The sequence below is a fragment of the Bacillus sp. FSL E2-8887 genome, from assembly GCF_038007205.1.
Taxonomy (GTDB): domain Bacteria; phylum Bacillota; class Bacilli; order Bacillales; family Bacillaceae_G; genus Bacillus_A; species Bacillus_A mycoides.
In genome coordinates this window covers 692,057-749,727 of sequence record NZ_JBBOWS010000001.1, presented here as the reverse complement: position 1 = coordinate 749,727, position 57,671 = coordinate 692,057, and the positions used below count along the sequence as shown (strand labels likewise).

60 protein-coding genes, 10 pseudogenes and 1 riboswitch (2 of these 71 running past the window's edge) are annotated in these 57,671 nt (G+C 35.0%); of the genes and pseudogenes, 28 read left to right on the top strand and 42 right to left on the bottom strand.

Annotated features, from left to right (window positions below; translation table 11 throughout):
• On the bottom strand, positions 1-37 hold the 5' end (the start) of the coding sequence (locus NSQ08_RS03610) for a CsbD family protein (protein ID WP_000004264.1). Its footprint begins 164 nt before the window's first position; the window shows 37 of its 201 coding nt (coding positions 1-37); its start codon is at positions 35-37; its stop codon lies beyond the left edge, outside the window.
• A gap of 50 nt (positions 38-87) precedes the next feature.
• Complete coding sequence (locus tag NSQ08_RS03605; RefSeq protein WP_000448809.1) at positions 88-477, bottom strand: general stress protein; 390 nt, start codon at positions 475-477, stop codon at positions 88-90.
• A 273-nt stretch (positions 478-750) separates the two neighbouring features.
• Here NSQ08_RS03605 and NSQ08_RS03600 point away from each other — a divergent pair, with 273 nt between their 5' ends.
• Together NSQ08_RS03600 and NSQ08_RS03595 are read left to right on the top strand one after the other, a co-directional pair.
• On the top strand, positions 751-1,221 hold the full coding sequence (locus tag NSQ08_RS03600; protein WP_016119747.1) for a hypothetical protein: 471 nt from the start codon (positions 751-753) through the stop codon (positions 1,219-1,221).
• Positions 1,222-1,486: 265 nt separating this feature from the next.
• A complete protein-coding gene (locus tag NSQ08_RS03595; RefSeq protein WP_078176885.1) occupies positions 1,487-1,594 on the top strand; it encodes a YjcZ family sporulation protein in 108 nt (35 codons plus the stop codon).
• Positions 1,595-2,038: 444 nt separating this feature from the next.
• Here the strand turns inward: NSQ08_RS03595 and NSQ08_RS03590 are convergent, their stop codons facing one another.
• From NSQ08_RS03590 to NSQ08_RS03570, 5 genes and pseudogenes are all read right to left on the bottom strand, one after another.
• Positions 2,039-2,983, bottom strand: a complete 945-nt coding sequence (locus NSQ08_RS03590) for an acetyl-CoA carboxylase carboxyltransferase subunit alpha (RefSeq protein WP_340771610.1) — start codon at positions 2,981-2,983, stop codon at positions 2,039-2,041.
• A 32-nt stretch (positions 2,984-3,015) separates the two neighbouring features.
• The gene (locus NSQ08_RS03585) at positions 3,016-3,462 is read right to left on the bottom strand and encodes a MarR family winged helix-turn-helix transcriptional regulator (protein ID WP_000817662.1); all 447 of its coding nucleotides are present in this window, start codon (positions 3,460-3,462) and stop codon (positions 3,016-3,018) included.
• Positions 3,463-4,160: 698 nt separating this feature from the next.
• Positions 4,161-5,378, bottom strand: coding sequence for an erythromycin esterase family protein (locus NSQ08_RS03580; protein ID WP_340771603.1), 1,218 nt, complete (start codon positions 5,376-5,378; stop codon positions 4,161-4,163).
• A gap of 4 nt (positions 5,379-5,382) precedes the next feature.
• Positions 5,383-6,144, bottom strand: a pseudogene (locus NSQ08_RS03575) (IS4 family transposase); the annotation flags it as partial.
• 144 nt (positions 6,145-6,288) lie between these two features.
• Positions 6,289-6,513: a hypothetical protein gene (locus tag NSQ08_RS03570; RefSeq protein ID WP_016119742.1), complete on the bottom strand. Its 225-nt coding sequence runs from the start codon at positions 6,511-6,513 to the stop codon at positions 6,289-6,291.
• Positions 6,514-7,101: 588 nt separating this feature from the next.
• On the opposite strand from NSQ08_RS03570, the gene NSQ08_RS03565 reads away from it, so the two are divergent.
• The gene (locus NSQ08_RS03565; RefSeq protein WP_002140670.1) at positions 7,102-8,034 is read left to right on the top strand and encodes an LVIVD repeat-containing protein; all 933 of its coding nucleotides are present in this window, start codon (positions 7,102-7,104) and stop codon (positions 8,032-8,034) included.
• 194 nt (positions 8,035-8,228) lie between these two features.
• Here the strand turns inward: NSQ08_RS03565 and NSQ08_RS03560 are convergent, their stop codons facing one another.
• Positions 8,229-9,455 (bottom strand): phospholipase D-like domain-containing protein, encoded by a 1,227-nt coding sequence (locus tag NSQ08_RS03560; protein WP_340771596.1) that lies wholly within the window; start codon positions 9,453-9,455, stop codon positions 8,229-8,231.
• Positions 9,456-9,665: 210 nt separating this feature from the next.
• Between NSQ08_RS03560 and NSQ08_RS03555 the strand changes: the two genes are divergently transcribed.
• The 4 genes and pseudogenes from NSQ08_RS03555 to NSQ08_RS03540 all read left to right on the top strand — a co-directional run bounded on the left by NSQ08_RS03555 (position 9,666) and on the right by NSQ08_RS03540 (position 11,160).
• Complete coding sequence (locus NSQ08_RS03555) at positions 9,666-9,866, top strand: DUF1657 domain-containing protein (RefSeq protein ID WP_000218933.1); 201 nt, start codon at positions 9,666-9,668, stop codon at positions 9,864-9,866.
• A gap of 114 nt (positions 9,867-9,980) precedes the next feature.
• Positions 9,981-10,214: pseudogene (locus tag NSQ08_RS03550) on the top strand (DDE-type integrase/transposase/recombinase); the annotation flags it as partial.
• A gap of 92 nt (positions 10,215-10,306) precedes the next feature.
• Positions 10,307-10,516 carry a glycine zipper domain-containing protein gene (locus NSQ08_RS03545; RefSeq protein ID WP_000764047.1) on the top strand — a complete coding sequence of 70 codons (210 nt, stop codon included), beginning with the start codon at positions 10,307-10,309 and terminating at the stop codon, positions 10,514-10,516.
• A 434-nt stretch (positions 10,517-10,950) separates the two neighbouring features.
• Positions 10,951-11,160: pseudogene (locus tag NSQ08_RS03540) on the top strand (hypothetical protein).
• A 506-nt stretch (positions 11,161-11,666) separates the two neighbouring features.
• Here NSQ08_RS03540 and NSQ08_RS03535 read toward each other — a convergent pair.
• A pseudogene (locus tag NSQ08_RS03535) lies at positions 11,667-12,298 on the bottom strand (IS6 family transposase).
• Between the two features lie 173 nt (positions 12,299-12,471).
• Between NSQ08_RS03535 and NSQ08_RS03530 the strand changes: the two are divergent.
• Positions 12,472-13,002, top strand: coding sequence for a hypothetical protein (locus NSQ08_RS03530; protein ID WP_227494006.1), 531 nt, complete (start codon positions 12,472-12,474; stop codon positions 13,000-13,002).
• Positions 13,003-13,796: 794 nt separating this feature from the next.
• On the opposite strand, the gene NSQ08_RS03525 is transcribed toward NSQ08_RS03530, so the two are convergent.
• Entirely contained in the window at positions 13,797-14,282 is a 486-nt protein-coding gene (locus NSQ08_RS03525) for a DUF6241 domain-containing protein (RefSeq protein ID WP_002130387.1), read from the bottom strand.
• 642 nt (positions 14,283-14,924) lie between these two features.
• Here NSQ08_RS03525 and NSQ08_RS03520 point away from each other — a divergent pair.
• A complete protein-coding gene (locus NSQ08_RS03520) occupies positions 14,925-16,355 on the top strand; it encodes an IS4 family transposase (protein WP_340771586.1) in 1,431 nt (476 codons plus the stop codon).
• Between the two features lie 257 nt (positions 16,356-16,612).
• On the opposite strand, the gene NSQ08_RS03515 is transcribed toward NSQ08_RS03520, so the two are convergent.
• From NSQ08_RS03515 to NSQ08_RS03480, 8 genes are all read right to left on the bottom strand, one after another.
• On the bottom strand, positions 16,613-17,050 hold the full coding sequence (locus tag NSQ08_RS03515) for an NUDIX hydrolase (protein ID WP_001202613.1): 438 nt from the start codon (positions 17,048-17,050) through the stop codon (positions 16,613-16,615).
• 75 nt (positions 17,051-17,125) lie between these two features.
• Positions 17,126-17,782 (bottom strand): uridine kinase family protein, encoded by a 657-nt coding sequence (locus tag NSQ08_RS03510; protein ID WP_002125725.1) that lies wholly within the window; start codon positions 17,780-17,782, stop codon positions 17,126-17,128.
• 258 nt (positions 17,783-18,040) lie between these two features.
• Entirely contained in the window at positions 18,041-18,652 is a 612-nt protein-coding gene (locus NSQ08_RS03505; protein WP_002035046.1) for a DUF2812 domain-containing protein, read from the bottom strand.
• 16 nt (positions 18,653-18,668) lie between these two features.
• A complete protein-coding gene (locus NSQ08_RS03500) occupies positions 18,669-18,983 on the bottom strand; it encodes a PadR family transcriptional regulator (RefSeq protein WP_001078071.1) in 315 nt (104 codons plus the stop codon).
• 140 nt (positions 18,984-19,123) lie between these two features.
• Positions 19,124-20,860: an S-layer homology domain-containing protein gene (locus tag NSQ08_RS03495; RefSeq protein WP_340771579.1), complete on the bottom strand. Its 1,737-nt coding sequence runs from the start codon at positions 20,858-20,860 to the stop codon at positions 19,124-19,126.
• Positions 20,861-21,082: 222 nt separating this feature from the next.
• The gene (locus tag NSQ08_RS03490; RefSeq protein ID WP_340771577.1) at positions 21,083-23,467 is read right to left on the bottom strand and encodes an immune inhibitor A domain-containing protein; all 2,385 of its coding nucleotides are present in this window, start codon (positions 23,465-23,467) and stop codon (positions 21,083-21,085) included.
• 385 nt (positions 23,468-23,852) lie between these two features.
• Positions 23,853-24,809, bottom strand: a complete 957-nt coding sequence (locus NSQ08_RS03485; protein WP_340771576.1) for an ATP-grasp domain-containing protein — start codon at positions 24,807-24,809, stop codon at positions 23,853-23,855.
• Positions 24,802-25,860, bottom strand: a complete 1,059-nt coding sequence (locus NSQ08_RS03480; RefSeq protein ID WP_113709112.1) for an LLM class flavin-dependent oxidoreductase — start codon at positions 25,858-25,860, stop codon at positions 24,802-24,804. Before NSQ08_RS03480 ends, NSQ08_RS03485 begins: the two co-directional genes overlap by 8 nt.
• An 82-nt stretch (positions 25,861-25,942) precedes the next feature.
• A riboswitch (SAM riboswitch) is annotated at positions 25,943-26,049 on the bottom strand.
• 257 nt (positions 26,050-26,306) lie between these two features.
• On the opposite strand from NSQ08_RS03480, the gene NSQ08_RS03475 reads away from it, so the two are divergent.
• The gene (locus NSQ08_RS03475; protein ID WP_340771570.1) at positions 26,307-26,513 is read left to right on the top strand and encodes a hypothetical protein; all 207 of its coding nucleotides are present in this window, start codon (positions 26,307-26,309) and stop codon (positions 26,511-26,513) included.
• A 249-nt stretch (positions 26,514-26,762) separates the two neighbouring features.
• Here the strand turns inward: NSQ08_RS03475 and NSQ08_RS03470 are convergent, their stop codons facing one another.
• Complete coding sequence (locus NSQ08_RS03470; RefSeq protein ID WP_060750949.1) at positions 26,763-27,152, bottom strand: hypothetical protein; 390 nt, start codon at positions 27,150-27,152, stop codon at positions 26,763-26,765.
• A gap of 292 nt (positions 27,153-27,444) precedes the next feature.
• Here NSQ08_RS03470 and NSQ08_RS03465 point away from each other — a divergent pair, with 292 nt between their 5' ends.
• A complete protein-coding gene (locus tag NSQ08_RS03465) occupies positions 27,445-27,996 on the top strand; it encodes a DUF4352 domain-containing protein (protein WP_016101673.1) in 552 nt (183 codons plus the stop codon).
• A gap of 98 nt (positions 27,997-28,094) precedes the next feature.
• Here NSQ08_RS03465 and NSQ08_RS03460 read toward each other — a convergent pair whose 3' ends face one another.
• Entirely contained in the window at positions 28,095-28,265 is a 171-nt protein-coding gene (locus tag NSQ08_RS03460; RefSeq protein WP_336619607.1) for a DAK2 domain-containing protein, read from the bottom strand.
• Positions 28,266-28,456: 191 nt separating this feature from the next.
• The gene (locus NSQ08_RS03455; RefSeq protein WP_016101675.1) at positions 28,457-28,963 is read right to left on the bottom strand and encodes an RrF2 family transcriptional regulator; all 507 of its coding nucleotides are present in this window, start codon (positions 28,961-28,963) and stop codon (positions 28,457-28,459) included.
• Positions 28,964-29,173: 210 nt separating this feature from the next.
• Here NSQ08_RS03455 and NSQ08_RS03450 point away from each other — a divergent pair, with 210 nt between their 5' ends.
• Positions 29,174-29,815, top strand: coding sequence for an FMN-dependent NADH-azoreductase (locus NSQ08_RS03450; RefSeq protein WP_016101676.1), 642 nt, complete (start codon positions 29,174-29,176; stop codon positions 29,813-29,815).
• 74 nt (positions 29,816-29,889) lie between these two features.
• Here the strand turns inward: NSQ08_RS03450 and dhaK are convergent, their stop codons facing one another.
• Positions 29,890-31,641, bottom strand: a complete 1,752-nt coding sequence (dhaK, locus tag NSQ08_RS03445; protein WP_340771563.1) for a dihydroxyacetone kinase subunit DhaK — start codon at positions 31,639-31,641, stop codon at positions 29,890-29,892.
• Between the two features lie 178 nt (positions 31,642-31,819).
• Here dhaK and dhaS point away from each other — a divergent pair, with 178 nt between their 5' ends.
• The 3 genes from dhaS (at position 31,820) to NSQ08_RS03430 (ending at position 33,806) form a co-directional block, all read left to right on the top strand.
• On the top strand, positions 31,820-32,386 hold the full coding sequence (gene dhaS / locus NSQ08_RS03440) for a dihydroxyacetone kinase transcriptional activator DhaS (RefSeq protein ID WP_000204216.1): 567 nt from the start codon (positions 31,820-31,822) through the stop codon (positions 32,384-32,386).
• Positions 32,387-32,405: 19 nt separating this feature from the next.
• On the top strand, positions 32,406-33,404 hold the full coding sequence (gene dhaQ / locus NSQ08_RS03435; protein WP_340771560.1) for a DhaKLM operon coactivator DhaQ: 999 nt from the start codon (positions 32,406-32,408) through the stop codon (positions 33,402-33,404).
• Positions 33,405-33,698: 294 nt separating this feature from the next.
• Positions 33,699-33,806: a YjcZ family sporulation protein gene (locus NSQ08_RS03430; protein ID WP_000505673.1), complete on the top strand. Its 108-nt coding sequence runs from the start codon at positions 33,699-33,701 to the stop codon at positions 33,804-33,806.
• Between the two features lie 244 nt (positions 33,807-34,050).
• Here NSQ08_RS03430 and NSQ08_RS03425 read toward each other — a convergent pair.
• Positions 34,051-34,305 (bottom strand): annotated as a pseudogene (locus tag NSQ08_RS03425) (hypothetical protein); the annotation flags it as partial.
• A gap of 41 nt (positions 34,306-34,346) precedes the next feature.
• On the bottom strand, positions 34,347-34,973 hold the full coding sequence (locus NSQ08_RS03420) for a VanZ family protein (protein WP_340771557.1): 627 nt from the start codon (positions 34,971-34,973) through the stop codon (positions 34,347-34,349).
• A 244-nt stretch (positions 34,974-35,217) separates the two neighbouring features.
• Here NSQ08_RS03420 and NSQ08_RS03415 point away from each other — a divergent pair.
• From NSQ08_RS03415 to NSQ08_RS03400, 4 genes and pseudogenes are all read left to right on the top strand, one after another.
• Positions 35,218-35,319: pseudogene (locus tag NSQ08_RS03415) on the top strand (TetR family transcriptional regulator); the annotation flags it as partial.
• Between the two features lie 194 nt (positions 35,320-35,513).
• The gene (locus NSQ08_RS03410; protein WP_002087249.1) at positions 35,514-35,825 is read left to right on the top strand and encodes an ArsR/SmtB family transcription factor; all 312 of its coding nucleotides are present in this window, start codon (positions 35,514-35,516) and stop codon (positions 35,823-35,825) included.
• Between the two features lie 287 nt (positions 35,826-36,112).
• Positions 36,113-37,288 carry an MFS transporter gene (locus tag NSQ08_RS03405; RefSeq protein ID WP_002140622.1) on the top strand — a complete coding sequence of 392 codons (1,176 nt, stop codon included), beginning with the start codon at positions 36,113-36,115 and terminating at the stop codon, positions 37,286-37,288.
• A gap of 641 nt (positions 37,289-37,929) precedes the next feature.
• Positions 37,930-38,031, top strand: coding sequence for a YjcZ family sporulation protein (locus NSQ08_RS03400; protein WP_000505688.1), 102 nt, complete (start codon positions 37,930-37,932; stop codon positions 38,029-38,031).
• A 122-nt stretch (positions 38,032-38,153) separates the two neighbouring features.
• Here NSQ08_RS03400 and NSQ08_RS03395 read toward each other — a convergent pair whose 3' ends face one another.
• From NSQ08_RS03395 to NSQ08_RS03380, 4 genes are all read right to left on the bottom strand, one after another.
• Complete coding sequence (locus NSQ08_RS03395; protein ID WP_340771551.1) at positions 38,154-38,525, bottom strand: ATP synthase subunit I; 372 nt, start codon at positions 38,523-38,525, stop codon at positions 38,154-38,156.
• 206 nt (positions 38,526-38,731) lie between these two features.
• Positions 38,732-39,220, bottom strand: a complete 489-nt coding sequence (locus NSQ08_RS03390) for a DedA family protein (RefSeq protein ID WP_340771549.1) — start codon at positions 39,218-39,220, stop codon at positions 38,732-38,734.
• Positions 39,211-39,744 (bottom strand): CDP-diacylglycerol--serine O-phosphatidyltransferase, encoded by a 534-nt coding sequence (gene pssA, locus NSQ08_RS03385; protein ID WP_328009687.1) that lies wholly within the window; start codon positions 39,742-39,744, stop codon positions 39,211-39,213. Before pssA ends, NSQ08_RS03390 begins: the two co-directional genes overlap by 10 nt.
• A 45-nt stretch (positions 39,745-39,789) precedes the next feature.
• Positions 39,790-40,248, bottom strand: coding sequence for a MarR family winged helix-turn-helix transcriptional regulator (locus tag NSQ08_RS03380; protein ID WP_012260453.1), 459 nt, complete (start codon positions 40,246-40,248; stop codon positions 39,790-39,792).
• 519 nt (positions 40,249-40,767) lie between these two features.
• Between NSQ08_RS03380 and NSQ08_RS03375 the strand changes: the two are divergent.
• Positions 40,768-40,998, top strand: a pseudogene (locus NSQ08_RS03375) (hypothetical protein); the annotation flags it as partial.
• A 156-nt stretch (positions 40,999-41,154) separates the two neighbouring features.
• Here the strand turns inward: NSQ08_RS03375 and NSQ08_RS03370 are convergent.
• Together NSQ08_RS03370 and tnpA are read right to left on the bottom strand one after the other, a co-directional pair.
• Positions 41,155-42,234, bottom strand: coding sequence for an RNA-guided endonuclease InsQ/TnpB family protein (locus NSQ08_RS03370; RefSeq protein WP_085309502.1), 1,080 nt, complete (start codon positions 42,232-42,234; stop codon positions 41,155-41,157).
• Between the two features lie 35 nt (positions 42,235-42,269).
• Positions 42,270-42,539, bottom strand: a pseudogene (tnpA, locus tag NSQ08_RS03365) (IS200/IS605 family transposase); the annotation flags it as partial.
• Positions 42,540-42,728: 189 nt separating this feature from the next.
• Here tnpA and NSQ08_RS03360 point away from each other — a divergent pair.
• A pseudogene (locus NSQ08_RS03360) lies at positions 42,729-43,043 on the top strand (DUF4352 domain-containing protein); the annotation flags it as partial.
• Between the two features lie 154 nt (positions 43,044-43,197).
• Here the strand turns inward: NSQ08_RS03360 and NSQ08_RS03355 are convergent.
• Entirely contained in the window at positions 43,198-43,434 is a 237-nt protein-coding gene (locus tag NSQ08_RS03355; RefSeq protein WP_002140614.1) for a hypothetical protein, read from the bottom strand.
• Positions 43,435-43,634: 200 nt separating this feature from the next.
• On the opposite strand from NSQ08_RS03355, the gene NSQ08_RS03350 reads away from it, so the two are divergent.
• The 4 genes from NSQ08_RS03350 (at position 43,635) to NSQ08_RS03335 (ending at position 45,421) form a co-directional block, all read left to right on the top strand.
• A complete protein-coding gene (locus NSQ08_RS03350; RefSeq protein WP_000540380.1) occupies positions 43,635-43,781 on the top strand; it encodes a YjcZ family sporulation protein in 147 nt (48 codons plus the stop codon).
• Between the two features lie 299 nt (positions 43,782-44,080).
• Positions 44,081-44,422 (top strand): PadR family transcriptional regulator, encoded by a 342-nt coding sequence (locus NSQ08_RS03345; protein ID WP_002169012.1) that lies wholly within the window; start codon positions 44,081-44,083, stop codon positions 44,420-44,422.
• On the top strand, positions 44,415-44,897 hold the full coding sequence (locus NSQ08_RS03340) for a hypothetical protein (RefSeq protein WP_002134710.1): 483 nt from the start codon (positions 44,415-44,417) through the stop codon (positions 44,895-44,897). The genes NSQ08_RS03345 and NSQ08_RS03340 overlap by 8 nt, the downstream gene beginning before the upstream one ends.
• Positions 44,894-45,421 carry a permease gene (locus NSQ08_RS03335; RefSeq protein ID WP_002087271.1) on the top strand — a complete coding sequence of 176 codons (528 nt, stop codon included), beginning with the start codon at positions 44,894-44,896 and terminating at the stop codon, positions 45,419-45,421. Before NSQ08_RS03340 ends, NSQ08_RS03335 begins: the two co-directional genes overlap by 4 nt.
• A gap of 43 nt (positions 45,422-45,464) precedes the next feature.
• Here NSQ08_RS03335 and NSQ08_RS03330 read toward each other — a convergent pair whose 3' ends face one another.
• Complete coding sequence (locus tag NSQ08_RS03330; RefSeq protein ID WP_088004594.1) at positions 45,465-46,940, bottom strand: MDR family MFS transporter; 1,476 nt, start codon at positions 46,938-46,940, stop codon at positions 45,465-45,467.
• A 142-nt stretch (positions 46,941-47,082) separates the two neighbouring features.
• On the opposite strand from NSQ08_RS03330, the gene NSQ08_RS03325 reads away from it, so the two are divergent.
• Complete coding sequence (locus NSQ08_RS03325; RefSeq protein ID WP_002186556.1) at positions 47,083-47,658, top strand: TetR/AcrR family transcriptional regulator; 576 nt, start codon at positions 47,083-47,085, stop codon at positions 47,656-47,658.
• A gap of 50 nt (positions 47,659-47,708) precedes the next feature.
• Here the strand turns inward: NSQ08_RS03325 and NSQ08_RS03320 are convergent, their stop codons facing one another.
• Positions 47,709-48,041 carry a hypothetical protein gene (locus NSQ08_RS03320; RefSeq protein ID WP_233156261.1) on the bottom strand — a complete coding sequence of 111 codons (333 nt, stop codon included), beginning with the start codon at positions 48,039-48,041 and terminating at the stop codon, positions 47,709-47,711.
• 163 nt (positions 48,042-48,204) lie between these two features.
• Here NSQ08_RS03320 and NSQ08_RS03315 point away from each other — a divergent pair.
• Positions 48,205-49,093 (top strand): annotated as a pseudogene (locus NSQ08_RS03315) (DMT family transporter).
• Positions 49,094-49,318: 225 nt separating this feature from the next.
• On the opposite strand, the gene NSQ08_RS03310 reads toward NSQ08_RS03315, so the two are convergent.
• Positions 49,319-50,086, bottom strand: a complete 768-nt coding sequence (locus NSQ08_RS03310) for a TSUP family transporter (protein WP_002087281.1) — start codon at positions 50,084-50,086, stop codon at positions 49,319-49,321.
• A 110-nt stretch (positions 50,087-50,196) separates the two neighbouring features.
• On the opposite strand from NSQ08_RS03310, the gene NSQ08_RS03305 reads away from it, so the two are divergent.
• Entirely contained in the window at positions 50,197-50,982 is a 786-nt protein-coding gene (locus tag NSQ08_RS03305) for a TrmB family transcriptional regulator (RefSeq protein WP_137058621.1), read from the top strand.
• Positions 50,983-51,078: 96 nt separating this feature from the next.
• On the opposite strand, the gene dnaB is transcribed toward NSQ08_RS03305, so the two are convergent.
• The 8 genes from dnaB to NSQ08_RS03265 all read right to left on the bottom strand — a co-directional run.
• A complete protein-coding gene (gene dnaB, locus NSQ08_RS03300) occupies positions 51,079-52,365 on the bottom strand; it encodes a replicative DNA helicase (RefSeq protein ID WP_340771507.1) in 1,287 nt (428 codons plus the stop codon).
• Positions 52,362-53,225 carry a DnaD domain-containing protein gene (locus NSQ08_RS03295; protein WP_340771505.1) on the bottom strand — a complete coding sequence of 288 codons (864 nt, stop codon included), beginning with the start codon at positions 53,223-53,225 and terminating at the stop codon, positions 52,362-52,364. Before NSQ08_RS03295 ends, dnaB begins: the two co-directional genes overlap by 4 nt.
• 196 nt (positions 53,226-53,421) lie before the next feature.
• Positions 53,422-53,748, bottom strand: coding sequence for a nucleoside triphosphate pyrophosphohydrolase (locus NSQ08_RS03290; RefSeq protein WP_340771502.1), 327 nt, complete (start codon positions 53,746-53,748; stop codon positions 53,422-53,424).
• A gap of 52 nt (positions 53,749-53,800) precedes the next feature.
• On the bottom strand, positions 53,801-54,544 hold the full coding sequence (locus NSQ08_RS03285) for a MerR family transcriptional regulator (RefSeq protein ID WP_340771499.1): 744 nt from the start codon (positions 54,542-54,544) through the stop codon (positions 53,801-53,803).
• Positions 54,545-54,552: 8 nt separating this feature from the next.
• Positions 54,553-54,804 (bottom strand): hypothetical protein, encoded by a 252-nt coding sequence (locus NSQ08_RS03280; RefSeq protein WP_340771496.1) that lies wholly within the window; start codon positions 54,802-54,804, stop codon positions 54,553-54,555.
• Positions 54,805-54,807: 3 nt separating this feature from the next.
• The gene (locus NSQ08_RS03275; RefSeq protein WP_340771493.1) at positions 54,808-55,146 is read right to left on the bottom strand and encodes a DUF4870 domain-containing protein; all 339 of its coding nucleotides are present in this window, start codon (positions 55,144-55,146) and stop codon (positions 54,808-54,810) included.
• A gap of 252 nt (positions 55,147-55,398) precedes the next feature.
• Positions 55,399-56,394 carry a PD-(D/E)XK nuclease family protein gene (locus NSQ08_RS03270; RefSeq protein WP_340771490.1) on the bottom strand — a complete coding sequence of 332 codons (996 nt, stop codon included), beginning with the start codon at positions 56,392-56,394 and terminating at the stop codon, positions 55,399-55,401.
• Between the two features lie 26 nt (positions 56,395-56,420).
• Positions 56,421-57,671, bottom strand: partial view of a restriction endonuclease-like protein gene (locus tag NSQ08_RS03265; RefSeq protein ID WP_340780036.1) — the 3' portion only. It continues 1,194 nt past the right edge of the window; the window shows 1,251 of its 2,445 coding nt (coding positions 1,195-2,445); the start codon falls outside the window, past its right edge; it ends in the stop codon at positions 56,421-56,423.

Genomic DNA, 57,671 nt, shown 5'->3' with positions numbered 1-57,671 from the left:
TACCAGTAATTTGTTCTTTTAGCCCGCTCTCACTCATATTTCCAATCTCCTTTTCGTAATAGATTTGTAGATTTAAAGAGTATGAATTTAAATAGAATACGTGCATCTTCTTTCTTGTAACCATTCACCGACTCTTTCTAAATCCTTAACGAATAACAAGATTTTCCCTTCATCCAGTTTTTCTTCATAAAAGTTAGCTTCTTCCTCATTAAGTCCTAATTCTTGCATCTTATTTCTTAACTGATCTCCTGTTTTTTGAAAAACATTAATAATACTTGTCCCAAGTCCCTCTTCTTTTATTCCAATTGTATTCACGTCTGCATTGTCTGCGATTCTATCTGTCCTTTCTTTCTCATGTGTTAATACGTAAATATCTTTTTGGTCGATTCCTTTCTTCACTAGATCATTCGCTGCATTCATGACCTCTTTCTCCGTAATAAATTCATATACAAAAGGTTTACTATACTTCGTTTCCATCTTTAACTTCCTCCTCTAAAATGAATTATTTGTTATATTATATGTAATACACCCATTTTCGAAATGTTAAACATAAAATATGAAAAAAATTATGTGAATTTTGATTTTGATAGTGAATGAACCGCATATTTTTCATATATACGCTTCATATTATTCATACGAACATCATTAAAACTAGTAAACATGTCTCCCTATGATTTACAAAATTATCTCCTTACAATAACTACTTAAAATAACAGAAAATTGTTATAATTAAACGTAAGGAGGGATACTATGAAAAAAATCATATCTATATGCGCTCTAACCGCTCTATCTTTCACTTTAATAGGCTGTACAAGCACTTCTACTACAAATAATACTCCAACAACTAAGCAAGAAAATACGAAAAATGCCATTCAATTAAACTCTGCAGACATTACCAACATTGAGATGCTTAGAACAACAAGTAATACTAGTTCCAAATCTCAAACAGATAACGAGGAAATGATACAATCAATCGCTTCAGCAGTCCAAAAAGGAACACCGAAAACAATCACACTAGATCAAAAAAAGAAACAATCTGCGCATTCTACTATAACCGTTACATATAAAGATGACTCAAAAGAAGAGTTTCTTGTGTGGGTTGATAATAAGGAACAAATTACGATTGCTAAAGATGAGAAGAAAGATAAAGTAGAAGCTGTGACGGTGAATATTAAAGGCGCTAAGATAATGAAGGATTTTTTTAAAAATGATAAAACGTAAAAGGATCCCCATCAACTTAAGAATTCAAAATTAGCACAAAATTTTGTTCAGAAACACTATAAAATTCCAGCCTAATAGGTCAGTGGCGAGACCGTATATTATTAAACTTAAAATGTTTCAAATCGAAGAAAGACACCTTATAAGGTGTCTTTTCTTTATTTTCAAAAGGACCTGCTCCATTCATAAATGCATAAAGTAAATTGAATCCGTTAAAACACATGAGTGAACCTTTGTCTTCCCCCTCCTATCTAAAGGAGGAACTGTTATGGGCTTTGGTGGTAGTTGTGGCGGCTGGGGCTTCGCTGGAGGATTTGCTTTATTAGTTGTATTGTTTATTTTATTAATCATCGTTGGAGCTGCTTGCTTCTGCTAAAAAACTATCGGAAAAGATCCCCGTGCTAAACAAAAAATAAAATAAGCTGCCCATATGGACAGCTTATTTACATAATTATCGTTCTCGGAAGTAAAGTTTTAAAAGTAATTTATCCATAGTGATATTAAAATTACTACTAACAGGGGGAGCACCACATTGCCATCAACCTAAGCTTTTGAGATACCCCCCATAACGAAATTTTCACCTTTTTACAGTTATTTATGAGAATTCAGCTCATTTTTTCGTTTTGGGGAACAATCAATTTCTTAAGTTGATGGGTATGTGATAATGCTTCCATTTGAACAAATTTTCCTTTTCCATACCGATCACACACCTTTTGTAGAGTAATAGTATCAGCATATCCCAGTTTAAGAGGTTACTTACAAAATATTTAGAATTTTTTTGCGAGAATCCTCCGAAATGTAATATGGACTTTAAATATTTTCATTTATAATTCTCTATTTGTCTATACTTTTCATACCGCTGTTGTACAAGCTCTTCCGAGGATAATAGTATCAATTTTTTTAGAGATGATTCGATTACAGATTCAATCACTTTTGCCTGTGATTTTATATCATTTTGTGCTCCACCTTTAATTTCAGGAATGATTTCATCAATAATTCCTAAATGTTTTAAATCTTTTGCTGAAATTTTCATATGTTCAGCAGCTTCTGGAGCATACTTAGCGTCCTTCCATAGGATAGATGCTGCTCCTTCTGGCGAAATTACCGAGTACCATGAATACTCTAACATATGGATATGGTTACCGACACTAATGCCAAGAGCTCCACCACTTGATGCCTCTCCAATTACAATACAAACAATTGGCACTTTAAGTGTAGCCATTTCAAATAGATTTCGAGCTATCGCTTCAGAAATTCCACGTTCTTCAGACCCTTTCCCTGGATAGGCGCCTATTGTATCAATAAATGTAATAATAGGGCGATTAAATTTATCAGCTTGTTTCATAAGTCTTAGCGCTTTTCTATAACCTTCTGGATGTGCCATTCCAAAATTTCTTTCTATATTTTCCTTTGTATTTCTACCTCTTTGATGACCAATAACCGTAACGGGCATCCCTTTAAATTTTGCAATACCACCTATCATTGCTTTATCATCACCATATAATCGATCACCATGAAGTTCGAGAAAGTTTGTAAACAATAAAGGTATATAGTCCAATGTCGTGGGCCGGTTACGTAGCCTTGCAATTTGAACTCGTTGAAAAGGTGTAATATTAGAATAAATTTTATCTTGCATTTTATTTAAACGTTTTTCTAATACATGAATTTCTGGCGATAAATCTACATTATTTTCTTTCATAATTTTCTTTAATTCATCAAATTTCTCTTTTAATTCAATAATAGGACGTTCAAAATCCAAACTCATTTTACCCTCCAAATGTTATGATTTACCTCACTCTAATCAAAAGGCTTAGAAATAGAATCAATAAATAATTCAAAACCATCCACAACTATTTTTTGTTCTGATTCTGATAAATTATTGAGAATACTTTGATAAAATGTAATGGATTGCTCTCTTAAGCAATTAACAGTTATGTGACCTTTTTCTGTGAGGTGCAGAAAAAGTTCTCTTCTATTTTTTTCATTTACTTCACGATAAATAAGCCCCTTTTTTACTAACTTATCTACCAATCTACTTACAGTTGAAGTCTCTAATCTAAGTTTATTGGATAGTTGCCAAACAGTTAATTTTTCCACCTCTAGTTCCTCTAACGCCATCATTTGAGAAGTTGGTAAAGGTTTTTCAAATGGTCCATTGGGCAAATTTTGAGATTCAAAAACCCCAGTTATTATAATCATTTTCTTAATATCTGTTCTTAGTTTTAAGGCATCTTCTCTTTTCAAAAAGGTCACCCTCCTACAACTAATGTATCATACATCAATTGTATTATACATGAATATGTTTTTTTCACAAGCTTAACGTAAGCCAATATTACAACATGGACGAGATATTTCTTCTTGTTAAAATGGTATAAGTGGATTGTTTTCTACAAATGGCAGAACATCAATTATGTATCAGGGGCCTTTATGGGGTACCGCTCATCGCAATCAAGCTAAGAAAATAAAACTACCCAAAAAACGAAAATTTTGTGATAACTTGTAACAAAAAACTCATAATTTTTTGGGGGAGTTCTAAATTCTTAAGTTGATGGGCATGTGGCGTTACCCCATGCCCATCAACCTAAGATTTTGAAGTATCCCCAAAACGAAAATTTCCTCTTTTCTAGTTGTCCATAGAAATTTAGTTCGTGTTTTTCGTTTTGGGGAAGAATGTATTTCTTAACTTGATAGCGGTGTGGCGATACCTCATTTAGAATGACTAGTATATGCTGCTAGTCTTTTTTTATTAATTTACAAATTGAAGTAATAAAGAAAAGACACCCTAAGGTGCCTTCCTCCGACTTGAACCACTTTAATTTTAATAATATGTATTGGACTCCCATCCAAATATTATTTTACTATGTTAAGTCATATTGTACATTTATTGTTTCATCTGATTGTTTGTTTTCCATAACAAAGTAATTGTGACCTACTTCAATTATTTATTTCATTTGCGATGGTGTAATATGGTCTAGCCATAGAATACCATCATATTGTTCAATTGGATTCATAATTTCTTCAGATTCCTTCAGACCCCAGTATCTTCCCGCAGTAGGAGAGAACATCCAAGAGGTTTCTGGACGGTTTTTTTCACCTTTTAAATTGACAAATATATGTGGGGATTGTGCAGCACTTAATATTTTTTCAATACTCTGTTCCGTGTGATCAGTTTCTACAGGAACTATTTCATTAATACCGCTATTCCAGCTGCTTCCACTATAAGCGTACACACCGACCATGTACATTTGATCTTTAATACGTTTAGGCATGTAATCAATCATATTCGGTGCTACAAAGTTATATTTTTGTATATCAGTAAAATCGAGTATCATCTTTGAATTTTTTTTTCGAATATGATAGTTATGTCCCCATACGATGATTTTTTTGTTTTTGTATTGAATATCACTTAACCATGCTAAAGTTTGTCCCATTTTCTGATCTCGAATATAAAGTGAGAACTCAGACGCTTTTGGATTCGGTGAGAATATTAAGTTTTTTTCTTTTACTTTAGCATCTTGATGTGTTTTAATCGTATCAATTCGTATACTAATGGCTTTCTCTAACAGATTTACATCATATGTATTAATTGGTGCGACCTCGAGTAATTCAGTTTTATGCTCTTGAATAAATGCTTTGATTTTTTCGTATTTGTCTATTACTGGCTGAATCTCCTTTTTATATTGTTCATACGGATACTGATTATCTTTTGGGGTAAATGTCCGCTCTATATCGACCAATTCTTTATCAGCTAATTCAACATCATTAGCAATTTCAGGACTAATTTTCTCTAACCATTCTTTTGCAAATTGTGGGAAAGATGATTCCCACCAAATTTGAGTATCAAATCCAGTTAAAATCAGTGGAGTCCCTTTTTCTTTTTGCTCTTTTAGATAATGAAACAGTTCCTCAATTTCTTCTGTATGCCATACGGTTTCTAAAGATTGTTTCATGGCTTGAGTAGCAGTTAATCGGTCCAGTTTTTGGTTAACAGCATTTGCTTCTGCAAATCCAGATTCAAATGCCAGTACATCATATCCCATTTCTTCATGCAAATACTTAATGATCCGTACTTTAGATTGGTTTATTTCTTTGGCACCATGTGTACTTTCACCGAGAAGAACAATACGTTTATCCTGTACGGTTTCTTTTAAAAAGGACAAATATCTCCATATCTAACTGTATATACTCTGTACCTTTCTTAATTCTTCCATCTTGAAAATAATCAGGGTTAGGATTTTTTTGATACATACGTGTATTCGACTTGATACGAGAGATATAGTGGGCCTCTTTATCTTGTATATATTGAAGGTCTTTTAAATGAAAATAACCTAAATCTCGGATACATAAATCATTTGCCGTCACAGTTGGGGCACACAGAGAGCCGTAAGTACGATCATGTTGTTTACCTGGACCTGTATGAATATGTAAGAACTGTCCGCTTAACAAATCATACTCAAGTTGAATTTTTATCCCAGCAGTATGGCTACATCCTCCTGCACCTGGATAAACCGATGAAAATACATCCGGGAGTTGAAATGCAGTTGAATCTAAAATACGAATACGCTTGAAAACAGAAGTGTATGGAGAAGAAATCGGCATAGATGCGGCCAATTTTTTGCTTAGTAGTTCGGCTAGTAGCTGTTGTAAGAGTAGGACGGCCGACTTATTAAACCGTTGATTCAGTCCCTCAGGACTGATGAGTACTTCTGTTGATGCTTCTAAACAGCTAGATAACTGAGTTAAAGAAGTCATAGCTACATTTTGGCTCACCCATACACATAAAGCTACTAAATCTTTTGCTTGGTACTTACTGGTTCGTTGTACAAAACCAACATCTCTAGCAAGATCCCGTAAGGCATTTGGAGATAAAAAACTTTGAATCTCTTGAGCAAATAGTTGTAATTCGTCAGACACAGAAACAGACATAAAAAAACGCCATCCTTTCCTATGATTCTACAGAAAGAATAGCGTTTTTTTTCATTTTAAGGAAATTTAGTTTTGTTATCTTTCCTTAACAACAAACAAGACGCCACCCAGATCACGGCAGCGCCTACAATAATTGCTATTGGTTTAATCATTAACAAATATATCTGGCCCCTTCTTCAACGCGTACGAGAAACCCGAAATAAATACAACACTAAATATAATAATAGAAGACCACATATTAAAATGATATTCTTTACCTGCAACTAAATTATATATGTTATGGACCAAGAAATTAGCACCTATAATAATTCCGCCTAACATTGAACTAATTACAATGCTCATTAAATAAAACTTGAACTTCTGGAACATTTCCCTTCTACCCCTTTTCTAAAATAAATTTTATTTAGGCTATACCAGAAAATTGCACCATTTATTTTCCATATATTATCAAAACTATGTTTTAATTAAGGTTATTTTAAGGAAGGCATTATCTATTCAAATGTCCATTTCGGGGTTCCACCAATATGCCCAACAAGCTAATGAAACTAGTTGCCCCAAAACAAAAAATGTATATTTTCACCTGGAGATGCCAATTTTCTCGTTTTGGGGGTACTATAAAATTTTAGGTTGATAGCCATGGGGTACCGCCAGCATTTCGGAAAAAAAACAGGCTAAGAGTATGCAAGATTTTATACAGTTTTTCTGCTAATCCAGTAACCTAAAAACCATGCCAGGATAGGAATGTATAAAAAAATGCATAGATCCATAGAACAAAAAAGGAGATTTACTTATGAGATTAGGGTTCCTCCTTATTCTTGCTACTGATAATAGGACGTTATGTTAACCTCATATGAATAGAATATACATCGTCAATTTTATTAGATAAGCATACAAGCTTAATTATCCGATTTGAATATAAATAATTATATTCAATTTCAAAAAAAGAGGTGAACTGTTTTGAACTCATATTTTTCAAAACAAAAAAAATGCTGTCATAGACTTTTTCCTGCTTTTCCACCTGCTGCCCCTCCTATTATTGTGAAAGCTAAATTTCTTTATGTATCTAGTTCTGACGGCGGTATCGATGATGACACGATAGAAATTTATAATATTATCAATCCTACGGCTCCTATACGTGTAGGAGAGTTTACATCAGTAACTAATTTAGCTCCTGCGGGATTGGCTATTACAGATACTATTCTTTATATCGCGAATTTAGGAGATGGTGTAGAAATTTACAATATCAATAACCCTATAGCCCCTATACGCATAGGAGAATTTGGTACAGCAGATTTAAATGTTCCTGATCAATTAACTATTACAGGTACCACTCTTTATGTCTCAAATGGTGGTAATAACACGGTGGAAATTTATAATATTACCAATCCTACGACCCCTGTTCGTGTAGGAGAGTTCGGCGCTGGAGATTTAAATTTCCCTTCCGGCATGACTACTACAGATTCCACTCTTTATGTCGCAAATACTGGAGATAACACAGTAGAAATTTATAATATTACTAATCCTATGGTTCCTGTGCGTGTCGGGCAATTTAACGCTGGAAATTTAAATGTCCCTGCCGGATTAGCTACTAAAGGTACCACTCTTTATGTCGCAAATGTTGGAGATAACACGATAGAAATTTATAATATTACCAATCCTACAACCCCTGTTCGTGTAGGAGAGTTCGGCGCTGGAGATTTAAATGCTCCTGCTGTATTGGCTATTACAGATACTACTCTTTATGTCGCAAATACTGGAGATAACACAGTAGAAATTTATAATATTACCAATCCTACAGTTCCTATACATGTTCGAGATTTTGGTGCTGGAGATTTAGATTTTCCTAATGGATTAGCAATTTTTACGGTATTCGGATACAACTACCAATAACGGTAATTATGTAAATGAGCTGTCCATATGGACAGCTCATTGTATTTTTGCTTAGCGTGGTTTTTTTGATGCATGTTGATCGTTTTTATCGTTTTGGGGTAACTCGTCCTTGTTAGCTTGATGGATATGGGGTATTTGCATTTCTTATCTTGATGGCAATGTGAAACTATCCCTAATATAAAAATACTTTGTCTTTACAAATAATACTCAAACATTTTTGCAACCTTTTCTTTCATTTTTTCTTTTATAGATAATTGATTGACGTCAGAGGATGTTACCCTCTTTGAATTTTGTAAGTCTGCATTAATCACTGGTTTTATTCTCGAAATATAGATAGGGTCATGAATATAACAGTTCATTTCTTCATTTAAATGAAACGAGCGTGAATCAAAATTCACGGTCCCAACCATCAATACTTTTTCATCAATCAAAAATACTTTACCGTGTAACACCCCATTTTTATAACCATATACTTCCATCCCCTGTTTTAATGCTTTTCGGATATATGGATATGCTGCTTCTTTAACTAATAGTGCATCCGAATGAGGTGAGAATAGAATTTTGACACTGACTCCCCTCTTTCTTGCATCTACTAATGCGTTCCAAATAGTTCTGTCTTTTGGTATAAAATAAGGTGTTAATATAATGATGGATTCTTTTGCTTGTTGAAACAGCATTGCATAATCTTGCCCAAGTTTTTCTCCACTATAATATGCAGTAAATCGTTGCGAGGTTGCTCCCTTTTCCTTTACCGCATTGTGTATCGGAATCGGTTTCTCTGAGTTTTTATTCCAGTCTAATACAAATTGGTGTTCTAAATCTTGAACTCCTTCTCCTCGTATTTGAAGATGATAATCTCTCCAATAACCAAGTTTTTCTTTTTCCCCCAAATACTTCTTTCCAATGTTGAATCCGCCAATGTAACCAACCTTTCCATCAATAACTGAAATACGACGATGATTCCGATGATCCAAAGAAGAAAAAAGATAAGGGAAAACAGGTTTATTGTAATATGTAAAATGAACTCCTTTTTTAACTAATAATTCTCTTTCCTTTTTCTTTAGTAAAATTCCACCTAACCTGTCCACTGCATAGTATACTTCTACACCTTCCTGACTTTTTTTCCGCAATAGCTCTAGAAACTGATGACTTACTTTATCATCAGCAATAGAAAAAAAGTTAATATGCACGTAATGCTTTGCTTTCTCTATATCTGAGAATAATTGATTGTTTAACTGTTTCCCATCTGTATACATAGTAATATCACTTTGACGCATAGGGTATTGACTAGAATTCTGGCTAAATACCCCATTTTTTTCGGCTATTGTTCTGTCAATTTCCCCCCAAACAAACAGAACTAAACATCCACCGATAAATAAAAAGAGGAATACTCGGAAAACTCTTCCTATCTTTTTCAGCATATTTAATCTCCTTTATATATTATCGTTTTATTTCTGTTAGTTTTTGTTATTGGGACAAAACTATTCCATACATCTATTAGCTAAAAAATTCTCCTTTGAATGATTAACTATAAAATTTCTCATTCGCATATCCCTAAAATTGGAAATCGTACTATGATAACAAAATAGGCATTCTATATTTTGAAGTACATTTACAAGGAGGAATACTACATGACAGTAAGTACTAAACTTAAACAAACTATCGCTGGATTAAAGAGTGCTCAAGCATGCCTAGAAGGATTTGTTCTTGATACTGATAACAAGCAAGCAAAACAATTATATAAAGGTGCAGCACAACAAACTCAAGAAATTATTGAATCTTTAAATCCTCGTCTTCAACAAATTGAACATGAAGAGCCTCAGTATAAGTAATAACATAATACCTTTCACATAGAATATCGTCCCCATGGAAGAGTGCCCAGCTTAAATAACGATTATCATAATGCTGATTACGATTAAAGGGTATCGCCATATGCCCATCAACTTAAGAAACGGAATACACAATCTGCGTATGCTTTTATGAAACGACTCGTTCAAACTTTTGGAAAACCAACGGTTCTGACAACAGATAAGGCCCTTTCTTTACTTTGTTCACTCAAAAAATTAAAGGTGAATAACTTTTATAAAAGTACTACTCATTCTACAATCAAACATTTCAATAATTACATAGAACAAGATCATCGCTATGTAAAGCGCCGGTTTGCTAGATCCTCAGGATTCTAACACTTCGCATAAATCTGTCCTTATAGGTCAAAATATGTAAGGTATTGTGCTGGAATGCACTTGCCTATTCTAAATAAGGAGTGAGATGAGTGGCTGATAAAAACGAACGTAACCGTGTTGATAATGATACTGGCGAAGCGGTAGGAACTGGTGTCGGTGCTGTCGCTGGAGCTGCTTTGGGTTCTGTTCTTGGTCCACTTGGTACCGTTGCAGGAGCTGTTGCAGGAGGAGCGATGGGTAACAAAGTCGGCGAAGGTGCCGATGAGGCTAATGACAGTGTTGCGAACCGAGAAGATTAGACTTTAACCAAAGTGACACTGAATGAATTGGATTCCCAAAAAGGGAGTCCTTTTTTTATTAAGTTAATTCAGCTTTTTTAGGTAAATTCCCAGTAAGATTGTGAATCAATTCACTTAAAGTAACGTGTGCGTTAGTTCAACAAGCTATAAGCAGCAATCATAATCATTTTCTTGGTCTTCCGCAATCGGGCGCTATTGCGGAATAAACCTTAGATTATCAATCGACTTTATTGTTATATTTTTGAGTACAGTGAAGTATCTTATATCGGAAATTAAACAACTATATTTTAACCCCGTCCTAAATTTAGAACGGGGTTATGCTTGTTTTAGCTTTTTAAATTTAATAGCACCACCTAAATGGAAGTTTTATCTCGAAACGAAGAGGTAACTCCAATTCTAAAAGAAGGGCCTGAAGTGTTTTGGAGTTTGTAGAGTTGATAGATGCTTTAAAATATGTTTCACCAAGTCGTGATAAACCTTTTAAAGCTTATAAGCATATTACTGAAAATTGGGATGATAACTAGGATAGTGTAAATTCACAGTGGAAAAATATAATTGGAGGATTATCAATTTCTAGTGTCCAAGGTGAAGCATTCAAGGAAGTTACTAGTACCATAGAAGGTTTCTTTAAGGAACAGGAATGACTTAATAGTCATTCCTGTTTGTTTTTTTGCGGTATCAAGTTAAGAAGCACATTCTTCCCCAAAAATCATAAAATGAACTTCGGTGCTATAAAAAAATTCCATTTAGGTGGTACTTTAAAATCTTAGCTTGATGGGCATGGGGTGCCGCCACATCGCTATCAAGCTAAAGATTTATTGCAACCCCTAGAACGAAATTTTTAGGATTTCTTGTAATAAAAAAGGATATTTTATTATTTTGACTGTCTGTATATAACTTTTTCATGATTTATAAAACCATCTTACGAAACCGCCTCCTATTACAGAACTTGCCCTATATATTGGGAAATCAAATTTGGAATGTACCTAACTTAACCCTTTAGTATATAATAGTATTTAGAAAATAAAGGAAAAGATCTGTTTTTAATTATAGCCCTAAATATTTCTCAGTGTGTATTAGTATATAAGGTTCTGGTGCAAAGATAAAATGAAAACCAATAAAATGCATATGTTCCTAACAGAATTGTATTTTATACTACAAGTTCAAACAATTGATGGATGAATTCTTTCTGATTTTGGACAGACTGGTCCCGTAAATCAATCTGTTCTTTTTTAATCATATGCATAGCTTCTACTCCAGAAAGAATGGATGTAGCTGTGTCAAAGCATTTGAACCCTAGCATAGAACGGATTCGTTTCTTGATAAAGCGATGATCTTGTTCTACTATATTATTCAAGTACTTTTGTTGTCTAAGTCGCATACCGTTAGGTATGCTTTTTTCAACTGTTCAATTGCTATAGGATAAGCTGGATTCTTGTCGACTGTTATAACACGAGGCTTTGAAACATGAAAAGACCGCAAAGCTTTCTTGAAAAAGCGCTTTGCAGCCTTCTGATCTCTTGTTTTGCTTAGGCAAAAATCGATTGTGCTTCCTGTCGAATCAACAGCACGATACAGGTACATCCATTGCCCTTTTACTTTGATATATGTTTCATCGACTCTCCAAGAGTCATTTGTTTGTTTGAGGTAACGTCGGATCCGTTCCTCCATCATTTCCACTAAATTACGAAAACTGAGATTGTACCGTAGGTACCATCTTACTGTTAATAAGATAATATCAGGCTGATAGTGCTTCCATTTGAACAAATTTCTCTTTTCCATACTAATCACACACCTTATTAGAGTAATAGTATCAGTATGTCCAAGGTTTATAGATTTTTTGCACCAGAACCCTTATTATTACGTCAAATGATTACAATATTAGTAGATTTAAAAAACTGATTGGTGAACACAATATTTCCCTCACAAATACTGAATACTCTCTTGAACCTGATATGTTTAACTGGTTATTTTATGTTTATACGGAACGTGATGGAATATTAAACGCCGAAACAAAATTAGAAAATATTAGTGGTTTTGTAGGAAATGTAACTGATGACGCCAATGTTTTTACAGGAGCATCTTACCAGACGACAGAACTAATAGCGACCAAAGCGTTTATAAGTAATGGTGGAGAACTAAAAAAGATAACACTTAGAGTTAGAGACACAGATGTAGATATTACTTGTATGGTTAATGAAAATTCTACTGTTGTAATAAGTTGTAATGCATCATTAAAATTAAGAATAATGGATAGCATGGATGATGCAACTTTTCTGTTATTGTATTTATATGGTTACTTAATCCTTAGGTTAAAACAATTGTATATGAATGAATCGGAGAGCTTTATCAAAGAAGATAATCCCAAATTTTCAAAGAAAATTGGGATTGATGTAATTAAATCAATTGTTGAAAAAAATAATATTTTATTGAAAGATCTTGAGTCATTTTTGCTAGAAGTCGCATGTGAGCAAGAGCATAGTTGATAATTGTGTTTACTTAATCAAAATGACAGGTTCTATTGCAAATTTTCTTAACAAATACATACTTAGGTTGAGTACAATTAAATCTCATGCAATTGTTAGTAACTTTCGTAATTCATTGTACGTTGAAAAACCACAGTTTGGCCACAAACTGTGGTTTTTTCTTATATATAGCCATGAATGGTTTTGATTCCTTTCAAGGGGTACGGAAACGATTCAAAGTGTGAGGGTCCACTCTGGGGAAATATTTAAATTGATACGATAAGTATAAACAAGAAACCTATCCGCAGATAGGTTTCTATTTTTATTAACAGATGTGCTTTTTATACTTGAAAATTATGTGAATTTATAAAGAGAACAAACAACGGTCTAAGGAACCTGAAAATTCCAATGGATATTTTGAATAAAAAACTTTAAATCAATATATATTTAATAATAAATTCTTAAAAAATATAAGTATTGGTTAATATAGAAGAATGGGGGATTCTTACAGAAAGGTATATATTTTTATTGGTTTATAATCTATACAAATAAAATATACATATAAATGTGTATAAATATAAAATATTAAATCCGACCTATCTCTCTATTTGTGTTTGTCATTGGCTATTCTGCTTTCTTGTTGTTTAAAATAAAAAGAGGAACAACTAATGTTCCTCTTGTAATCTCTAAGAATTTGGTATATGGACAGCTTATATTTTAAATAAAGTTCAAACGAAAATGAAATTTGCAACATTTCACCTATAAACACTAAAAACAAACAAAGAGCGATTTTTTCACCCTTTGTTTGTTGTAGATTATTTATTTAATTCAGCTTTTGCTTGTTTCAAGAGATACTCCTTTTCTTGCTCTGGCGTAGCCTCTTTATATGCTTTACCATCGTTCCCATCTTTCCACTTACTCAACATATTATGCTCTTTAACTATTTGAGAAAAATCCCCGTGTTCCCATCGATCGATGATCATACGATACTCTCCTAAATGCTTTACATACATTGGAGTGCTTTTAGTGATTGCCTCTTTTACTTCTTGAATATTCTCGGCACTCATTTTGATAAAGCCCTCTTTCTTATCGGATAACACCTTTTGATTAGTCATTTTGAGCATTGTATCATTTATGCGTTTTTCAGCTTCCACTGCCACTTCGACTTTTTCCCCTTTAACCGAGTTGATCATTTCCTCCTCTTTGTGATTCCCGAGGTAATCCCCAACTTTAAAACCTGTTAAAACACCGATCGCTATACAAAAAATTAAAATCAATGATACTTTCGTTATTTTTCTCATTTATTAATCCTCCTTTACTATGAAGAGCCATTTGCAATATAACTTTTATAGAGCAGCTCGACATTTGCGCTCTTTAATAATTTAAGCATAAATTCTATGTTCTTTTAAAAAACAGGTATAATTTATCAGTGCAGTACAACAATTCCTTATATGATCCTTTTTTCCTTTTCTAATAGGTAACCTGCGCTTTCAACCAATTTGATTTCATCAATAAGAGAAAAAACAGTCTTTGATATATTAGGTGTCAATTACAATTGTACCATTTCTAAAGATCGAGCGGCTTAATTGAAAAAAACAAACCCCATTAGGATTTATGATGTATGTAAATTCTTAAATAATCTACACCACTCCCCTGAAAATTTCCTAAGTCTTAGTTTGATAGTGATGTGGAAGACCCCCCTTTTATAGTTTATAGAAGAAGTACATCAGTTATCTATTAAAACTATTATTTAAAAAAATTTCCTAAATGTTTTATTTATTCTACTTTCGTTTCACTTAATAAGGTAAGGAGCTAATTTACTAGATAACTTGATTAAATAGGGGTATCCCCCATCACCATCAAGCTAAAGAGAAATTGTATCCATAAAACGAAAAAAACGTTATTCTTTCTGTAGAATCATAGGAAAGGATGGCGTTTTTGATATGAACTTATCTATTTCTAATGAACTAGAATTGTTTTCTAAAGAGTTGCAGCGATATATGTCACCTGATGCTTTAGAGCAATTAGCTAAAAATGTAGGATTTGTGAAACGAAAAAGTAAATACCGCGCACAAGATTTAGTGGCCCTATGTATTTGGTTAAGTCGAAACATAGCCCATACTTCATTGACACAATTATGTAGTCAGTTAGAAGCTAACACAGGCATTTCTATGAGTCCAGAAGGACTCAATCAACGTTTTAATTCCCAGGCTGTTCTGTTTTTACAACAGCTCTTAGCATATTTACTTCACCAACAAGTTGGTTCTTCTAGCAAGATTCCAACTTTGTATACAAACTATTTTCGACGTATTCGTGTATTGGATTCTACACATTTTCAGATTCCAGATAAATTCACTTCTACATATCAAGGTTCAGGTGGTAGTGGTCAAAATGCTGGCGTGAAAATTCAACTAGAGTATGATTTACTAAGTGGTCAGTTTCTACATGTTCATGTAGGATCAGGAAAGCACAATGATAAAACGTATGGTTCTACTTGTTTAACGTCCCTTCAACCGAACGATGTATGTATACGTGATTTAGGATACTTCGATTTAAAAGACTTACATACGATAAAAGAGTGTAATGCTTATTTTATTTCAAGATTAAAGCTCAATACACGTATATATCAGAAGAATAAAGAGCCTGAATACTTTCAAAATGGAACAATAAAAAAGCACTCTGAGTACATCCAATTAGATATGGAGCAATTCATTGACCAATTACAGTCAGGTGAAACATATGAAATTCCTGAGATTTATATTGGAATGTATCAAAAGCTTCCTGCAAGACTAGTTTTGTATAAATTAACTGAAACGCAAATGAAACGTAGACAAAAGGATTTAGCATCTAAAGAACACAAAAAGCAAATTACCTATAAAGAACGCAGTAAACGGCTTAGTGCGATTAACTTTTACATTACAAATATCCCTTCGGAATACCTACCAAAAGAACAAGTATACGATTTTTACTCTTTACGGTGGCAAATTGAACTTATCTTTAAAACATGGAAATCATTTTTTCGTATTCATCACTGTAATTCTGTAAAATTAGAACGATTAGAGTGTCATTTATACGGACAGTTAATTAGTATCCTCCTTTGTTCCTCCACTATGTTTCAAATGCGCCAATTACTCCTCACCAAGAAGAAACGAGAGTTGAGTGAATATAAAGCGATTTATATCATCAAAGATTATTTTCCACTTCTTTATCAAGCTTTACAAAAAGACACTCAAGAGATATCAAAGATACTAATTCGTTTATTCAATCTTCTACAGAAAAATGGGCGAAAATCCCATAGGTATGAGAAGAAAACAGTCTTTGATATCTTAGGCGTCGTATACAACTTTTCTATGTCCCACAATCAAGTAGCGTAATCTAAAAAAATTATAACCCGATAGGGTTTATTTAGTATGCAAATATTTAAAGAACTTACACTGGACCTTTAGAAAAAAGAAATAATCTCACGTGAGAATAAACTTATATAATCTTAGCTTGATGGGCATGGGGTGCCGCCAACAAAACGCGATTTCGTACGCTAAGAAAAAAGCCTTGCTACATAAGTAATGTAGCAAAGCTTTTTTAAGTTGTTTAATTCTCGCTCCACTATCGGCTTTGTTAACTAACACTTTAATTATTTTAACAGCCTTTTGTTTAATTCCCACAAAGCCGTTTTGTTACTATCCCATTTTAAAAGCGTTACGGCTTCCTCAAAGCACAGCCATTTATAATTGAAGTGTTCTTTAGATAATTTAATATTTTTTGTAGGAACTTTAACTCCAAAAGAAAATTCTTTTATTACATAAACATCTTCGCCCCAAAGAAATTCACCAACTACATCCTCTACTGGTAGTGAAGACACAGAATCTAGTTTTATATATGGACTTTCTCTTGTAATACCAGCCTCTTCAAACGCTTCTCGTTTTGCTGATTCAATAGGAGTCTCACCATCTTCTCCACCACCAGCTATTCCTTGCCAATAACCATAATCACTTCGATTAAAAATGGCATATTGAATGGAATCGTCAGTTTTTATATAAGGAAATATCAATACTTGATACGGTGCTCTCATTGCTTAACATCCTTCCGAAAAAATATGAAAAATTTATTCACTAACTTGCTATTTTATTAAATAAAGTATTTGTATTTAAACTTTATAAAACTCAAATGTATTTTTTTCTAAACATATTGTTTCATTGGAATTTTTGATAATAATATCAAAACGTTGACTATACTGATGCATAAACACTTCATACTGAATCCGACGTTCTTCATGAGACTTCCTTAAGTAATTAATATCGGCTCCTCTTTCAATAATATCACGGCTAGACCTTCTCATTAATTCTGTTTCTCCATCTGTATAGAAGTAAATTTTCAAATCAAATAAATTTGGATTAATAAATGCGACACTCATTCCTTCTACAATCGTCACCTTATTTTTCGAAGAAATTAACTCACTTTTTATATAATGTGTATCCATTGTATAAAAATCTAAACCAGCTCTTACCATTTGAACATCTCTTTCTAACGCAGACAAATGATGGGCTGATGGATGACAAGCTGTCATTTTATCATAATGATTTTCATTCTGATATGTATAATGGATATTTGTATACTTTCGTACATTTGAACTAACAATGTATGGATCTGTATTAATATAACTCACTTTATTTTGATTTAATTGGTTTATGAGCTTATTGGCGAACGTTGTTTTTCCGGCAGCACCGTGTCCTGAAATGCCAATAACAATCTGTTCATCGGTCATACTGATCCAATTTATAATTTCTTGTAATAACTTTTTCATTATTCTCCCCCTGTTACTAATACATTCCCTTATTTATATTATCTTAATATAGAGTTATCCTACTGTAAAATCATACATGAAGCGAAAAAAATGGTATGATTATCCATCATATCATCTCTATTTTTAAAAAACTATATTAATTTTCAAAGGATTTTATTGTTATTTGGGGTAGTACCACATGCCCATCAAGCTAACCAAGTACACCATTTACAAATTCAAAAGAATCCCCCTCAAAGCATCAACTTTAAGGGGGTCCTCCTAGTATCTTCTCTCTTCATACAATCGATTTGCTTTATATGAGAAAAAGAAAAACATACCAATCGCAGCTGGGATAAACAACCATGAAATACCTCTCATTAATGCAAATGGCGTTTCAAATAATAATGATCCTAAAAATGCTGCACCGTGCATATCCCATAATCCTGGTGTATAGTATAGGCCTTTCGGATTTAAAATCACTCCTAAATCAATTGTATTATTAAACATAAATAGGATTAACAGCGGCAAATAGCATATTGCTAATTCTAAAAATGTCTTAGATAAACGTTTATACTTCCCTGCTCGTGACATTTGATCTGAAAAAATGTCATCTTCACTTTCCTCATCTATCTTTTTAAAATATTGCGTGCCTGCCCACCATTTACCGGCTATATGCTTCCAGCCGCTATCTTCAAATAACGTACAATAATTAATAAAATCACTTCGTCTATAAAATATTCTATAATCTATTTTAATTGTCGCATCCTCTGGTTCTGCGATTTTAAATTTATAACCGAATGTATTACTTTTTAGTTGATAGCCTTTCCAAGCCATCTCTTCTAACCATTTCTCTTCTTTCTCAAAGTCTAAAAAGAATTTCAATCTCCACATCTTTGCTTCCCCCTAACTATACATTTAATAAGCTTTTTGTAACCCCAATAATGTGCTGCATTCTCATAAAGTCTAAATGTAATACTTCTTTCCCGCGTTCAGTAATGACATACACTTTTCTTCGTTTATCTTCACTTTTTACAGATTCTATTAATTGTTGCTTTAATAAATTTTCAACCGCACCATACAATGTACCCGCTGCGATTTTCACTTGATGATTACTAAGTTCCTCCACCTTTTGCATAATTAAATATCCATGAGCTGGCTCTAATAAAGCTAAAAGAACGTAATACGTTGTTTCCGTTAATGGTAAATTTTTATCTCTATTCATAAAGACCTCCAATGTAACGATTAATATATAGCTAAACTATATAGTCGAACTGTATAGTTTTATTTTATACAGTCTGACTGTATATGTCAAATTTAGGTACAAAAAAGAAACCTAGATCTCATAGGATCTAGGTTTCTTTTTTACATAAACGTAATCGTCACTAAAGAATATCCTTCTTTCACATTATACGGCTCAGCTTTATAAGAAACACGGTTCGCTCCTTGCGGATAACCGATTTCTCCAATTACTTTTTTCACATCTTGCAGTGAACCGTCCATTGATTGCTTATAAAGAACTTCAATCTTTTCTGGTTTTTCGCTATAACGCTGCTGCATTTTATTTTTCAACTCAGTATAGTTATTGGCGATGTATTCATTTGCTAAATAATTTAATTTTGTATCTTTCAATATTTGCTGATATGTAGGTGCTTTCGTACCACCTGTCGCAATTTTATTTGTTAATGTACTATAATAGTTTGTTGTAGCTTGCGGATAGTCCTCGCGGTTCCACTCATGATTTCTTGCAATTTGCTCGTCAGATAAGTTGAAATAAGAATATGTTACGCGGCCTTGTTCATCTGGCACTGGATCATCAAATGTTGTATCAAGATGGTACCACTTGTTATCGATTTTAACTAAATTCCAAGCATGAGGCTGACCGTCTCCAGTTCCTACTACAAAATGATTCTCAATTCCAGCTTCTTTTAATAATTGATAGGTTAATAGTGTGTAACCTTGGCAAACGGCAGAACGATTCGCGAGTGCCTCATATGCTGTATACGCTTTATAAGACGTATCGTAAGAAACATGTTTTACAACATAATCATGAATCGCCTTCACTTTTTCATGATCATCCATCCCGACTTGAATAATAGAAGAAACGATCGCTTTCGCTTGTTTCATCACATATTCTGTTTGTTCTTTCGTTTCACGATATGTAATATTTAGCGTAAACGTATAATTCCCTGGCGATCCAGATAGTGAGTATGAAACATTCGATCTATTATAATTTGTATACTCATTTTTACTTGCGACTTCTTTATATGCGGTGAAAAGTGTATTCATCACTTCTTTTGTATTACTGTTTTTCGTTTTATATGGAAGTGTAATATTCGTTTCATACGTATTAATACGCGTTTGTACTTCATTTTTGAATGCTGCTAATAATGCCGCATCTCCTGTATCTTGCACCGCAACCTCAGGCTTTTTATATTTCAATGCATTATATAAAAACTGTGCATACTGTTCACGCGTTACCGTTTTAGCTGGTTCAAATTTCCCGTCTCCTGTACCAGATGCAATCCCGTTTGACTGCACCGCACTAATCGCATTTTCTGCCCAAAATCCATTTGGAACATCATTAAATGTATGTTTTTGTTTAGCTGAAACTTGGAACGCATTTTTAATAATTTGCGCCATTTCTGCGCGGCTAACAGAATCTTTCGGTCTAAAACCGCCATTTCCATCACCTTTAAAAATCCCCAATTTCGTTAACGTTAAAACCTCTTCCGGAAACATTGTAGAACCTGAGCGAATATCACGATACGGATTATTTAAAGTAGACCCATCTTGTAATACATAACGAGCACCATCATTACTAAACGTACCGCCTTGCTTATTCGGTACTAACACACGATAAATTAAAGCTGCAACTTGCTCCCTCGTCGCAACATCACCAAAACCAAACATCCCATTTCCATAACCTGAAATAATATTTTTGCTCGCTAAGTCTTTAATCGCAGGATATGACCAGTGCGATGTTGGTACATCAGAAAAAACGCCCGCTTCCGCAGCTTTCACATCACTGCCATTTGTATATAATAACGCACCACCAATAAGTGATAATGATGTAATTGATTTTAATAGTTTTGTGTACATAATGCCTTCTCCCAATACGTCTTCTATTTTTTGTTGTTTTTTGTCGAAAAACCTAAAATAATATGACAAAACACATTATACAATCAAAACTTTTCGGAGGATATACTGAATTTCAAAATATGCAAAAATTCATATTTTCATTATGGTTTCCACAATAAAAATAGAGCTGTCCATAAGTCAGTTTCACCAACTTATGGACAGCTCTCATAGTTTCACCTTATTCTATCGATGAATCCAAACTGCACCTGCAGATTTGTCTTCAGCTTGACCTACTACTTCAAACTTCAATCCTAGTTTCGGCAACTTACGTCCTGCATCTGGAATAGCGCTGTTGATGTACTGCTTAGAATCATCAAATTTTGCAACTCCTGGTAATCCTTTATAGTCAAAGATACCGCGAGTTGGCGAGTCTACTCTCCATGCTGGCGCTTGATCAAATGAGAATGCCGCATCGGCAATTTGATAACGCGTACTGCTCTTCACAGTCGGTTGTCCGTTTAATGTTCCTACGATTGCCTCTGGATGAGAATCTACTACTCCTAAGAATCCTTCACCTGGATGAACGCCTACCCAGTTATCTGTAAAGCTTTGATCCGCATACCATACAACCATTCCTGTATTAAACACTGGACCACGCGCATGTTGTAACGCCGTGTCAGAACCAGCGTAATTTCTCCACTCTACATAGTAGTTATTTTTTTTCTGTTCCAATCCGTTAGACACCGTAAATCCTTTTAACGTCATTGCTGGCCCGCCTTCTGCATCATCTGAGAAAACAACTTTGCCATCTACAGTTAATGCAGCATTATCTAACGCAAATCCTTTATAAGCTACTGCAATATCTGTTAAATACTCAAATTGCAGTTTTACTTTTTTCCCTTTAAATTGGCTTAAATCGTAAGTTTTATCAACCCACTTACCATCAGTTGTATCCACGCCACCTTTTACATCTTTTTCGCCCATTCTATCAATACGTGTCTTCGTTCCATCTTCTGCAATCGCATATACGTCAAGGAAATCATACTTCGCTTCAAGTTCGTAGAATGCCTTATAATCGAACTTAGCATTCGTGGCATTTGTTAAGTCAAATACTGGTGTCTCAAGTGTTGTATGAATGTCATTTCCTTTTGTACTGTAATAAAACTTCTTACCAAATGCTGACTCGATATTTTTAATATCTTTGTCTGGTAAGTTAACACGAACGATTCCTGGTCGTTTTGATTTTGTAACACTTTGATCTAAATATGTTGCAACACCGACTCCCGTGCGAAGTTTATCATAATCTACCTCAACGATATTCGCCCAGTTACCCTTCATATTCTTTTGGAAAAACTCTTTATTTTGTGGTGAGAAACTTGTTGGCTCTGTTCCTGCAATTTTTCCAGCCCAGCTGCCGCCGCTCATAATAGACCATGACTCAACAGGTTCACCTTGTCCTGAATACTTTGTATCGTACTCATCTGGTAAGCCTAAATCATGACCATACTCATGCGCAAACACACCAACCGCTCCATCTTCAGGCTCGATTGTATAATCGTATGCAGCCATCTTTCCGCCCCAATTTGAAACAGAAGATTTTGTGCCATCAATCGCATATGGTTTTGACCCAAGTTTTGAACGATGAGACCAAATCGCATCATCTTTCAATTTACCGCCGCCAGCTTCTTGACCAACGCCCGCATGTACAACCATTAAATGATCAATAATGCCATCTGGCTCGTTTTTATTTCCATCACCATTTTGATCGTATTGATCAAATTGATCATAATCTGCTAAATTAATTCCTTTTGCTACCGCTGCTTTTAATGCTTCTTTCACAAAATCACGTGGCCCTAAAGGACCCTTATTATCATGGCCAGTTCCTGCATCCGAACCGTAATCTGAAGCTTTCCCTGGAACAGTAAGCCATTCCGTTACAGTTCCATCAACTGTGTAGCTGCCGCCAGATTGTTCTTCATAATATTGTTTAAATGTATTAATCTTCGATCCATCAAATAACGTAAATGGTTCATCACCAAATAACATTTTTTGATAATGTTCACGATTGAAGTCCTTAGAATACATGTATCCTGGCTCTTGATCAATATTGTTATGCTTAAAATCGCTAAATTCTACAAGTAAAACAAGTACTTTATCTTTTCGAACAGCACCGTTGTACTCTTCTTGCTTCGCTGGTGCAGTAGGTACTTTTCCATTTAATTTACTAGAATTCAATCCTGCACCTTGTCCAGCTACTGGCCCTACTGTTGGCTGCTGCGCCTGTTCATTTTCCTTCATTTTTGCATCTTTTACTTTTTTCATAAAATCAGAAGCTTCTTGCGTAAGACTATCTCCTGTCAAGATTTCTTTACCAGGGTTTTCCCCTTTCTTTTTCTCAACATATTTCTCGACAGCCTTTGACGTCTCAGCTTGTGATGCAGATTGATCAATTACGCCCCGTTGTTTTAGCGCTTCTGCCAAACGCTCCTCCGGTATTAAATGCTCATCTATTGGTAGAGATGATGGCGAATCAGCATACGCCGCATGACTTCCAAAAGCAAAACTACTACTTAGTACTGCCGCTGTTGCTAAAACTGATAATGGTTTTAACTTCTTATTCTTTTTCAATGCATTTCCTCCCCAGTGTCTGCGAATTATCGTTTTTTTGCCGATAGAAACATAATATTCTCTTTATAGAGAATATTCAATCTTTTTCAACAAATTAAATGTTGAGAAATATTTTTTTGTGCAGGGTGGGGATGCGTAGGATAAAAAATACAAAACTTCTACTAGTTTATGTTTTGCACATAACCATACAATGGAATCACTCGTTCTTTTATCTTGATGCGATGGAGTAGTGCTAGGAAAGGAAAAAAAATACAACATAAAAACTGATACTTTTCTTGCTGGTGCAAAAACTCTAAAAACCTTGTAAGTACGCTCTTAAACTTGGACATACTGATACTATTAATTTAGCAAAGGTTTGCACCAGAACCTTATTTTTTAATCAACATTATTTAACTGACTCTACTTGTTTTTCTAATTCTATTCCAAGGAATTTAGCAAGCTCAAGCATACCAAATTGATTCGCTACAGACTCTGCGTCAGAATTATAGTTTGTGTTTGTATTAATATCATACGTATAAATTGTTCCATCCGAACTGCGGATAAATTCAATACCAGCGACAGTAATTTCATTTTCTTTCAAAAATTCTTTGTATTGTTCAATAATTGGCTCTTGGAAGTCCGATATAATTTCAAATTTTGTTGACGACTCTTTCTTACTCTCTTCTCCTACTGGGCAAAAAGCATCTTGAATCGAGCATGCATCTGCCGGGCAAAGCTCAAATCCTTCTGATGTATCTACTTTAACTGCATATACAAACTGACCGCCTACAAACTCACAACGTGTAATATATGGTTCTGGCGCTTCAATATATTGCTGGATTAAAGTAATTCCATCAATAGGTTCTTCAAATGTCGGACCATCCAAATATTGTTCTAAAGCATCAATAGAATGAAAAAGTTGAACACCAAGGCCTTTACCTGCACGGTTATGCTTTGTAATGAACGGTACTTCCCCTAACTCCCTTGCTGCTTTTACTATATTATCACGGCCAACAGTACCAATTGTTTTCGGCACTTGTATCCCAAATTTTCTTAATGCTGCATATTGATTCAATTTACTTACTTCAAGGCGTAATGCACGAGATCCATTAAATACTGTTCGCCCGTATCCCTCTAGCCAAGCAAGAACCCCTTCAGTCAATTCAGGTGCATATCGATGCCCTCTCGTATGTGAAGAAGCACTCATGCGGCTATAAAAAACACCTTGGGGAGGTTCTTGTTCTAACGAAACAGTTCCTTCATCCAAAAACCATTCCTCATAAGGTAACTCTAATTCTTCCAACCTTTTCACCAAATGATTCGTCCATTCCTTATTCTCATGTAATATGTAAATTTTACTCATTTGTAATCAATTCCTTTCTTTTTGCTTCAACTAATGGCATCACTTTTTCAGAAAATCGTTTCATCTCTTCAAGCTGCGGTGAAAATTGTAAAAGTAATAACGTAACACCCACTTTTTCAAAAGCAAGTATCCTTTCTGCAATTTGTTCTGGTGTTCCGATTAAATTAGGACGTAACCCGCGATTAGATACGGAATAATCATTGAGCTTCACTTGCTGTTCCAAATGCGATTTACTAATAAAGTCTTGATAACCCGCGTAACCTAAAGCATCGTCTTTCACATCCGTTATGCGTCCCCATTCCTCTAACGCCTCTTCTTCTGTATCACGACAAATGACGTAAGCCGCAAGCCCGAATGACTGCAATGGCTCCTCTGTGACTTTCTTTCTACGATTCTTCATATCTTCTATTTTCACAAATACTTCTTCCACTGTTCCGCCATGCATTACATATGCATCCGCGTGATTTACAATTACTTCTTTTCCTCGCTCACTCTCACCACCTGCATAGATCTTAATGCCTTGTTTCTGCACAGGTTTTGGACTTAAATGTGTATGATGAAGCTCATAAAAGTTCCCTTTATAAGAAAACTCTTCTTCTTTCCAAAGCTCTTTCAAAACTGTTACAAATTCCTCTGTGCGATCATATCGTTCATCATGTGCGGTAAATACCCCGCCGTACTGTCTCGCTTCTTCTTCCCACCATGCTGAAACTACATTCAATGTAAAACGGCCATTACTTAATTGATCAATATTCGCTGCCATTTTCGCTGTAACTGCTGGATTGTGAAAACCAGGTCTTACAGCTGTCATAATCTCTAATCGATCTGTTACCGCAGCAAGTGCTGCCGCAGTTGTCCATGCTTCCAAACTTGGTGCTGAAACACCTTTTATATCATTTAAGTTTAATTCCGCAATAAGGGTTGTTGAAAAACCTAATTGTTCTGCCGCTTGCGCTGTTTGTTTTGCATACTCAAACGTAGGCGGCATAGATTCATCATCTACATTTCGAAGCCATCCCCCAAAAATCGGCAACCAAAAACCATACTCCACTACATATTCCCCCTTTATCTTTTAGCCATAAAAAAATCTACTCTTATCGAAATAAGAGTAGCCTTCTTGACTAAGTGAACCGCTCTTATCTTTCAGGTGTTTTTTCACCTGCAGGATTTGGCACCTTTCGTCTAAAACGAGGTTGCCGAAGTTTCATAGGGCCCGTCCCTCCACTTCTCAACATAAGAATTGTTTGATTTCTATTTATTATAATCATCAGAATAATAAAACTCAATACTTTAATACTTATTTTTCCGATAAACATTAAATGATATATGAAAAACCATATTGTTATAGAGGTTTATAAGGGTATTGTGTTGTTTTACTTGCGAATATATAAAGGGGTATGTTGTATCATGTCGAAAACATCATTTATAACCAAGTTGCTTTACTTCTGTCTTAAAAACACAGAAAAATAAATATCAATCAAATGAGGTGTTAGTAACATGAGAAATAAACGATGCGAGAATTGTGGTTCTACTACATTTAAAGAAGGAAGGGTTGGATCTGCTTATCATGCATATGTTTGTGAGGATGAATCTAGTAGATTCTTTTCAGGAGGGAAACGTTCCAAACTATTAACCACATTTTGTTTAGAGTGCGGTGAGGTGCAATCATTTAGAGTTGAAAAACCGGAGATATTTAAAGAATAAAATAATACTAATTACATATTATGCAGATGTTTATTAATGATACAGTAGGAATGATAACAACGGACGATTTCGCTACAACTAGAGTAAATACACCAATCATATTAATAAAAAAACAAGGAACCTATTAGTCGATTCCTTGTTTATTTGGCTAAAGCAGACTTCTTTGGAGAACCCAAATAAAAGTTAAATCAACTCCTATTTAACATTTTCCTTCAGATATATGACAGTAAAGAATACATCATCACGGTATCAGCATGCAAAAGTGTATTCTGCATTTCTGAAAACAGTAGATGGCAGATTGTGACCTGCTGAATCTGCTAAGAAAGAATATACAAGAACATCCTTAACATCATCTTTATTTCCACTAACGATGACATCAAGAAAATCTTCTATTTCGAATTCTGGCGTAAACAACACAATCTTAGTTGTTCTGTTTGGTTCTAAAGAAACAAACGTACGAGAGATTTCAACTAACTCATTTTGAGTCGGGAAAGAAATGTTTCGACTTCTCTTAACACTTATCGTTACATTACTAGTATGACAGCGTGAATCATTGTTTAACATAATGTTGAGAGCAGTTGGAATAATCCCATTTTCAGAAACTGGAACTCGAAACACTCCAGTAGATTTATGAGCCATATAATCACATCCTTTCAAAATAAAATATATTTACAATATATTAGATGCAAGAAACGTTCATTTTGATAGGGACAAATTATATGATTAATATATCTATAATAACCCTTGGTATTACTAAGACAATGATTTAAAAGATTAAAAAATATCGTGAGAACCAATCGAATGTATATTAAAAGGAAAAAGAATAAGGTGTCTAAAAGATTCCCTATTTTGAGCCAATAATGAGACATTATGTTAATCTTATATGTATAGTTGCACAAAATTGAGAAACTTAAGGAGACAGATCAATTTTATGAGAAAATCATTCATATTACTTACTTTAATTCTAGTATTAGTCAGTGTTACGGCTGCTTGTACACAAGATAAAAAAGATAGTGCCGTTGAAAATGGTCCAATAGAAGAACCAACCGCAAAAAATGAAAATGAAGAATTAATAAATTTTGAAGAAAAAGAAGATATGAGCCGCTTGGAACAAGGTATTTTATTAGTTGGTGAGAGTGTTAAGGGAGGCTATTACTTGGCCACCGTTCAAAATGCATATTTAAATGCTAGTAACGATTCCGTCGTTGTTAATGTCTCTGTAAAAAATGTACGAGGTCAAATGATTGGACTATCAGAATTAAAATATAACTTAAAAGATGAAAAAGACGGAAAGGCCTATGAAGGCAAGGTGCTTGACCAAAACCCTTCTGATATACAAGTTAAACCAAATGAAACGGTAGAATTAAAAATAGCTTTTGAAGTAACAAGTACCGCAGATGAATATATGTTTTATATTGAAAGCTCTTTAGAATCTCTAGAAGCACACTGGAAAATCGATAAGCTGCAATCACAAAAAAACTAAGTCTCAAATAAGCAAAAAGCAATGAAAAATTTGATATAGATACAAATGAAGAATATATAAAAGTCCCTCCGCCTTAAGGCAGAGGGACTTTCTAATTCCTATTTCAAACTACCCGCAATCTCCGTAAAGATAACCCCAATTGCATGCGCACCTGCATCTGGATAGCCTAAGCTTCTTTCACCAACTGTACCAGCGCGACCCATACGAGCTACGATTTCTTTCGTATACTCTGCTCCTTTTTCAAAGGCGATTTTCACTATGTTTAAAATATCTGAAAACATAAATTCATTTGCTTTTTACGAAAATAAAATTGTATTTTTTAGAATTTTAATGTTAATCAATTTGAAACTTTATGAGTTAATTAAATGTGATATTTAAAGAAGGAATTTATGATGAAGTACTCACATGATGGAATTAATGTTAAAAAACAAAAAAACTCTAACTAATTCGTCATGGCGATTTAGTTAGAGTTTTTTTGTTTGAAGTATTCACGAGTATCTACCCTTATTTTTTCAGGTAAAACAATGTCAAGTTCTTTATCTAACCATGCAAGAGTCTTTTTACGGAGAAACTCACGCATGTGTTCTTCTGCTTCAAGCATTACTAAGTTAATTGTACAAGAAGAATTGCTAGGTTCACAAGAATTACAAGCCTCGTCTCGATATAGTAAGCCATTCTGCACAATATTTTTACATTGAAAAATAGGTTTTGGACCTTCGACAGCTTCTATTACATCCCAAAAAGAGATATCTTCTGGAGACTTAGCTAACCTATATCCTCCCTTTACACCTGGGACAGAATTCACAATGTCAGCTTTAGATAATTTACCGAAAACTTTTGAAAGAAATGTTTCAGAAAGTCCTTGAAACTCTGCCAAATCTTTTATTCCAACACTTTCCTTGGAAGGAGTATTAATTAAATAAACTAGGCAATGCAAGGCATATTCAACCCCAACACTATATTGCATATACAAATCACCTGCTTTTTATTTTAAGGGTTATCAAATTGTATCTTAGGACCATTTAGAATTTTAGTCAAATAAAAAAAGGCTCTTTTAGAATAGTATGTATTTCATTTGACAAAAATAATTTCAGAGTTTATATTAAAGACCAAACTAATCGACGATTAATTTAGTCGATAATTAAAACGTAAAAACTTTTAAAAAGGGGAAATACAAATGAACAAAACACTTATCATAAACGCACATCCGAAAGTGGATGATACATCATCAGTCAGCATTAAGGTTCTTAACCACTTTTTAGTATCTTATAAAGAATTAATTCCTAATAATGAAACGATTGAACAGATTAATTTATACGATGATGTAGTACCAATGATAGATAAAACTGTTTTAAGCGCATGGGAAAAGCAAGGAAATGGACAGAAGTTAACTGATGAAGAACAAAAAGTAACAGAGCGTATGTCCGAAATTTTACAACAATTTAAAAGTGCAAATACGTATGTTATCGTATTACCTTTGCACAACTTTAATATTCCATCAAAGTTAAAAGATTACATGGACAATATCATGATTGCACGTGAAACATTTAAATATACTGAAACTGGATCAGTGGGATTACTTAAAGATGGAAGAAGAATGCTTGTTATACAAGCAAGTGGAGGAATCTATACAAATGATGATTGGTATACAGAAGTGGAATACTCTCATAAATATTTAAAAGCAATGTTTAATTTCCTAGGTATTGAAGATTATCAAATCGTTCGTGCACAAGGAACAGCAGTACTAGATCCAAATGAAGTATTACAAAATGCATATAAAGAAGTTGAAGAAGCAGCTTCTAGATTGGCTAACAAATAAATTTTTTCACTGGAAGAATGATGGTTATAATTAAAGATCCCCTCCACCTTAAGGCAGAGGGGATCTTTTAATTTCTATTTCAAACTACCCGCAATCTCCGTGAAGATCACCCCAAGTGCATGCGCACCTGCATCAGGATAGCCTAAACTTCTTTCACCAACTGTACCGGCGCGGCCCATGCGAGCTACGATTTCTTTCGTATACTCTGCTCCTTTAACCGCTGCTTCTGCTCCTTTTTCAAAGGCAGTTTTCATGTCTGATTCGTTTGAAGCGCTATTTAACCAAGAGTCTACACATGGAGCAAGTGCGTCAACAAGTGTTTTATCACCAACTACCGCTCCTCTACCGAACGATCTTTCACCGATAGATTGTATGCCTTGAAGTGCCGCTTGCAATATTTCAGCGAACTCTTTGGCTGTTAACTCACGTTTTTCGCCTGCTGCTTTACTAGCTGCGCGGAATGCTCCGCCCCAAATTGGACCAGAAGCGCCGCCGCAATGTTCCATAATAATCATTGAACAACCGTCAAGGAATGATCCGATCGTTACATTCTCTTGTCCTAAAATAGAATGCCACTCACGCTTTAATTGCTTAAATCCTTTTGCAACACTCATTCCGAAGTCGCCGTCACCTGCATGTGTATCTAACTCACAGAACGGTACTTCATTTTTAATAATAATGTCACTCATTTTATCAACAAGATAAATCATGTTATTTAATGTAATGACATTATCTTTAATAACAGCGTGCTCTTCCGCTGTTTCTAGTTCAAATGAAACTTCCTTCTCTTCTACATCTTCAAGCACATTCACGTACTCTACACTTTCAACAGGTCCATCTACTTTAAACGCTGGTGTATTACACTCTTTCGATAACAACGTTTTTAACTCGTCATCTAACTTCATCACTGTTAAAGACATACCAGCCATATCGATACTCGTCATATAATTACCGACGAATACTCTATTAATTTTAATGTTTCTAGCAGCTAATTCTCTCGTAACTGCGTTGTTAAATAAGTATAGTTCTTGCAGTGGTGTGCCGCCAAAACCATTTACAAGAAGCGCGATTTCCTCACCATCTTTTACTCCTAAATCTTTTATTAAATCATTTGTCATACGGTTAGCTAATTCATCTGCTGACATCGTTTTTTCACGTTTAATACCTGGTTCACCGTGAATACCTACGCCGTATTCCATTTCATCTTCTTCAAGTGCAAAAGTAGGTGATCCGCTCGCTGGTACTGTACAAGAAGTTAAAGCTAAACCGATTGTACGCACGTTAGCCGCTGCTTTTTCCGCTACAGCTTTCACCGCTCCTAAATCCATTCCTGCTTCCGCTGCTGCGCCGGCAATTTTATGCACTAAAATAACTCCCGCAACACCGCGGCGTCCTACTGTATACAGGCTATCTTCTACCGCAATATCATCGTCTACTTTTACGTAGTCGACTTCAATTCCATCTTCAGTCGCTAAATGTGCACCGTTTTTGAAATTCATAATATCGCCGCTATAATTTTTAATAATTAATAACGTACCTTTTTTACTAGCTGTCTCTTTAATTGCTTGATAGACCTGAATTTGCGAAGGAGAAGCAAACACATCTCCGCACACTGCTGCATCCAGCATTCCTTTTCCGACTAGACCTGCATGCGCTGGCTCATGACCACTACCGCCGCCACTAATTAACGTTACTTTATTTTCATTCATTTCTTTCTTCTTAATGACTTTATATTTTTTCAAAAACTCAAGCTCTGGATGAGCCATCACCATTCCGTTGCACATTTCCATTACTAATGTTTCTGGTTTATTTATAATCTTTTTCATTGTGATTCTCCCTCAATTCCTTTAATATATTGTGATATATTTGAAATCTTCTTCTTACTACTCATGTTAAAATGAAAGCGTTTTATAGTAAACGGACAAAATGGACAATCTGTCTAAAGACACCGCTCTCATTTGTAGGTAGGATTTTCATATTACTAACATTCTAGGGATGATTCAGATGACCTCTTCTATAATTTCTAAAAAGATAATCGCGAATTCATTGAAGTATTTAATGGAAACAGAGTCGTTTCATAAAATATCAGTGAGCGATATTATGTTACACTGTCAAATGCGTAGGCAAACTTTTTATTATCATTTTAAAGATAAATTCGAACTATTAAGCTGGATTTATAGAGAAGAAACGAAAGAAAACATTATCGACTTTCTCGACTATGAAACATGGGAAAATATTTTCGATTTATTATTTGATTACTTTTACGAAAATCAAAAATTTTACCGAAATGCATTTAAAGTCATTGAGCAAAACTCGTTTAATCACTATTTATTTGAGCATACGAAAAACTTATATATGAAGATTATTGATGAACTATCGATGAGCTGTGGATTCAGCCTTTCTGATGAGACAAAAAATACGATTGCCTCCTTTTATAGTCACGGCTTCGTTGGAACGATAAAAGATTGGATTGAAAGCAAGTGCGAAGTAGATCCTTCCATTATGTCTTCTCTCATGAAAAATATGATAAACAATCAATTACTACTATTACTGGAGCAATCAGCAAAGTAATTAAAGGGTGGTAAAAGCAATGAAAAAGATTATGAATGATGTACAAAATATCGTTCAAGATATGCTGCATGGCTTTTATTTTGAACATAACGACAAAGTGAATTACGACGAAACAAATAACATCATTTATGTAAAAGATATCGAAAAACTGAAGCAAGACGTCGCTATTATAAGCGGCGGTGGTAGCGGACACGAACCAGCTGATATTGGCTATGTAGGAAACGGAATGCTTACGGCGGCAGTAAACGGCAGTATCTTCACTCCCCCTACAGTCGAACAAATTGTGGCGGCAACTCGCTTAATGCCAAAAGATAAAAGTATTTTATTCATCATAAAAAACTTTAAAGATGACGTAGAAAACTTTTTAGCGGCAGAACAAATCGCAAAAGAAGAAGGAAGACAAATTGACCACATCATCGTAAATGACGACGTTTCAATTGAAGATGATGCTTCTTTTAACAAAAGAAGACGCGGCGTTGCTGGCACTGTTTTCGTTCAAAAAATACTTGGTGCGGCCGCTCTTGAAGATCACTCTTTAGACGAACTAACAGCACTCGGCCGTTCTATCACCGAAAACTTACACACATTAGGAGTCGCCCTTTCACCTGCAAATGATCCAGTACAAGGAAAAGCTTCCTTCACATTAAACGACGATGAAGTGTTTTACGGCGTTGGTATCCATGGCGAAAAAGGTTACCGTAAAGAAGCACTATCCTCTTCTGAAATATTAGCGATCGAACTTATGAACAAACTAAAAAGCATTTATCGCTGGAGAAAAGGTGACAACTTCGCCATCCTCATTAACGGACTCGGTGCAACACCATTAATGGAACAATACATTTTCGCAAACGACATTCGCCGTTTATGTGAGCTGGAAGGCTTACATGTGAAGTTCGTAAAGGTTGGTACCCTTCTCACTTCTTTAGATATGAAAGGTGTTTCGCTCAGTTTGCTTAAAATAGAAGATTCGGATTGGGTGAAGTGGTTGAAGGCGGATGTTAGAGCGAGTGGTTGGTAACAATAAACTAAACCTTATGATGATTGAACGTTTAGTAATCAAAGGTACTGACTTATATGAAGAATGTATAAATCTTAGGTATCTGTAAATAAATCGAAGCATACATACTATTTGCAAGTTATCCACCAGTTTCGAAATGCGGTTATCCAGTCGGAGAAAGGCACCTTAATGTTTCTTTTTTTTATTTTCAAAAGGACCTGCTCAATTATTGCGTGAAAAACATAAAGTAAATTGAATCCGTTAAAATACATGAGTGACCCCTTGTTTTCCCCTCTTATTAAAGGAGGAACTATTATGGGATTTGGTGGTAGTTGTGGCGGCTGTGGATTTTCTGGCGGCTTTGCTTTATTAGTAGTATTGTTTATTTTATTAATCATAGTTGGAGCTTCTTGCTTCTGCTAAACAAACTATCGGAAAAGACACTCTTATATGGGTGTCTTTTCTTTGTACTAAAAAACTCTCCATAAAGGAAAGTTTTTAAGTTTATACATTCAAGTCATCCAAATTAGTTATTTATACAGCACCTTATCACTTTCGGTCTTTAGTGTGACATACAAATAATCCTTCCCCTACATAAAGTTGCTCAACTAACTTTAATTCCTTAGATCCAAAACTTATATAATTAACACACACATCATCATTAAATTCATTTTCTTACATCAATAGTTAGCTCATCTGTAATCTGCTCAAGATGAAAAAATCTTTTTATATAATGGATATCTGACCATTTCTCTTCTCCACCAATAATAAATAATTCTTGCGCATCATACATAAATGAAAAGCTTGGATAGAAACTGTCAGCCTTTAATCCAATCTCCCCAGTATTATTGCTGATAATCTTACAGTCCGCTGAATAACTTAATAACGTATAGAGAGAATCTTGTGCTGATTGGAAGAAATACTAGACTCATTTTATAAACGAGATCGTATCTCATTGGAAGCTTACAGGTCTCCAGGATAATAAATTAACATCGCACCTACAAATGAACAAACTAAACAAAAAATAGCTTCGTATTTTATGACTAAAGAAGAGTTCGTATCAAGCTTTTTCCCCTCTCTTTTACATATCATTTTAAACATTTTAAATAAAACTCTATATATTATATACCCAACAATTGCCCCGAGGGTATTCGTAAATAAATCATCAATATCTGTAATTCTATTATTTAGTAATTGATTTAACTCAATTGCCAATGAAAACAAGAATCCCGCACATACTGTGTTTGTCATTTTTCTAAACTGTGGCCAAATAGTCGGTAATAAAAAACCTAACGGCATAAACAGCAAAATGTTCAAAAGATACGTCGTACTACCTGCCGTATCAAATAGAGTCAAGTTAATTTGATTTACACGAATCCACGTTTCATATCTACTTATATCCCATACAGTCGCGATTTGCGTCACCCCATATACTAGCGAAAGGTAGAATAGAAAAACATATACCCATAGAAAATGCAGTATAGATATATTTCTTTTCGCTTTAAAATAAAACCCAATTTGAAACACAATACAAAAAATAATAGTAAAGAAATAAGTATACAAATAACTCATCAAAACTTCTGTATGCATGCAGAATCCCCTAACTTTACATTTTCATCTATGACTTTATCGTTTTTAGTATCCTTCTTGATGTAACTCATTTATAGGATAGGAAAAACTTTTAAAATAAAAAATGGGGTAAACATAAAATTTTTCTTAAATCTTCAGTTGGGTTTTATTATTACTCTTCTTAGGAATCCGCCATTGATAGCTAGGCAACAACATGCTTAAACCTAACAATATTATCATTTTTGCACGTAATCCTCGTAGTACTTTAACCGATGAAGCATATATAAAATCATGTGAATCGTTTGTTCAGTTAAAACATGAAATTAAGAAATATATGATGTACTATAATCACTCTTGCTATCAATAGAATTTAAAGAAGATGACTCCTGTTTGCATACCGAAATCATCTTTTTTAGGTTGCCTAACTTTTTTTAGAATGTCCTTTACAAAAGGTACAGATCAAGAGCACCTCATTCCTATTTAAGGGGCTCACGTATACCTTCTCCCCTTAAAATCACCAAAACCCATTTACAAATCTATAAAAGTAGATATAATATCCTTATGGAACCTTTATTAATTTATAAAGCATTGTCAAATGAAACAAGATGTCAAATTTTATCATGGTTGAAAAATCCAGAAAACCATTTCGATGAAAAACCTTATCTAGAGCAAGGCCTTAGCTTTCAAGTTGGAGTGTGCGTAGGAGATATCCAGCTTAAAACTGGCTTAGCCCAATCGGTTATTTCTAGTTATTTATTAACAATGAAAAAGGCAGGATTACTAGACTCTGACCGAATTGGAAAATGGACATACTATCGCCGAAATGAAAAAACAATACGAGAGTTTTCTGAATACGTTCAAAACGAATTATAAAATGAAAGCTAATAATCAATCTACATATCAATTGATTATTAGCTTTCACACATTCTGCTTTTTTACAGGTATCCAATTACTTTTTATAAGATTGCACTACCTATAAAAGCAAGAAACATAGAAAGGAGAAATTTTTTTAATATATCATATCTAGTTATTTAGATATCTGTTATTGTATTTGAAATTACATAGTCCAGATAATATTGGCATCCAATCATACTTGTAATAATGCTTCTTTGTTAATGAATTTACTTTCAAAATACCGATACGAATGGAGAGTTTTATAAATGAAAAAAGTAAATCCTTTACTTATTCTGACACTCGCAATAGGTGTGTTCGGAATTATTACTACCGAGATGGGTATTGTCGGCGTATTACCACAAATCACTCAAAAATTCGGAATTTCAACTACACAAGCTGGATTTTTAGTAAGTATATTTGCACTAGTTGTTGCTATTTCTGGTCCGTTTTTAATTCTGCTCGTCTCTAGTATTAATCGCAAAATAATTTTATTAACAGCAATTTTTGCATTTGTTATTTCAAATATAATCTACGCTTATACAACACAATTTGAAATCATGCTTATTTTTCGTATTTTACCGGCAGCACTTCATCCACTCTTCTTTTCAATCGCTCTTGTAACAGCTGCTAAACTTGTCCCTCCAGAAAAGAGCGGTCAAGCGGTTACAAAAGTTTTCATGGGAATTACTGTTGGCTTTGCTTTAGGTGTACCACTAACCTCTTACCTTGCAGACCAATTTTCACTCGAAATTGCTTTCTTATTCGGAGCGCTTGTTAACACTCTTGCATTCATTGGAATACTAATCCTACTTCCTTCTATGCCTGTTAAAGAAAAAATGTCTTTCGGCAAACAAATTCGTATACTCGGCAAACCAGGATTATGGTTAAATATTTTAACCGTCACATTCCTTTTTGCAGCCATGTTTTCCGTATACAGCTACTTCGCCGAGTACCTTGCAAAAGTAACTTCCATGAATGGATCTCTCATCAGTATCATGCTATTCATATTTGGCATAGTTATGATTTTAGGCAATCATTTATTTGGTAGTCTCCTGCAAAAAAGTATAGTAAATACAGTAATATTATTCCCTATCCTATATTCTATTGTTTACATATTGGTTTATTATTTAGGTTCCTACCTTGTTCCAATGATTTTTATCGTATTCATTTGGGGAATCGTACATGCTGGTGGATTAATTGTTGGTCAAACATGGTTAATAAGCGAAGCAAAAGAAGCGCCTGAATTTGGTAATAGCCTATTCGTTTCATTCTCAAATCTCGGAATTACTTTAGGAACAACTATTGGAGGCTGGTTCATTTCAAACTTAGGTATTCACCAACTTATTTGGAGCGGATTCATTTTCACACTACTCTCATTTTTATTAATTATAATAAAACTAAAATTTTTCAATTCTAATAGCCAGGCTTCATTATCAAGTTAGTACATTTTCAGTTTCAAATTTTATAAACTAAAAAGTATAATGATCAAAGCCTTTAGCCATAATTACGACTAAAGGCTTTTTTGTATATAAAGTGAAACTTTACTCAGTGGGGGGTTTTGTTCATCCCCCACTGAGTATTAGCCTTCACCAATCGGGCGTTTACGGGCAGCAGGGCTCCAGCTGAATTTTGAGGTGGGAGTTTTACTGCCCACAAATAGCGGGATAAAAATAAATCTAAAAGGAGCTAATTTTATGGAACATAATCAAAATGGAGTACTTGCTTTAATTGTTTTGTTTTTAGGATTAGTATTTTTCGTTAGTGGAATGGTTTATCATTTATGGGGTTCTTATTAATTTCAACTTTTAGAAAGATAAATAATTTAAAAACTAAAACGTGTATTGTAATTATCGATATGGCATATTTCCAAAAACAACTTAACATGGTAAAATAATATTTGGACGGGAGTCCAATATTATTAAAATTAAGATGGTTCAAGTCGGAGAAAGGCACCTTAGGGTGTCTTTTCTTTATTTTCAAAAGGACCTGCTCAATTATTGCGTAAAAAACATAAAGTAAATTGAATCCGTTAAAATACATGAGTGACCCCTTGTTTTCCCCTCTTATTAAAGGAGGAACTATTATGGGATTTGGTGGTAGTTGTAGTAGTTGTGGCGGCGGCTTTGCTTTACTAGTTGTATTGTTTATTTTATTGATCATTGTTGGAGCTTCTTGCTTCTGCTAAAAAACTATTGGAAAAGACACTCTTATATGGGTGTCTTTTCTTTGTAATAAAAAGCTTTCTATAAAGGAAGGTTTTTAGGTTTATACATTCAAGTCATCCAAATTAGTTATTTACACAGCACTTTATTTCTTCACATCTTTCATGCTGTAATATCCTAAATTAATAATAATTAAGAAATAACCACCCATAATTCCAGCAGCAAATGTCCACATGAAATCATGGTGTTCAATTTCATACATAATAATCGCACCGAGTATCGCGGCTGCAAACCGATTCATCATTCCAAGCATCGGTACTTTTTCTTTTTTTACAATGCTATTTCCGAACTTTTCAATACGCCTTCCTAAAATCCAAGCGCAGTACATACTAACTAGAAGGCCAATGCTTATCCCTACAAAATGGGCCGAGGAAGGTATCATAAACCAGCCCAATAACATCACGCCTAGCAAACAATATATTTGTATGTTAAATGACCTTAGTGCCATACGAATCATGTCATACTCCTTTACCTCTCTCATTGTATTTACGTATCATCAATTATGTCTGCTACTATTCATCTTTTATCCCTCTCCCCAATAACACGGGGGAGTTTTTGAGAACCCTAACTTACAAGTAATCCGTTCCATGTTGTCAAAACTGTCTTGAATCATTTTAAAGTTAATTTTTCCAGTTAGAATCTTTTCGATCATTCAACGTCTTCTTATTCACGGATAATTCCTACACCTCTGCCGATAGTAATAAAAGTGAAGCACCATAAAAATGCACCAATCGCAGCGAACAATATATACGTTTTTAAATTCATTCTGCTAACGCCTGAAAGGTAACACGTTATATGTCTAATGCCTGGAATGAAATACCCAAAAACAAGAGAATAGGGACCATATTTCTCCATCCATTTTGCAACTTTGTTCATTCTCTTTTCCTTCAAACCAATCCATTTTCCATACTTATCAATAAAAGGACGCCCTGCTTTTTTGCCGATCATGTAACTGATCACCGTACCCAACAACGCTCCTACAAAGCTGACCAAAATGGCAAGTTCATAATTTAAAACATTAATATTCGTAAAGTAACCTACTACTGTCATTATGACTTCATCAGGGATTGGTAATCCTACAATTCCAAGAAGAAGCATCAAAAAAATAGCGAGGTAACCATAGTCTGTTATAACCTGCTGTACTAATTCCATCTTTCAGACTCCAATTTTTCCGATATATCTTTTTTAAAATGAGGAAATTTGATTCTACTTACCATTAAATAAGCGAGTATGCATGTACCAAACGCCACGGAAACTGGATTATTCAAAAAGCATAAAATGAGAAGACACATTGCCGCAAATGGAATGGGCATTCCGATAAACGTTGGGAGTTTGCTTTGTTGTGTGTTAAATCTAGCAAGCCGCAGCATTCCGCAAATACTGTAAGCAAGCGCACATAACATCCCGATAAACTGTAAATCTTTTAAAGAGACACTATATGCAAGAATAGACGGTGCCACACCAAAGGTAACTAAATCCGCAAATGAGTCTAACTCTCCACCTATTTCCGAAACAGAATCAAGTTTCCGAGCGACCATGCCATCAAAAAAATCAAATAGCATTCCTGTAATAATAAAAACTGCTCCCAAATACATATCGTGAACGAGGATAGCGAAAATGGCCAAAAGCCCACATACAAAATTTGCTATCGTAATCATATTTGGTATGTAACTCATAACACGCTTCTCCTCCTCTCACCCATCCACTTCATATAGATTTTCTTACTCATTCGGATTAATGTCCTTCTGTTTTTCTTCCAATATAACTTTATTTATTTTCGTTAACGTCTCAGTCATTTGCTCTAAGGCTTCGATATCAATTTTAGAAAAATATTTCTCAATTAGTACATCATCTAATTCAGATAACCGATCTATATACTTACTACCATTTGGACCAAGTGTAAGGAAATACTCCCGTTTATTATTAGGGTTTACTTGTTTCGAAATCATCTTCTGTTTTTCCAATTTCGATAAAACTTGGCTCACAGCACTTTTCGATATATTAAAAGTACTCGCAATGTTATTTGCTGTCGTGTTTTCATTTAAATTGATATAAAATAGCATACTCTCTTGCTGCCCTGTAAGACCGAACTCATCCTTTAACTCCTGAAATAGTAAAATGTAGAAGTCATTGTAGGCTCGATTCATTTCATTAATTACTTCTTTATACGATCTAGTCATAGCATTCTTCCTCCAGTCATGCTGTTATTTCGTTTCGTAATATAGTTTAGTTAACTTAACTAAACTATATTATACCTTTATGTTCGTGTAAAGGGAAATATAGCTCCATACTTTTCTACACAATTTGTGTAAATTATGAAATAAGGTATGCTCATTTACCTTGTCTACTGCTTTTAATGGATCAAATCCCAACATAATATACAACATCTCGCATTCCAAATAACAAAACGTACCCATTATTTAAATTCCATATAGACCCATTACTGGTTAAAATGTTATAATTAAACCATCCTACATAGTTACTCATGTTCAGGATGAGCAACTAACGTCTTATTAAGTAATGCGCATAACTTAAATAAACAAGACACTGCAAAGTGTCTTGTTTATTTGTATCAAATTTCCTTTTTATTCCAAAATAAATATAATAAAATGTAACATTTAATACATATAAAGAAAAATATAGATTTATTAAATCATTATGGCACCCATGAAAGTACTTTTATTTCGGAGGAACAAACTATGAACAAAAAGTTAGTAACATCATTATTATGTAGCATATTCTTATTTGGATTATCAGCTTGCAGTTCACATGATACATCTAGCAGTAACACGAAAAACGAACAGGAGACTTCTAAAGAAACAAAAAATGATGAACTTATCAACAAGGATTCTCAAAAAGAACTTCCCACCCATGGAGATTCTTCTGATGTATACATATCAATACGCTCTGCCGATTCATTAGATGTTATAGTTGAGACTCCCACGACTAAAGTCGCAAGCCCGAATCCTTACGGATTTACGGGTGGGATTCTTGAATGACTAAACGTTCGCAGTCCATTTCTGTTTTAAACAGCCTTCAAGATGAGGGCATCTCATTGCCCCTCCTAAACCAGACCATATAGGTGCTTAGGCTGATTGACTGTTACCATCAATCACAGTTGCGTAGCGAATATTCATCGCCCCAACGATATCACGATGTGTCCCAAACCCACATGGACACTTGTATTTTCTGTCTTGTGCCTTATTCTTTTCAGCGCATTTCGGACAGCTTTGACTTGTATAAGCCGGATTTACATATTCAACCTGAATACCAACTAATGTTGCTTTATACGCAATAAATCGTGACAAACGATAGAATGACCAAGCGTGTAGGTTTTTTTCGTTTTTACGGCTTGTTCTTGCCGTCTGTCTTATATTCGTTAGTTGCTCTAAACGAATGACAGAAATATGATTAGCAATTGCAAAATCAATGATTTCACGACTTATTTTATGATCTTTATCTTGCATCCATCTTTGTTCTTTATCATCAAATCGCCGAATCGCATTCACTTTTTTGTCTTTTCCTAACTTCTTACGAACACTACGAAACTTACGCTTCCTATATTTATTTTGCCTACCATTCCCAAAGAAACGAACCTTGTCATCGTCTGTGATTGCTACCGCGGGGACTTTGAGACCTAGGTCTACTCCTAAAATTTTCGTCCCTGCTCTTTCATTTGTAGGAAGTGTGACAGATATTTGGGCCATCCACTTATTCGATTTCTTTGTGATACGAAGTGTACCCAACTTATGTTTTAACAAATCCAAATTGCGATTTTTTTTATCGATTAATAAAGCACGGACCTTTAAACGAGTTGACTTTCCTTTTACCTTAAACGGGATTGAAATATGAGTGGAGTCAAATGAATAATTTTGATTGTTCCATACACAAACAGGTCTCTTTAAAATCGGAATGATTTTATACTTGCTTTTCTTTACTTTTGTAGCAAATAAGCCTTTCGCGTCTTTAATTGCTTGATTCTTCACCGCACTTGGTATATTCGCTTCAATATCTTTCGTACTTTTTTTCGTACTTTCCTTTGTTTCAACCATTTCAGATATAAGTGTATTTATGAGTTTAATGTACTCTCGGCTACTTTGTTCCAATAAACGAATTTGTTCTTTTGTGGGAAGCAATTTCACTTTCACTGTTAGGGTCTGTGACATACGTTTCACCCCTTTGTTTTTTGATTCTCAACATACTATTTTATTGTCTCATTTGATACACTTCCAGCAGTAGAAACAAAATGGGAACGCGTCTATAAACTTTGCAAGTGCTTGTGATGAGGGAATTCTTCTCTCAAACACTTTGATGTCACTCCTTTTATTTTTGCCCTTGTATCAGCAGGACTAAGTGTTGACAGTGTATTTAAAAACAAATGAACGTGTTTGGTATCCTATTCCATTGCGATACTAACAATATCAAGATCGTTACATATCTCTTCAACCAACACTTTGAAACATTCTTCTATAATCATTTATCATAGTTACAATGTATCATTTATTTTCTAAAAATTACAACAAACAGACCCAAAGAAACTACCTATTCTTTGGATACTTAAAGTACCACGAACCTTACGATTTTTAGTGGTACTCCGTATCCAACCTCACTTTCATCCCATGCCTAAAGGCAATGGGCTTTCTCGTTCGGAAAGGGCTGTAATGGAGAAGTTAAAGCACAAGGTGTATTTAAAGTATTAGACGTCGCAGTTTATAATCGTCAAGAGGAACCCATTACACTAAATAGCAATAACTTTAAATTAATTGACGGAGCCGGAAGAGAATATCACATTTCTAATGAATCTCAATTAGTACTTAAAGCTGCAAATACTGCTACATTTAAATTTGGTGTTCTTAATCCTAATGAAAATTCGGAAGGGAACATTGTATTCGATGTTCCGAAAAATACGCAAGGATTAACGTTAAAAATTAATGGAGATATGCTGGATAAAGGGATCGAGTTAAAGGTGGAATAGTCAAAAGAAAATGTAAACGTGGCTTTTCTACAAAATAGATAAACCGCCTATCACAACTTATACTAACATAACAAAAAGTACAGCCTCTGTATTAACTACAGTAGACTGTACTTTTTCATTTGTGATTTTGTATAACTCACTATAATAGGATTCCTTAGTTCTTTTGAGAAGATGCTCTCCAATCACGAAAAGATGTTGGAAACCCAGAATGTCCACGTTGCTTTGTAACAACTGGTTTCTCTTGAAGAGTAGTTGATTTCTCTTCAGGAATAGTTGGTTTTTCTTCAAGAATACTCAAAGCTGTTTGCATTTTCTCCAGCTGTTCTTTTAAAGCTTGCTGCTCAATCTTTAAATCCGTAAGTAAACGTAATATCATCTCAGAATTAGCCATAACGATCTCCTTTCCCCCAATGCACAGAATAAAATACCATATGTAATAAGCGGAATACTCGTGACAAAAATAAGTTCGTCAACTCTTTTAAAATACCGAGTACTTTTATTTTTTCAAAAGGACCTGCTCAAGTTTATCCGTAAAAACATAAAGTGATATAAATCCATTAATATATGGACTTTATGGAAGGAGGAGTTAATATGGGCTATGGTGGTAGTTGTGGAGGCTATGGTGGTAGTTGTGGTGGAGGCTGTGGTTTTGGCGGTGGATTCGCCTTACTTGTTGTGCTCTTTATCTTATTAATCATCGTTGGAGCTAGCTGTTGGGGCGGCGGATTCGGCTGCTAATAAGAGGCACTCTTGAGAGTGTCTTTTTTTTATTTCTCAATATAGGGCTAACATATATGTGTTACTATCAAAAGGCGAGATTCCCTAAGCGTAATATAGTAGTTTACCAACTATGAAAGCCACTGTCACAAGAAAACAGTAGGCTTTTATTTTGTTATTTAACAAGATTAAAACATGAATTGCCATTTCCCCTCAGTAACATTTTTAAATTGACATAGCACTTCATGCACCATATACTGTTAACAACAGTATACTGTCATTAACAGTATACATTCTAATTCATTCTAGGAGGTATATTCATGAAACATACAGGAAGACATACAGGTGCATTTCTTTTGTTATTTTTAGCAGAAGGTGATAACTATGGCGGGCAGCTACTTCAGAAATGTGACGAAGAACTTCCGGTCAATCCAATCGATAGTGCCATCCTTTACCGCACGCTGAAGAAATTAGAAAATGAAGGTGCTATTGAATCTTATGTAAGTACATCCGTTCCAGATAAGCCGAGAAAGATGTACAAAATTACTACAGCCGGAAAAGAACAATTAGCGGATTTTCAAATGGATATTGAGGAAAAAATGAAAAACTTATCATTTTTCTTAGACAAATATAAAGACTTAAAGGAATCTAATCATGATTAATGGCGCTATCCTTTACACTTTAGCCATTATTCTTACGGGGATTTCTTTTATGAAGGATCGGAATAAAACGAAAGCTGCCCTATTAAAATCATGGAAAATATTTCAAAACCTCCTCCCTGCCATGCTCTCCATTATGCTTTTCGTTGGACTATCACTTTCTATCTTAACGCCGTCCTTCATCTCTTCCATCATTGGAGAACAGTCCGGGTTCATAGGTATTATTTATTCAGCAATACTCGGCTCCGTTGCACTCATTCCAAGCTTTGTCGTGTTCCCACTTGGTAATACGTTAGTACAGCACGGCGCAGGTCTTCCTCAAGTTGCGGCACTCATGTCTACACTAATGTCAGTAGGAATTACAACCTTGCCGATGGAACAAAAGATATTCGGACGAAGCTTTGCTTACGCTCGTAATGCATCTGCATTACTCATGTCACTCCTATTCTCATATATCATTTGGGTGGTGATGGTATGAAGGAACTAAAAAGATATCGCTTCTTTTTCATTTTGCTGATTGGACTTATCATTCTAACTTTTATAAACCAATCTTTAGGATGGAGCGCATTACAATTAACAGGGAATAGCATTTTAGATATGTTGTTTCTACTCCCCCCTGTCCTAATATTTGTAGGGTTACTTGATCAGTGGGTGAAGAAAGAAACGCTAATGAAATACATGGGAGAAAAGTCCGGCATATATGGAATATTATTCTCCCTATTATTAGGCGGCATTGCAGCTGGTCCCCTCTATGTTGCCTTTCCGATTGCAGCACTACTATTAAAAAAAGGTGCCAGCATTAGGTACATCGTATTTTTCTTAGGTGTTTGGACAACTGCGAAATTACCGATTATGGTGTATGAATTTTCTTCATTCGGAGCTACCTTTACGCTCATTCACATTTGCTTCGGTCTGTTGTTCTTCTACGTAATGGGCATCGTTTTTGAGAAGTTTTATGATCAACGGCAGTTGTTGCAGTATGATATTACGAAAGAAATGTAAAAAGACATCTTTATCTTGTAAAGATGTCTTTTTAATATGAACCTTAATTTTCGTTCTGTAAAACCCTCGCTGCCTTTACTTCCTTTTTCTCTTCTTTTAAGAACAACGATACGATAAAAGCAATAACGATAAAGATTAACCCTAGTGTAAATGCACCCTGGAATCCAGATGTTAAACCATTTAACTTCTCTACTGGATCCATTGGATTTGCGGAGCTTTCCATATACTTAGTTGTTCCTGAAGACATTTTCGAAATAAAGATAGCCGTACCAATTGCGCCAGCTACTTGCTGTAACGTATTAAACAGTGCTGTTCCGTGCGGATATAAATCTGGTGTTAATTGATTTAATCCATATGTTTGTGCTGTCATTACAAACATGAGTCCGACCATTAATACGCTATGCATGACAATAATTTGTACCATTGATGTATCAGGAGTAATGCCTTTAAATAAGAACATTGCAATACCTACTAACACAATACCGGGAACGATAACAACTTTCGGGCTAAATTTATCAAATAGTTTACCTGCGATTGGTCCCATTATGGCGCTAATAATACTTCCTGGAAGCATTATTAGTCCTGATTTAAATGCTGTAACGAGTAAAACTGTTTGTAGGAACATCGGTAATAAAGTCATCGTTGAAAATAACGACATCATCACAATGACGATTAATCCAACTGATATTGTAAACATCGGAACTTTAAATGCACGTAATTCTAAAATTGGATTCTCGATTTTTAATTGTCGCACTACAAAAATACATAGTGATATAAGCCCAACAATTAAGGCGCCATACACTTTCGGATCGGACCATCCTAAATCACCTGATGCACTAAAGCTATACACAAGCCCGCCAAATCCTAATGTCGATAAAAGGATAGATGGATAATCTACTTTTGGCCTTGTTAACTCTGAAACATTTTGAATGTATTTCATCCCAATCATAATTGAAATGATCACGATAGGAATAACAATATAGAATAACCAGCGCCAATTTAATGAATCCACAATTACTCCAGATAATGTAGGACCAATTGCTGGAGCTGCCATCATTACAAGTGCGATTAATCCCATCGTGGCACCACGTTTTTCAGGTGGACAAATAAGTAAAATCGTATTCATTAATAACGGTGAAATTAACCCCGTCGCTACAGCTTGGACGATACGGCCGATTAATAAAACGGAAAATGTCGGTGCGAATCCCGCAATTAATGTACCGACTAAAAATGTTACCATAGCGATCAAAAACATTTGTCTCGTTGTGAGCCATTGCTGAAGTAACGCTGTAATCGGGACTAAAACACCAACTACTAACATGTATGCTGTAGAAAGCCATTGAATCGTTGAAGCTGTTACGTCGAATTCTTTCATTAATACAGTTAACGCATTACCAAGTAATGTTTCGTTTAATAATGCAACCATTGCCCCTAAAAGTAATGCAATTAAAATCGGGGTATGTTTCATATTAGAAGTATCAACTTTGCCACTTGCAGGGCTCTTAGTTGTTATATTCATTTACAAATTCTCCTCCTGTTTCTTACTTAAAAAGCTTTAAATACACCGGAACACATGTAATATAATATACATATGTAGATTAAAAAGGGAGAATCAATTTTCAGCCATTGTATATTTAATCTACAAAAAAGGAGAATTGTAGATGAATGATAATGAAAAACAACTTGATTTACGTATTAGACGTACACATAAATTACTATGGGATTCCTTATTTGAATTAATGACGCAATCAAAACAGAAATATAGTACTATCACGATTAACCAAATTTGTGATCGTGCAATGGTACACCGAACAACTTTTTATAAACACTTTGAAGATAAAGATGCTTTATTAGCATTTGGATTTAAACGCTACAGCAAGATGATTGCTGAAATACCGATTTCAGATCGATTAAGTAAACCATTTCAAGTGATGGAACAATTTCTACACCATGAAGAAATCGGTAAAATATTAGAGACGCAAATGTCTGATGAACAATTTATTAGCCGTACACAGTATTTAAGTCACGAAACGAGAAAACAAGAAATAGAAGCGTTAAATCAACTTTGCAAAAACCATACGATGCCAAATGATTTAATCATTGAATTTTATTCAGGGGCAATCACCTCATTAAGTGCATGGTGGTTTAAAAATGAAAGAAGCGTTTCTGCTGCTGAAATGGATAGGTATCTCCACCAACTTATTAACCGGAATATTTTTCAGTTTGAAGAAGAATAACTTCACCATCAAAAAAACGCCTATATGAAATAGGCGTTTTTTACATACTATTACTTACCGATTTTCTTCAAATCCGAACTTTCTATAATTGAATGAGAATATCCATCTTTCCCAACTCGCACCATAGCTCTTCCCAACTGCTCAGAAGTTATCACACTGCCGAATCGCTTCAACAGAGGATTAAAGGACTTCATCACATCATACATCAATTGATATGATTTCGTTTTTGATTTCACACCATTTGCCGGAATGATCAATCCTGGTCTAAACATATACGCAGATTTGAAAGGTAAACGTAATAACTCATTTTCCGTTCTCGCCCATATCGTACGTCCTGATTCTGTACTATCTGTTCCGCTACCGGATACGTAAATGAATGTCATGTTTGGATTTAACTTCGCTAATGTTTTTGCGGTAGATAACGTTAATTCGTACGTAACTAAAAACGTCGATAAATTTTCGTTCCAAATATTCAGAATTAATATTAAAATAAACAATGGGGATAGGGGTATGGAATCATAAATTATACATAACGAGGGAATAGAAATGAAAATTCAATTAAAAGCTGATTTAATGCTACTACTAGTTACATTTTTTTTGGGGTGCATCCATCCTACTTACAAAGCTTGGACTTGATGGCATAGAAGAATATAATTTAATCGCATTACGATTTATTATTGCCTTTCTTTTATCAGGTTTAATATTTTACAAACATTTATTCAAAGTCGATTTTAAAACTGTAAAATATGCTTTTATACTAGCTTCCGTTTTATTTATCGTCTATATTTTCGCGACATTCGGTACAAAGTATACAAGTGTGTCTAATGCTGGTTTCTTACTATGTCTCACAGTCATTTTTATTCCGATATTATCAGCTATATTTTTAAAACACATTCCTGAAAAGAAAGTTATATTAGGAATTGTGTTAACGATAATAGGAATTGGCTTATTAACATTAACTAGTGAATTCAAGATCGGTAACGGCGATATATTTTGCATATTGTCTGCCTTATTTTATGCGATTCACGTCATCATTACTGGAAACGTAACAAAACATGTGAATTCAATTGCACTTGGGGTAGTACAACTCGGTTTCGTCGGCCTATTTAGTCTTATTTTTTCATTAGTGATGGAAACCCCAAAACTTCCTAGCACGATCAACTCATGGCTAATCATCTTAGCCTTAAGCATATTTTGTACCGCGGTCGCATTCATCGTACAAGTTATCGCCCAGCAATACACGACGCCAACACATACGGGACTTATCTTTTCATTAGAACCTGTCTTTTCAGCAGGCTTTGCCTTTGTTTTCACAGGCGAAACGCTCACAGGGAAAGGCTATTTAGGGGCGACGCTTATATTGTTAAGTGTGTTGATTGCTGAGATAGATTTTAAGAGTTTGTTGCGGCCTAATTATAGGAAGAATATAGAGTAAACATTTCACTATGATCAATAAACATACCCCAGAAAAAATATGAGTTTATATCATTCTCTTCACTTAGATTTTCTTTTAAATGAGACTTTTTTAGATGCTATCTTCGAATAAGGTAGCATCTAAAAAATGTTAAAAGAAATTTGCCCCTAGTATCTTCTTATATTTTATGTAGCCTTCATATTTGACCTTTTCTACGTTCTTTGAAGTGAAGATGTTCAAAATTATTTACTGAATATAGTCATACAGATTTTTCGCTAACAATAAACAAGTTACTGTAATGAAAAGAGCACGAACATACCCGCTTCCTTTTTTTATAGCAAATTTGGAGCCAACAATCCCTCCAGCAATTTGAGCAATCCCCATTATAAAACCATACACATAGTTTACTTGCCCTACATACATAAACATCAACAATGCACCAACATTACTTCCTAAATTAAGAAGCTTCGCATTACCTGCTGCTTTTAAAAAATCATACCCAATAAATAAAAGAGAAAACATTAAAAACGAACCTGTGCCAGGACCTAGAAATCCATCATAAAAACCAATAGCAAAAACAAAAAAAGTAAAGATAATGACGTGTCGACCAGACAATTTTTTATGAGTGGAAATACTACCCCAATCCTTTTTGAATATCGTATAAATAGCAACCGCACCAAGCATGATCAGCATCAATGGCTTCAGTACTTCTGGGTTCATTAAATGAACGGTCCATGCCCCTATTATGGAACCTATGAAAGTGAGTGGAAATAATTTAAACGCCGATTTCAAATCAAGATTACCAGAACGATAAAACACAATATTACTAGTTGCACACCCCATTGTCGACGCTAGTTTATTCGTAGCTACTGCACTTGCTGGATTCAGTCCTGTAAATAATAAAGCGGGTAAGGCAATGAGTCCTCCACCACCTACAACTGAATCAATAAATGCAGCTAAAAATCCAAAAGCAATCAAAATAATTAATACTGATGGGTCTAAATAAAAATCCATACTATTAGCCTCCCCTTTAGTCACTATCAGAATAGTAACTAATAATTTGCTAAATGTAAACAGTTATTGTAACGTTGAAATATAAAAGCAAACATCGGAGGACGAAAAAAGTGGACTACATAGTGCAACAGCTTAAAAAAATTGGTTTTAATGAATATGAAGCTAAATCTTATGTATCTCTTGTTAAACAGGGGCCTGTCACAGCCTACCAAGTGAGTAAGGATTCGGGTATCCCAAGAGCGCGAATTTATGAGATTTTGGGTAACCTTGTAGAAAAAGGAATTGTCATGAAGGAAGAAATAAATGACACCACTCGCTATTCACCTCTACCGGTTGAAGTCTTTTTACAGAAGGCTCAATCAGAATGGCAGTCTACTTATGAAGTAATCAGTGATTCATTAAAAAAACTAGAAACTTCCGAGGAAAAAACGGATAATCGAGTGATTACTTTAAAAGACAATAAAACAATCATTAGCTATTGTCAGGCATTAATAAAAAAAGCAGAACAACGTATTGTCATTTCAATGTGGGATGAGATGTATGAAGCGTTAAAAGAGGATCTATCTGAGGTAGCTGATAAAGTTACAGTACAAGGCATTACCCTGCATGTGGAAAATCCCATTAAAAATCTAGAAGCCCATCGTATAACACCTTATACAGAAACTCTGTCTACAGAACATTGGTTTATTTTATCAATAGATTCTAAAGAGATGATTTATGGACCATCACTTGAGGAGCGTAATATTGCTTTTTATACAGATGATCCCGTTCATATATACCTATTAGAGGATTATGTATGGCATGATGTTTTAGTGAATCGACTTGTACAACGTAGCCAAGATGATTTGGAGCAATGGATTACTACAGAGAGAAAATCCTTCTTTATGGAAAAATAAGAAACATATTCAAAGAATCAAAGAATAAAGCATAAGTTAATGAAATGGAACACTTATGCTTTATTTTATTTGCAAAGTGATACTCCAGTCTTTTAACTATTTCCCTTCCTCAAACCGCCCAAACTCCTTCAAAAACCTCAGCTTAAAACTACCCACAGGCCCATTCCGATGCTTCGCCACATGGATCTCCGTCATCTCTTTCTGCATCGTTTCCTTATCATAATAATCCTCACGATACATAAGCATAATGACATCCGCATCTTGCTCAATTTGCCCTGTCTCTCTTAAATCTGATAAAAGCGGACGCTTATCTTGACGTGACTCTACGGAACGAGACAATTGCGACAATGCTACTATACAAACATTTAAATCGCGCGCTAATAACTTAAGCTTACGAGAAATTTCGCTAATCTCTTGAAATCGATTGCCCTTATGCTTCGGATCGCCCGTAATAAGCTGTAAATAATCTACAATAACTAACAGCTTTTTATCCCCATGCTTCCTCTTTAACTTACGAGTCTGCATCCAAATATCTTGCATTGTAACACCGGCCTTATCATAAATTTCAAGTGGCAACTCACCAATCTCCGCAAACGCCTTACTCACCTTTTCCCAGTCTTCTATCGTAAAACGATGCTTCGGATTTTTCAGCCTTCCTCCTGACACTTCGCCCGCGCACGACGCCATCCTTTTTAATAATTGCTTACTACTCATCTCTAATGAAAATAATCCAACCGCCGCTCCAGACTTCGCCGCATGCAGTCCAACATTTAATGCAAACGCAGTTTTCCCCATAGAAGGACGCGCTCCAAGGACGACAAAATCCCCTTCCTGCAATCCGCACGTCATCTTATTTAACGATGTATAACCAGTCTCAATACCAGTATTCTCTTTCGTATCTTGATGAAGCTCCTCATACAAACCAACTAACGCATCCTTCAAATCAAACTCACATACACAGTCCTTTTCCTCTAACTCACAAAGTTCCATAATCGTCTCACCAATAATCTTCTCGTCCTTCTCCGCAATAAGACGCTCTCCCATCTTGTGCCCGAGAACACCGGCCTGATACATTTTCCAAGCACCTCGAACAAGCCCCTCATAATAAGAGAAGTTGGCAGTTGTAGGCACACCCTCTATTAACGCTATAAAATACTCCATCCCCCCGATATTCTCCAAAAAATTTGGATTCATCCGAGAAACGAGCGTCACAAGATCAATGGGTTGCCCTTCATCTTCAATTTTTCGCATTAACCGAAATATAGACTTATGCACCGGCATAGAAAAATAATGCTCCGTCAAACGGCACTCCTTAATAAGCTCTCCATCAATTAAAAGAGAACCTAATACCGTCTTTTCCGCCTCCACATTTTGAATACTCATGGACGCCACCCGCGTTCCGCTAAAAAGCGCTGCAACTCTTCCTCTGACGGCGCATTCTTCTCCCACTCCTCGCACCTCGTCAAAAACTCCTCCGTCTCCCCACTACTCACAGACGACTCTTTCTTCCTAAACTGAGCCGTATCCGCCTCAACCTCAGAAACTTTCGTAAATCCTTTCCCGTGCCAGCCCCTCAAAATCCCCTTCACATAAGCAACCGTCCGCTTATTATTCTCATACGCAATTTGAAGAGCCTTCAGCACAAGCTCCTCTGACAAATCAACCATCCACGCACTCAATTCCTCCACAGTATGCGGAGACAAACTACCGAAATGTTGCTCATAAAAAGAAAACACGCGACTTCCCGTTTCGTCCTCTATAACCTCTTCTTCCGCCTCTGTCTCCTCACAAACTGGCTCAACATCATCCACAGCCAAATCACTCGGCATACCGAAATGCGCTAAAAGCATCGGAACATTCAGCTCCTCCTCTACGCACTTCTGAAGAAACATATGTACAAACTCCTTATTCTTCACACTCTTCAGCTCACGAAGCACACACTTCTCCACATTCGTATTCGTCACAGGATTATAACGAAGCCAATTTAAAATAAATAACTCTCGCGTCTCCGCATCATAAAGAATCTTTCCATAATCAATAAAGCGCTGCACCAACTTATCAACAGTCTCCCTGTTATAACCCGTTTCCATCTCAGCTAACCGCTTCGGAAACGGAAAAATCCCGCACTGCGTCGTCTTCGAACAAGTTAACAAATAAACATAAAAATACCGCTCCTCCGGCGTCAAATCCAAAACAAAATCATCCTGCCAAAAATTCACCTGCACATTACGATACACCGCCATCCTAATTCCTCCTGTCCCGATTCAAAAGTAAAAAATTCTTCTTTGTACTATATATAGGAAGGAGGGGTGGGTTTTTGGCGTGTTATTTCAAATTTTTTTTGACTACTACTACAGTGTTTGTTGGTGTTTTTGTTTTGTTATGTTTTTTCTTAGTGATTTATTACTTGGTAGGGGCTTGCAAGGGGCTTATGAAGGGCTAGTTATCGGCTACTTCGATTAGGAAGACTCTATCTGAAAAGCTACCTCGTTCTTCTGCTTTCTTTTTACGGATGTTGTTGATTTCTTCTAGTGTTGTGCCTTCGTGTTCGGCTAGGTCGTTTATTGGTTCTGGGAGGTTGGAGAGTTCTTCTAGTTTATTTTCTTTTGTTGTTGCTTCTAGGTATTCGTTTAGTTCTTCTTCTGTTTTTTTACAGATTTCTTTTATGTATTCATCTTCGTTTAGGATTCTTGTTGTGGGTGTTTTTCCGTTAGATTTTATTATTTGCGGGATTTTGTTTCGGATTAGTTTGTTGTAGGTTGGCATGGGATCTTCCTCCGTTTGGTTTTTCTTCTATTGTAATGGAAAAGCAGTTTAACTAGATGCTAAACTGCTTCATTGCTTCTTTTATATAGTTTTCTTCTTCTATTGTGAAGAGGGTTGGGAATTCGGATAGTGGGAGGTTTGAATGATTAATTATGTCCTCTATATCACTTTGAGGTGTATCAAGATAGTTCGTTACCTCTTCTATTACATTGAAAAATTCCTTCAAGGTAACTTGAACTTCATGATGACTCGGGTCCTGCTCTTCTTCTTTATACTTTTTCAACTTCCCGATCACATCCATAAATCGCCAATCAAACTTTTCTTTTAATTCTTTATTATTATAAAACGATTGAACACTCTCCTTTGAAAAATGTTCCTCTAACCATTCTTTATTTTCTTTCTCCCATATGAAAGTTTGAAGAAATGAAGAAAACAAAGCAATATCTACTCGTTCTTCCTTTTGAAACTTCTTCGTCATCTCATCCATATGCGAAAGCACCTTCACAATTCTTTCTTGCTCTGCCAAAAGCACTTCTCTTTGAAAATGCATTTGTCTTAAAAAATCTTCAGTCTCTACATCACGCTGCAATATAATATTTTGAATTTCACCAAGCGAAAAACCAAGATGCTTAAACGATTGAATTTGCTGCAACACATACAAATCATCTTTCGTATATAACCGATGCCCACCCTCAGTATAATCGCTCGGCTTTAATAAATTAATCTTGTCATAATAACGAAGCGTCCGCACCGTAACATCCCCAACACTTGCAAACTCGCTAATCATCCACGCCATATCATCACCTACTTCGCTAACTTCTCTTTTACATACTGAAGCATATGAGAAAAACTCATCTCATTCTGCCGATAATATTGAAACAAACCTACAACAAGTAATAAAAAAGGAACATTCCCTCTATAACGATGTTCATACTCACTAATACCATCATAAAAGTACTCATATTTTCTTTTTCGTAAAACAATATAAATCGCAATAAACAACACTGCGACCATAATAAAAATTCGCTTTCCCCTTACCTCCACTTCTTGTTTCATCACCTATTCTCCTTCCACCTCGTACTTATCTTCTTTAAATAACGGAATTCGAATAAAATAACGATATGGCTCGTCGCGTATTACTTTCCACGCAACAATGATCACTTGAACAACCTCAAAAGCAAACACAATCCAAAACAAAACATCACTAATGCGCGAACTAATATTAAATAGAAGAAAGATTAACAAATGAAAATTGAACGCCTTTCGGCAATGATATTTGTACACCGCATTTTTACGTGCCAGCGTGATGTACATTAGTAGTGGTGAAAAGATTCCTATTGCGGCTGAGAGTAGTAGCATGATGATGGTGTTTCTTTTTTCTTTTGTAGTGGTTTTCATGAGTTGTTTGGTCCCCCCTTTTTTGATTTGTCTCTCTTAGGTTAGGGGGTGACGTTGGGGGAGGTGCAAGGGGATTGGATAGAAAAAATTTAGTAATGCTAGTATAAATAAGACCTTTACCTTGACAGGATGGAGGTCATCATTTAAAATTTCACATCCACGTTATTTACAAATAGAAAGAAGAGCATATATCTCATATGCTCTTCTTCCCATAGCTAATAATACAATTTATCCGACTAATATTTATCTAATCTATTTCACAATTACATCCATCATTTTTAACAATTTCTCCACTTCACCTAAAACTCCCATCGTTCCAGGAATATCAATTCTCCCTTTTCCATCTTCCACTCTATAATCCCTCACCACAGCAACCGTCATATATCGCCCATTTCCAAACCTAGGTTTCTCCACATTAAAAGAATAATTATGACTTCGTTCGATTAGCACTTTACTCCACTTATCCCTAAGTTCTTTTCTTCTATCCTTATCAACAACATGTATCTTAAAACATAAACGTCCTTCTTCTAACTGCAAATACTGCCTGCAATCATTATCCTCTTGTTCACTCCACCATAACGCATAGAATCCACCATTCGGATTAGCAACATATCCATATTGACCTTTGATCCCACATTGCTTTAACTCCTCATAAAACCCTTCCCAAGCTTCACCTTTCCACTCGCTTAACGGGAGTGTCTTATATGAATCATATTTTTGATCTATTTCTCTTAAATAAAAATAGTAATCTAAAAATATTTGATTTTGAACGCCTCTATCTATATTTCCTTGTATAAATTCAAGCATTTGTTTTCTTGTAAACAACATATACTTTGCATCAATCACTGCTGAATAATCACTTTGATTACCTATTTTATAGTAGATGGGTAATAGGTCGCTCTCTTTGTATTTTTCTAATTTAACCACTTCTTCATAATAACGCTTCAATTGATTAGAATGCTCTTTTGTATATGTTTTATCTTCAATTAAAATAGCCTGATTACCGTTAATTTCAATGAGTATATCTAAACCTTTGAATTGTTTAGTAATCTTAATTTCTTTAATAGCGGCTGGAAAGTTCTTTTTATGTAAGTCATATATTCTTCTAATAAAATCTATACCAGCTTCATGTAAGCATTTATCGGTTTCTTTATAGATTGGTTTCGCCCACTCTGCTAGCCAACAAATAAAAGCATCTTGCGACAATTCACTTGTTCCATGTGAAAATAAATTTGGTCTCTTATCCATTATCTAATCCCCTTTGTATCTAAATATCACTCCCTAACATTTAGTACCTCTAAAACTTCCTTAAACAACACCGAGCCTCTCCCAATAACCAACTCCAAAGGAACCTCTTTAACTCGCCCATCTCTCCCCACCATAACAACCCCATTCTCATAATTAACCCAAATCTGAACATCCTGCACATAATAACTCTTAATAGCAGAAGCCTCATCTAAGTTGTTATGATCCAACTCAACCTTAACTTGCTTCGTAAAACGACGCAGCGTTTTCCAAAGCGCTCGTTCTTCTTTTGATTTCATGAAGAGTTCTGGGAGTTCTTGTACTTCTTTTAATAACGACATAGTTGTTATTGTGTATGTTTGAATTCCATATCCTACTGGGCGAATGAGGTGGTCTAGTTTTTTCCATGGCTCTAGTTCGAAATTTACATCCTCATCGTTTTGCTGCATTTGAATGTGTTTGATTTTGGCGACGTATTGAATTCCGCCTTTTTCTCCATACCATTTTTTCGGTGCATATAATGCTATGTACTTCGCTTCTTGCCATCCTGGTTTTAACTGTGTGACCGGTAACTGGTATAAGCCTTCTTTTCTATATACTTCATAGTCGGCTTCAGTTTTCACGCTGCCCACTAATACTTTTTCTTCTAGCGAGGAGTGCCATTCTTCTTTTGTGCCTCTTGGAAGGATGCCTTCTCTTATAATTTCTTCTGGGCTTTTTTCAATGAGATGGTCTAGAAATTGTTCGACTAGTCTTGTTGCATTTGGTAAGAACGGGAAGCCACCGATATTTACTTTTTCTATACTTTTATAAAATGGATGATTCTCATATGCTTCCTCTTGGTTCCATGGGAACAGTACGTACGCCCCGTAAGCAGTTCGTTCAAATGGTCCTTCTTGTTCTACTACTAGTGCATCTCTGTAACGATGCATTGTGTTAATGTCTTCTTCCATCGGGCCAGGGGCGCCATACTTCCTTTTATAATGAGAGCTTTCAGCAAAATCAATTCGATATTTCGCATCAAAAATGTATTGATATTGATAGTTCTTTCCCTTTTTCTCAATAGCGAGCATCGTATCTGGCTTTTGTGTAACTGTTGGTAACCCACTGTTTCTTTTCTGGAAGTAAAGTTCTATTACCTCGTCTGTTTCTGGATGTTTGAACGTTCTTTTTGCAGTTTTACTTTCATCTAGCGTTACGTATAAACCATCTTGTTTAACTTGAATAACGTCTTGATGAAGCGGTATATATTTTTTAGATAAAATTTGTCCAAGTTTTAA

Coding starts and splice junctions, on each gene's coding strand:
- NSQ08_RS03390 (WP_340771549.1), bottom strand. CDS start 39,220: ATGGAATTAGTACAGCAGGTTATAACAGACTATGGTTACCTCGCTATT.
- pssA (WP_328009687.1), bottom strand. CDS start 39,744: ATGAGTTACATACCAAATATGATTACGATAGCAAATTTTGTATGTGGG.
- NSQ08_RS03410 (WP_002087249.1), top strand. CDS start 35,514: ATGGAACCTTTATTAATTTATAAAGCATTGTCAAATGAAACAAGATGT.
- NSQ08_RS03525 (WP_002130387.1), bottom strand. CDS start 14,282: ATGAGAAAAATAACGAAAGTATCATTGATTTTAATTTTTTGTATAGCG.
- NSQ08_RS03290 (WP_340771502.1), bottom strand. CDS start 53,748: ATGCCAACCTACAACAAACTAATCCGAAACAAAATCCCGCAAATAATA.
- NSQ08_RS03320 (WP_233156261.1), bottom strand. CDS start 48,041: ATGACATTCATTTACGTATCCGGTAGCGGAACAGATAGTACAGAATCA.
- NSQ08_RS03570 (WP_016119742.1), bottom strand. CDS start 6,513: ATGTTCCAGAAGTTCAAGTTTTATTTAATGAGCATTGTAATTAGTTCA.
- NSQ08_RS03590 (WP_340771610.1), bottom strand. CDS start 2,983: ATGAGTTTGGATTTTGAACGTCCTATTATTGAATTAAAAGAGAAATTT.
- NSQ08_RS03400 (WP_000505688.1), top strand. CDS start 37,930: ATGGGATTTGGTGGTAGTTGTAGTAGTTGTGGCGGCGGCTTTGCTTTA.
- NSQ08_RS03520 (WP_340771586.1), top strand. CDS start 14,925: ATGAACTTATCTATTTCTAATGAACTAGAATTGTTTTCTAAAGAGTTG.
- NSQ08_RS03380 (WP_012260453.1), bottom strand. CDS start 40,248: ATGACTAGATCGTATAAAGAAGTAATTAATGAAATGAATCGAGCCTAC.
- NSQ08_RS03340 (WP_002134710.1), top strand. CDS start 44,415: ATGATTAATGGCGCTATCCTTTACACTTTAGCCATTATTCTTACGGGG.
- NSQ08_RS03370 (WP_085309502.1), bottom strand. CDS start 42,234: ATGTCACAGACCCTAACAGTGAAAGTGAAATTGCTTCCCACAAAAGAA.
- NSQ08_RS03465 (WP_016101673.1), top strand. CDS start 27,445: ATGAGAAAATCATTCATATTACTTACTTTAATTCTAGTATTAGTCAGT.
- NSQ08_RS03270 (WP_340771490.1), bottom strand. CDS start 56,394: ATGGATAAGAGACCAAATTTATTTTCACATGGAACAAGTGAATTGTCG.
- NSQ08_RS03285 (WP_340771499.1), bottom strand. CDS start 54,544: ATGGCGTGGATGATTAGCGAGTTTGCAAGTGTTGGGGATGTTACGGTG.
- NSQ08_RS03600 (WP_016119747.1), top strand. CDS start 751: ATGAAAAAAATCATATCTATATGCGCTCTAACCGCTCTATCTTTCACT.
- NSQ08_RS03510 (WP_002125725.1), bottom strand. CDS start 17,782: ATGAAAAAGTTATTACAAGAAATTATAAATTGGATCAGTATGACCGAT.
- dhaK (WP_340771563.1), bottom strand. CDS start 31,641: ATGAAAAAGATTATAAATAAACCAGAAACATTAGTAATGGAAATGTGC.
- NSQ08_RS03455 (WP_016101675.1), bottom strand. CDS start 28,963: ATGCAATATAGTGTTGGGGTTGAATATGCCTTGCATTGCCTAGTTTAT.
- NSQ08_RS03430 (WP_000505673.1), top strand. CDS start 33,699: ATGGGATTTGGTGGTAGTTGTGGCGGCTGTGGATTTTCTGGCGGCTTT.
- NSQ08_RS03560 (WP_340771596.1), bottom strand. CDS start 9,455: ATGCTGAAAAAGATAGGAAGAGTTTTCCGAGTATTCCTCTTTTTATTT.
- dnaB (WP_340771507.1), bottom strand. CDS start 52,365: ATGAGTATTCAAAATGTGGAGGCGGAAAAGACGGTATTAGGTTCTCTT.
- NSQ08_RS03595 (WP_078176885.1), top strand. CDS start 1,487: ATGGGCTTTGGTGGTAGTTGTGGCGGCTGGGGCTTCGCTGGAGGATTT.
- NSQ08_RS03355 (WP_002140614.1), bottom strand. CDS start 43,434: ATGGCTAATTCTGAGATGATATTACGTTTACTTACGGATTTAAAGATT.
- dhaS (WP_000204216.1), top strand. CDS start 31,820: ATGACCTCTTCTATAATTTCTAAAAAGATAATCGCGAATTCATTGAAG.
- NSQ08_RS03310 (WP_002087281.1), bottom strand. CDS start 50,086: ATGGATTTTTATTTAGACCCATCAGTATTAATTATTTTGATTGCTTTT.
- NSQ08_RS03335 (WP_002087271.1), top strand. CDS start 44,894: ATGAAGGAACTAAAAAGATATCGCTTCTTTTTCATTTTGCTGATTGGA.
- NSQ08_RS03515 (WP_001202613.1), bottom strand. CDS start 17,050: ATGAGAGCACCGTATCAAGTATTGATATTTCCTTATATAAAAACTGAC.
- NSQ08_RS03530 (WP_227494006.1), top strand. CDS start 12,472: ATGTTTAACTGGTTATTTTATGTTTATACGGAACGTGATGGAATATTA.
- NSQ08_RS03505 (WP_002035046.1), bottom strand. CDS start 18,652: ATGTGGAGATTGAAATTCTTTTTAGACTTTGAGAAAGAAGAGAAATGG.
- NSQ08_RS03345 (WP_002169012.1), top strand. CDS start 44,081: ATGAAACATACAGGAAGACATACAGGTGCATTTCTTTTGTTATTTTTA.
- NSQ08_RS03420 (WP_340771557.1), bottom strand. CDS start 34,973: ATGCATACAGAAGTTTTGATGAGTTATTTGTATACTTATTTCTTTACT.
- NSQ08_RS03295 (WP_340771505.1), bottom strand. CDS start 53,225: ATGGCGGTGTATCGTAATGTGCAGGTGAATTTTTGGCAGGATGATTTT.
- NSQ08_RS03350 (WP_000540380.1), top strand. CDS start 43,635: ATGGGCTATGGTGGTAGTTGTGGAGGCTATGGTGGTAGTTGTGGTGGA.
- NSQ08_RS03500 (WP_001078071.1), bottom strand. CDS start 18,983: ATGAATAGAGATAAAAATTTACCATTAACGGAAACAACGTATTACGTT.
- NSQ08_RS03280 (WP_340771496.1), bottom strand. CDS start 54,804: ATGAAACAAGAAGTGGAGGTAAGGGGAAAGCGAATTTTTATTATGGTC.
- NSQ08_RS03395 (WP_340771551.1), bottom strand. CDS start 38,525: ATGATTCGTATGGCACTAAGGTCATTTAACATACAAATATATTGTTTG.
- NSQ08_RS03485 (WP_340771576.1), bottom strand. CDS start 24,809: ATGAGTAAAATTTACATATTACATGAGAATAAGGAATGGACGAATCAT.
- NSQ08_RS03495 (WP_340771579.1), bottom strand. CDS start 20,860: ATGTACACAAAACTATTAAAATCAATTACATCATTATCACTTATTGGT.
- NSQ08_RS03325 (WP_002186556.1), top strand. CDS start 47,083: ATGAATGATAATGAAAAACAACTTGATTTACGTATTAGACGTACACAT.
- dhaQ (WP_340771560.1), top strand. CDS start 32,406: ATGAAAAAGATTATGAATGATGTACAAAATATCGTTCAAGATATGCTG.
- NSQ08_RS03330 (WP_088004594.1), bottom strand. CDS start 46,940: ATGAATATAACAACTAAGAGCCCTGCAAGTGGCAAAGTTGATACTTCT.
- NSQ08_RS03275 (WP_340771493.1), bottom strand. CDS start 55,146: ATGAAAACCACTACAAAAGAAAAAAGAAACACCATCATCATGCTACTA.
- NSQ08_RS03555 (WP_000218933.1), top strand. CDS start 9,666: ATGACAGTAAGTACTAAACTTAAACAAACTATCGCTGGATTAAAGAGT.
- NSQ08_RS03450 (WP_016101676.1), top strand. CDS start 29,174: ATGAACAAAACACTTATCATAAACGCACATCCGAAAGTGGATGATACA.
- NSQ08_RS03470 (WP_060750949.1), bottom strand. CDS start 27,152: ATGGCTCATAAATCTACTGGAGTGTTTCGAGTTCCAGTTTCTGAAAAT.
- NSQ08_RS03605 (WP_000448809.1), bottom strand. CDS start 477: ATGGAAACGAAGTATAGTAAACCTTTTGTATATGAATTTATTACGGAG.
- NSQ08_RS03475 (WP_340771570.1), top strand. CDS start 26,307: ATGAGAAATAAACGATGCGAGAATTGTGGTTCTACTACATTTAAAGAA.
- NSQ08_RS03405 (WP_002140622.1), top strand. CDS start 36,113: ATGAAAAAAGTAAATCCTTTACTTATTCTGACACTCGCAATAGGTGTG.